45 protein-coding genes (2 of these 45 cut by a window edge) are annotated in these 57,671 nt (G+C 59.9%); 20 read left to right on the top strand and 25 right to left on the bottom strand.

Annotation, left to right across the window (positions count from 1 at the left end; all coding sequences use genetic code 11):
* Together AC3IP0_RS05280 and AC3IP0_RS05275 are read right to left on the bottom strand one after the other, a co-directional pair.
* Positions 1 to 859: the 5' portion of a glycosyltransferase family 2 protein gene (locus tag AC3IP0_RS05280; RefSeq protein ID WP_489326816.1), read on the bottom strand. The gene continues 83 nt to the left of window position 1, outside the view; the window shows 859 of its 942 coding nt (coding positions 1-859); its start codon is at positions 857 to 859; the stop codon falls past the left edge of the window.
* Positions 856 to 1,230, bottom strand: a complete 375-nt coding sequence (locus AC3IP0_RS05275; RefSeq protein ID WP_489318523.1) for a GtrA family protein — start codon at positions 1,228 to 1,230, stop codon at positions 856 to 858. The genes AC3IP0_RS05280 and AC3IP0_RS05275 overlap by 4 nt, the downstream gene beginning before the upstream one ends.
* 244 nt (positions 1,231 to 1,474) lie before the next feature.
* Here AC3IP0_RS05275 and AC3IP0_RS05270 point away from each other — a divergent pair, with 244 nt between their 5' ends.
* Entirely contained in the window at positions 1,475 to 2,635 is a 1,161-nt protein-coding gene (locus AC3IP0_RS05270; RefSeq protein ID WP_489326815.1) for an OpgC family protein, read from the top strand.
* 90 nt (positions 2,636 to 2,725) lie between these two features.
* Here the strand turns inward: AC3IP0_RS05270 and AC3IP0_RS05265 are convergent, their stop codons facing one another.
* Positions 2,726 to 4,147, bottom strand: a complete 1,422-nt coding sequence (locus tag AC3IP0_RS05265; RefSeq protein WP_489318521.1) for an amino acid permease — start codon at positions 4,145 to 4,147, stop codon at positions 2,726 to 2,728.
* A gap of 414 nt (positions 4,148 to 4,561) precedes the next feature.
* Here AC3IP0_RS05265 and AC3IP0_RS05260 point away from each other — a divergent pair, with 414 nt between their 5' ends.
* Positions 4,562 to 7,675: a transglycosylase domain-containing protein gene (locus AC3IP0_RS05260; protein ID WP_489326814.1), complete on the top strand. Its 3,114-nt coding sequence runs from the start codon at positions 4,562 to 4,564 to the stop codon at positions 7,673 to 7,675.
* A gap of 171 nt (positions 7,676 to 7,846) precedes the next feature.
* Positions 7,847 to 12,496 carry a dermonecrotic toxin domain-containing protein gene (locus tag AC3IP0_RS05255; RefSeq protein WP_489326813.1) on the top strand — a complete coding sequence of 1,550 codons (4,650 nt, stop codon included), beginning with the start codon at positions 7,847 to 7,849 and terminating at the stop codon, positions 12,494 to 12,496.
* Positions 12,497 to 12,544: 48 nt separating this feature from the next.
* Here AC3IP0_RS05255 and AC3IP0_RS05250 read toward each other — a convergent pair whose 3' ends face one another.
* From AC3IP0_RS05250 to AC3IP0_RS05230, 5 genes are all read right to left on the bottom strand, one after another.
* Entirely contained in the window at positions 12,545 to 13,039 is a 495-nt protein-coding gene (locus AC3IP0_RS05250; RefSeq protein ID WP_489326811.1) for a CS1 type fimbrial major subunit, read from the bottom strand.
* Positions 13,040 to 13,102: 63 nt separating this feature from the next.
* The gene (locus tag AC3IP0_RS05245) at positions 13,103 to 13,846 is read right to left on the bottom strand and encodes a molecular chaperone (RefSeq protein WP_489326809.1); all 744 of its coding nucleotides are present in this window, start codon (positions 13,844 to 13,846) and stop codon (positions 13,103 to 13,105) included.
* A gap of 59 nt (positions 13,847 to 13,905) precedes the next feature.
* Complete coding sequence (locus AC3IP0_RS05240) at positions 13,906 to 15,141, bottom strand: hypothetical protein (protein WP_489326807.1); 1,236 nt, start codon at positions 15,139 to 15,141, stop codon at positions 13,906 to 13,908.
* A gap of 35 nt (positions 15,142 to 15,176) precedes the next feature.
* A complete protein-coding gene (locus tag AC3IP0_RS05235) occupies positions 15,177 to 17,699 on the bottom strand; it encodes a CS1-pili formation C-terminal domain-containing protein (protein ID WP_489326805.1) in 2,523 nt (840 codons plus the stop codon).
* Between the two features lie 111 nt (positions 17,700 to 17,810).
* Positions 17,811 to 18,290, bottom strand: a complete 480-nt coding sequence (locus AC3IP0_RS05230) for a CS1 type fimbrial major subunit (RefSeq protein ID WP_489318515.1) — start codon at positions 18,288 to 18,290, stop codon at positions 17,811 to 17,813.
* A gap of 505 nt (positions 18,291 to 18,795) precedes the next feature.
* Between AC3IP0_RS05230 and AC3IP0_RS05225 the strand changes: the two genes are divergently transcribed.
* Positions 18,796 to 19,368: a PadR family transcriptional regulator gene (locus tag AC3IP0_RS05225; protein ID WP_489318514.1), complete on the top strand. Its 573-nt coding sequence runs from the start codon at positions 18,796 to 18,798 to the stop codon at positions 19,366 to 19,368.
* A complete protein-coding gene (locus tag AC3IP0_RS05220) occupies positions 19,365 to 20,150 on the top strand; it encodes a siderophore-interacting protein (protein WP_489318513.1) in 786 nt (261 codons plus the stop codon). The genes AC3IP0_RS05225 and AC3IP0_RS05220 overlap by 4 nt, the downstream gene beginning before the upstream one ends.
* A 104-nt stretch (positions 20,151 to 20,254) precedes the next feature.
* Here the strand turns inward: AC3IP0_RS05220 and AC3IP0_RS05215 are convergent, their stop codons facing one another.
* Together AC3IP0_RS05215 and AC3IP0_RS05210 are read right to left on the bottom strand one after the other, a co-directional pair.
* On the bottom strand, positions 20,255 to 20,914 hold the full coding sequence (locus AC3IP0_RS05215; RefSeq protein ID WP_489318512.1) for a Pr6Pr family membrane protein: 660 nt from the start codon (positions 20,912 to 20,914) through the stop codon (positions 20,255 to 20,257).
* A 2-nt stretch (positions 20,915 to 20,916) separates the two neighbouring features.
* A complete protein-coding gene (locus AC3IP0_RS05210) occupies positions 20,917 to 21,147 on the bottom strand; it encodes a VF530 family protein (protein ID WP_007975135.1) in 231 nt (76 codons plus the stop codon).
* Between the two features lie 306 nt (positions 21,148 to 21,453).
* On the opposite strand from AC3IP0_RS05210, the gene AC3IP0_RS05205 reads away from it, so the two are divergent.
* The 8 genes from AC3IP0_RS05205 to cmoB all read left to right on the top strand — a co-directional run bounded on the left by AC3IP0_RS05205 (position 21,454) and on the right by cmoB (position 33,620).
* Positions 21,454 to 22,836 carry a carbohydrate porin gene (locus AC3IP0_RS05205; RefSeq protein ID WP_489318511.1) on the top strand — a complete coding sequence of 461 codons (1,383 nt, stop codon included), beginning with the start codon at positions 21,454 to 21,456 and terminating at the stop codon, positions 22,834 to 22,836.
* A 126-nt stretch (positions 22,837 to 22,962) separates the two neighbouring features.
* Positions 22,963 to 25,374: a glucose/quinate/shikimate family membrane-bound PQQ-dependent dehydrogenase gene (locus AC3IP0_RS05200; protein WP_489326804.1), complete on the top strand. Its 2,412-nt coding sequence runs from the start codon at positions 22,963 to 22,965 to the stop codon at positions 25,372 to 25,374.
* 295 nt (positions 25,375 to 25,669) lie between these two features.
* Positions 25,670 to 28,087: an endopeptidase La gene (gene lon / locus AC3IP0_RS05195; protein WP_489318509.1), complete on the top strand. Its 2,418-nt coding sequence runs from the start codon at positions 25,670 to 25,672 to the stop codon at positions 28,085 to 28,087.
* A gap of 284 nt (positions 28,088 to 28,371) precedes the next feature.
* Positions 28,372 to 28,764, top strand: coding sequence for a protease inhibitor I42 family protein (locus tag AC3IP0_RS05190; protein ID WP_489318508.1), 393 nt, complete (start codon positions 28,372 to 28,374; stop codon positions 28,762 to 28,764).
* A gap of 2 nt (positions 28,765 to 28,766) precedes the next feature.
* A complete protein-coding gene (locus AC3IP0_RS05185) occupies positions 28,767 to 29,402 on the top strand; it encodes a lysoplasmalogenase (protein ID WP_489319723.1) in 636 nt (211 codons plus the stop codon).
* Positions 29,403 to 29,533: 131 nt separating this feature from the next.
* Entirely contained in the window at positions 29,534 to 31,672 is a 2,139-nt protein-coding gene (locus AC3IP0_RS05180; RefSeq protein WP_489326802.1) for a M66 family metalloprotease, read from the top strand.
* Between the two features lie 215 nt (positions 31,673 to 31,887).
* Positions 31,888 to 32,667, top strand: coding sequence for a carboxy-S-adenosyl-L-methionine synthase CmoA (cmoA, locus tag AC3IP0_RS05175; RefSeq protein WP_489318506.1), 780 nt, complete (start codon positions 31,888 to 31,890; stop codon positions 32,665 to 32,667).
* On the top strand, positions 32,664 to 33,620 hold the full coding sequence (gene cmoB / locus AC3IP0_RS05170; protein ID WP_489318505.1) for a tRNA 5-methoxyuridine(34)/uridine 5-oxyacetic acid(34) synthase CmoB: 957 nt from the start codon (positions 32,664 to 32,666) through the stop codon (positions 33,618 to 33,620). Before cmoA ends, cmoB begins: the two co-directional genes overlap by 4 nt.
* Before the next feature lie 132 nt (positions 33,621 to 33,752).
* Here cmoB and tadA read toward each other — a convergent pair whose 3' ends face one another.
* The 13 genes from tadA to AC3IP0_RS05105 all read right to left on the bottom strand — a co-directional run bounded on the left by tadA (position 33,753) and on the right by AC3IP0_RS05105 (position 46,751).
* Positions 33,753 to 34,250 (bottom strand): tRNA adenosine(34) deaminase TadA, encoded by a 498-nt coding sequence (gene tadA / locus AC3IP0_RS05165; protein WP_489326800.1) that lies wholly within the window; start codon positions 34,248 to 34,250, stop codon positions 33,753 to 33,755.
* Positions 34,250 to 35,626: a multicopper oxidase family protein gene (locus tag AC3IP0_RS05160; protein ID WP_489326798.1), complete on the bottom strand. Its 1,377-nt coding sequence runs from the start codon at positions 35,624 to 35,626 to the stop codon at positions 34,250 to 34,252. The genes tadA and AC3IP0_RS05160 overlap by 1 nt, the downstream gene beginning before the upstream one ends.
* A gap of 350 nt (positions 35,627 to 35,976) precedes the next feature.
* Complete coding sequence (locus AC3IP0_RS05155) at positions 35,977 to 37,323, bottom strand: ComEC/Rec2 family competence protein (RefSeq protein WP_489326796.1); 1,347 nt, start codon at positions 37,321 to 37,323, stop codon at positions 35,977 to 35,979.
* Positions 37,324 to 37,327: 4 nt separating this feature from the next.
* Positions 37,328 to 39,064 (bottom strand): gluzincin family metallopeptidase, encoded by a 1,737-nt coding sequence (locus AC3IP0_RS05150; RefSeq protein WP_489326794.1) that lies wholly within the window; start codon positions 39,062 to 39,064, stop codon positions 37,328 to 37,330.
* 256 nt (positions 39,065 to 39,320) lie between these two features.
* Positions 39,321 to 40,898 (bottom strand): glutamine-hydrolyzing GMP synthase, encoded by a 1,578-nt coding sequence (gene guaA, locus AC3IP0_RS05145; RefSeq protein ID WP_008053207.1) that lies wholly within the window; start codon positions 40,896 to 40,898, stop codon positions 39,321 to 39,323.
* Between the two features lie 99 nt (positions 40,899 to 40,997).
* Entirely contained in the window at positions 40,998 to 42,467 is a 1,470-nt protein-coding gene (gene guaB, locus AC3IP0_RS05140; protein WP_008053208.1) for an IMP dehydrogenase, read from the bottom strand.
* Positions 42,468 to 42,584: 117 nt separating this feature from the next.
* On the bottom strand, positions 42,585 to 43,133 hold the full coding sequence (locus AC3IP0_RS05135; RefSeq protein ID WP_046040989.1) for a hypothetical protein: 549 nt from the start codon (positions 43,131 to 43,133) through the stop codon (positions 42,585 to 42,587).
* Positions 43,134 to 43,337: 204 nt separating this feature from the next.
* On the bottom strand, positions 43,338 to 44,519 hold the full coding sequence (gene purT / locus AC3IP0_RS05130) for a formate-dependent phosphoribosylglycinamide formyltransferase (RefSeq protein WP_046040988.1): 1,182 nt from the start codon (positions 44,517 to 44,519) through the stop codon (positions 43,338 to 43,340).
* Positions 44,520 to 44,606: 87 nt separating this feature from the next.
* A complete protein-coding gene (locus AC3IP0_RS05125; RefSeq protein WP_057716267.1) occupies positions 44,607 to 45,074 on the bottom strand; it encodes a VUT family protein in 468 nt (155 codons plus the stop codon).
* Between the two features lie 136 nt (positions 45,075 to 45,210).
* Positions 45,211 to 45,426 (bottom strand): DUF1289 domain-containing protein, encoded by a 216-nt coding sequence (locus tag AC3IP0_RS05120; RefSeq protein WP_489318500.1) that lies wholly within the window; start codon positions 45,424 to 45,426, stop codon positions 45,211 to 45,213.
* Complete coding sequence (locus tag AC3IP0_RS05115; RefSeq protein ID WP_151213897.1) at positions 45,423 to 45,947, bottom strand: gamma carbonic anhydrase family protein; 525 nt, start codon at positions 45,945 to 45,947, stop codon at positions 45,423 to 45,425. The genes AC3IP0_RS05120 and AC3IP0_RS05115 overlap by 4 nt, the downstream gene beginning before the upstream one ends.
* A gap of 71 nt (positions 45,948 to 46,018) precedes the next feature.
* The gene (locus tag AC3IP0_RS05110; RefSeq protein WP_150754488.1) at positions 46,019 to 46,618 is read right to left on the bottom strand and encodes a CoA pyrophosphatase; all 600 of its coding nucleotides are present in this window, start codon (positions 46,616 to 46,618) and stop codon (positions 46,019 to 46,021) included.
* Positions 46,608 to 46,751: a hypothetical protein gene (locus AC3IP0_RS05105; protein WP_172435319.1), complete on the bottom strand. Its 144-nt coding sequence runs from the start codon at positions 46,749 to 46,751 to the stop codon at positions 46,608 to 46,610. Before AC3IP0_RS05105 ends, AC3IP0_RS05110 begins: the two co-directional genes overlap by 11 nt.
* A 14-nt stretch (positions 46,752 to 46,765) precedes the next feature.
* On the opposite strand from AC3IP0_RS05105, the gene AC3IP0_RS05100 reads away from it, so the two are divergent.
* From AC3IP0_RS05100 to nagE, 7 genes are all read left to right on the top strand, one after another.
* Positions 46,766 to 47,317, top strand: a complete 552-nt coding sequence (locus tag AC3IP0_RS05100; protein ID WP_489318499.1) for an NUDIX hydrolase — start codon at positions 46,766 to 46,768, stop codon at positions 47,315 to 47,317.
* 121 nt (positions 47,318 to 47,438) lie between these two features.
* A complete protein-coding gene (locus AC3IP0_RS05095) occupies positions 47,439 to 47,942 on the top strand; it encodes a L,D-transpeptidase family protein (RefSeq protein ID WP_489318498.1) in 504 nt (167 codons plus the stop codon).
* 294 nt (positions 47,943 to 48,236) lie between these two features.
* The gene (locus AC3IP0_RS05090) at positions 48,237 to 48,968 is read left to right on the top strand and encodes a GntR family transcriptional regulator (RefSeq protein WP_046040977.1); all 732 of its coding nucleotides are present in this window, start codon (positions 48,237 to 48,239) and stop codon (positions 48,966 to 48,968) included.
* Between the two features lie 49 nt (positions 48,969 to 49,017).
* Entirely contained in the window at positions 49,018 to 50,124 is a 1,107-nt protein-coding gene (nagA, locus tag AC3IP0_RS05085) for an N-acetylglucosamine-6-phosphate deacetylase (protein ID WP_489326791.1), read from the top strand.
* Complete coding sequence (locus AC3IP0_RS05080) at positions 50,105 to 51,127, top strand: SIS domain-containing protein (RefSeq protein WP_489318495.1); 1,023 nt, start codon at positions 50,105 to 50,107, stop codon at positions 51,125 to 51,127. Before nagA ends, AC3IP0_RS05080 begins: the two co-directional genes overlap by 20 nt.
* A 139-nt stretch (positions 51,128 to 51,266) precedes the next feature.
* The gene (gene ptsP, locus AC3IP0_RS05075; protein ID WP_489326790.1) at positions 51,267 to 53,783 is read left to right on the top strand and encodes a phosphoenolpyruvate--protein phosphotransferase; all 2,517 of its coding nucleotides are present in this window, start codon (positions 51,267 to 51,269) and stop codon (positions 53,781 to 53,783) included.
* A 29-nt stretch (positions 53,784 to 53,812) separates the two neighbouring features.
* Positions 53,813 to 55,528 carry an N-acetylglucosamine-specific PTS transporter subunit IIBC gene (gene nagE / locus AC3IP0_RS05070; protein ID WP_489326788.1) on the top strand — a complete coding sequence of 572 codons (1,716 nt, stop codon included), beginning with the start codon at positions 53,813 to 53,815 and terminating at the stop codon, positions 55,526 to 55,528.
* Between the two features lie 172 nt (positions 55,529 to 55,700).
* Here nagE and AC3IP0_RS05065 read toward each other — a convergent pair whose 3' ends face one another.
* Complete coding sequence (locus AC3IP0_RS05065; RefSeq protein ID WP_489318492.1) at positions 55,701 to 56,012, bottom strand: NGG1p interacting factor NIF3; 312 nt, start codon at positions 56,010 to 56,012, stop codon at positions 55,701 to 55,703.
* Between the two features lie 20 nt (positions 56,013 to 56,032).
* Positions 56,033 to 57,671 carry the final stretch of a phosphoribosylformylglycinamidine synthase gene (gene purL, locus AC3IP0_RS05060; protein ID WP_489326786.1) on the bottom strand. It continues 2,258 nt past the right edge of the window, so the window shows 1,639 of its 3,897 coding nt (coding positions 2,259-3,897); the start codon falls outside the window, past its right edge; its stop codon occupies positions 56,033 to 56,035.

Genomic DNA, 57,671 nt, shown 5'->3' with positions numbered 1-57,671 from the left:
CGATGTACTCGCCGAGGATGCCGATGCCGATCAGTTGCACGCCGCCGAGAAACAGTATCGCGGTCATCAGCGACGGATAGCCGGGGACGCTGTTGCCGAAGAAAATCTTGTCCAGCACCATGTACACCGCGTAAAGCACCGCGAAAATCGAAATGCCGCCACCGACGTAAGTCCACAAGCGCAGCGGCACGGTGCTGAACGAAGTCACGCCTTCCAGGGCCAGGTTCCACAGCTTCCAGCCATTGAATTTGCTGCTCCCCGCCACCCTTCCTGGCCGCTCGAACTCCACCACCACGGTGTTGAACCCGGCCCACGACAACACGCCTTTCATGAACAACTGGTGCTCGGGCAGGGACCGGATCACATCGACCACCTTGCGATCCATCAGCCGGAAGTCCCCGACGTTTTCCTCGATGCGGGTATAGGCGATGCGATTGAGCACATGGTAGAAAATCGACGCGCTGTGGCGCCTGAGGTAGCCGTCGGCGACCCGGCTGCGGCGCTTGGCGAGTACCACGTCGGCACCCTTTTGCCATTGCTCGATCAACAACGGAATGACGTTGATCGGGTCCTGCAGGTCGACATCCATCGGAATCACGGCATCGCCACTGGCGTGCTCCAGGCCGGCAAACAGTGCCGGTTCCTTGCCGAAGTTGCGCGAGAAATTGATCAGCATGACCTGATCATCCGCCTGGGCCAGTGCCGTAGCCTGTTCGGCCGTGCGATCGGAGCTGCCGTCGTTGATGAACACGATCTCGACTTCGGTATCGCCCAGCCTCAACTCCCGTCGCACCGCCTGATAAAACAGGTTGATGGACTGATCTTCGTTGAACACCGGGACAATGAGCGAGATTTTCATCGATCACGCTCGCGAAACACCACGTATTTGGAATACAGGAAACCGAACACCAGGCTCAACGCCGAAAACAGGACCACCGTGAGCAAGCCGTGCAATCGCCAGATGTCGCCAAGATGGCCGATACCCAGGCTCAATGCCCCCATGCCCAAAAGAAACAGCAGGTAACCTGCGACCGTGGCATTGGCGGCGAAGGTAAATTGCGCGTTCATGTAGAAGGAAAACGACGCAGCCACGCAAAAGGCCGCCAGGTTGCTGACCGCCTGGCTGAGGCCGGCCGCCACGCTCAACAGGAAAAAGATCTGCCAGTGGATCAAGGTGTTGGCGACCCCGATCACCGTGTAACTGGACAGCCCTTTCCACAACAGTCTCATGGGAGGCTCCCGTTTCAAGAACGTTGCACTCATTTAATTTTGAGCCTGTCTACTGTCAGAAATCGCAGGTTGACGGACCTTTCTGACCAGCGGTTGAGCCTTGGGGTAACACCCGAGACATCCGGTAATATCCCGACTTTGCAATTGCCCACGAATCAGTCCACCCTGCGCGCCGCCGATTGGGCGCGTGGCCTTTGCGCCCGCGGCCAATCCCATTTTCACTCGCTGTTACGAGTTTGCTGTCATGACGTTAGCACGCGATCACCGGATCGACTTTTTTCGTGGTCTGGCACTGATCTTCATCTTTTGGGATCACGTGCCCCACAACCCCTTGGGGCAAATCACCCTGCGTAACTTCGGTTTCAGCGATGCGGCCGAGGTTTTCGTGTTTCTGGCAGGTTACGCGGCCGTACTGGCGTACGGCAAAGTCCTGGCGCGCGAAGGTTTTCTGATCGCCTGCGTGAAAATCCTGCGCCGGGCGTGGGTGCTCTACGTGGTGCATATCTTCCTGCTGGCGATGCTGATGGGTATTGTTTTTTTCGCCAACAGCCACGTGGAAACACGGGACCTGGTGGAAGAAATGGGCATGCATCACTTCATCAGCAACCCGCAGCAGGCCCTGATCGATGAACTGCTGTTGCGCTTCAAGCCGAACCTGATGGACCCGTTGCCGCTGTACATCGTGCTGTTGGCGGGCTTGCCCCTGGTGCTGCCGCTGCTGGTGCGCCAGGCCTGGGTTGTGGTCGCGATGTCATTGGCGCTGTACCTGATGGTGCCCCTGGCTGGCTGGAACCTGGCGGCCATCAAGGACGGCGTGTGGTATTTCAACCCGGTTGCCTGGCAGTTGCTGTTTGTACTCGGCGGTGCCGCTGCGATTCACAGCCAGCGCCCGCGCCAGCCCGAGACGCGCCCATTGCTACGCCAGCCGCTGTTTGTCGGTGCGGCGCTGTATGTCGTGGTCGCAGGTGTGTTGACCGTGCTGTGGCGTTGGCCGGACATACACGATGCCGTGGTGCCGGCGAGCCTGCAAAACGTCCTGTACCCCATCAGCAAGACTGACCTTTCGCCCGTGCGCCTGCTGCACTTCCTCGCGCTGGCCTACGTCACGGCGAAACTGATTCCCGACAGCGGATGGACGCAAAACTGGCTCGCGCAGCAAAGTTGCCGCATGGGTCGTTTCTCGCTGGAGATTTTCTGTCTGGGCGTGCTGCTGGCGCCATTGGCGGATATGGTCAATGCGTTGACTGACGATGCCTTGGCCATGCAGATCTTCACGGCGCTGGTGGGTGCCGGGTTGATGGCGCTGCTGGGGGCATGGCTTGAATTCAACAAGCGGTTGAACCAGACAATCAAAAGATCGCAGCCTGCGGCAGCTCCTACAGAATCAGATCGCATTTCCCTGTAGGAGCTGCCGCAGGCTGCGATCTTTTGATCTTCAAAATCAAAAAGCCCCGATCATTTACGACCGGGGCTTTTTCATTTCAGGCGTTGGCGCTTACGAAACCGAACGCGCCGCACCTTGCGAAACATTGGTCGGTTGCAGCTTGAACACGTAGAACAGCACCGTCAGCAGCACCAGGAACGCAGGGCCCACATACAGCGCCACGCGGGTGTCCGGGAAGTACGCCATCAGGCCGACCACCAGCACCAGGAACGCCAGCGCCAGGTACGAACTGACCGGGTACAGCCACATGCGGTATTTCAGGCCGGCCGCTTCACCGGCGCTCAGGCCTTTGCGGAACTTGAGCTGGGCCAGCAGGATCATCGCCCAGGTCCAGATCGCGCCGAAGGTGGCAATCGCCGTCACCCAGACAAACACCTTTTCCGGCACCAGATAGTTGAGCAACACGCCCAACAGCAAGGCGCCAATCGACAGCAGCAATGCACGCCGTGGCACGCCGTTGTTCGAGGTCTTGGCAAAGCCGGCCGGGGCCTGGCCGTTCTGCGCCAGGCTGTAAAGCATGCGCCCGGTGCTGAAGATGCCGCCGTTGCAGGACGACAACGCAGCAGTGATCACCACGAAATTGATGATACCCGCCGCGGTCTTGATGCCCAGCCGCTCGAAAGTCATCACGAACGGACTGCCCTGGGTGCCGATTTCGTTCCACGGGTAGATCGACAGGATCACGAACAACGCACCGACGTAGAACAGCAGAATCCGCCAGAACACAGAGCCGATGGCATTGGGGATGGTCTTTTGCGGGTTCTTCGCTTCACCGGCGGTCAGACCGATCATCTCCACGCCCAGGTAGGCGAACATCACCATTTGCAGGGACATCAACACGCCTTGCACGCCGTTGGGCATGAAGCCGCCGTGGGTCCACAGGTTGGAAATCCCCAGGGCCACGCCGTCGTTGCCGAAACCGAAGGCGATGATGCCGATGCCACCGAACACCATCGCAATGATGGTGACGATCTTGATCAGGGCAAACCAGAACTCGAATTCACCGAAGGCCTTGACCGCGATCAGGTTGATCGAGCCCATGCTGATCAGTGCAGCGAGCGCCCAGATCCAGCGCGGCACATCGGGGAACCAGACGCCCATGTATACCGCCACGGCCGTGATTTCCGCGACGCAGGTCACCAGCCACAGGAACCAGTAGTTCCAGCCGGTCAGGAAGCCCGCCAGCGGGCCGAGGTAGTCTTGGGCGTAACGGCTGAACGAGCCGGCGACCGGATTGTGCACGGCCATCTCGCCGAGGGCGCGCATGATCACCAGGATCGCCAGACCGCCGATGATGTAAGACAGCATGATGGCCGGACCGGCCATTTCGATGGCCTTGGCCGAGCCCAGGAACAGGCCGACGCCGATACAGGCACCGAGTGCCATCAGGCGAATATGCCTCTCGCCGAGTTCGCGTTTAAGCGGACCGCCCTGAGCGGTCTCGCCTTGGGGCAGGTGATTGCCTACGGGCATGGGGGACAACCTCGTCTTGTTATTGGATATGACCACCGAGTGGCGAAGCGCTGACCGATAAGCCATCGCCTCCCGAACCGGTTCTGCTTCGTGGGCAGAGTCGTCTTGTAGGAAAAACCCGCAAGATCAGTGGGAAAAACGGCGCCGAGTATTGCACAACAATGGTGCATCGTCATGCCCCTGCCAAAGCCGTATTTACCCTCGAGAAAGGCTCTACTTCGGCCATTACAGACCGCCACACTTCTCCAGGTGCTATCACAACCGTGGCGAGCCCCCTCGCCACAAGTGCTTCAATCAGCCTGATTATTGGTGTGTCCGTGCATCATTTTGCCCTTCACATTTTCTTCACCCTCGCCAACCACCGTCTAAGCTTCAGTGAAGTCCGATCAATCTGCGTGAATGGATCAGTCGACTATGGGCGCTTTGTGGCAAACCGATTCGAGTAAAACCGTGGTTCCGAATGAATGTGAGGGTGAAGCGCCTATTCCTGAAAAACCCCGTCGCTCCAGGCACGGATGGGGTGCGTTCTGGCTATTGTTGTTGATAATCGCGGTTGTCGTGGGGCTGGCGGCTGCGAGGGAAATGCGTACCTCGAAGTTCCAGGCCCGGGAAGTCAGCAAGTACGCCGCGTCCCTGAACTATGAGCTCAAACCCGGACCCAGCGATGCGATTCGCTATCCAGGGGAAGGTCCGTTCGATCGGCGCCTGGGCTACAGCTCGCTGGATGAGTTCCTGCCGCGCCTGATCAAGCGCAATTTCGTCGTCGAGGCGCAAACCCGCTTTTCCCCGGCGCTGTTGAAGTACAGCGACAAGGGCCTGTTCTTGCCTTATGCCGAGAAGATCCAGGCCGGGCTGTCGATCACCGATTGCCGTGCAGCGCCGCTGTACCAGTACAACTATCCGCAACAGCTCTATTCAACCTTTGCCTCGATCCCGCCGGTGGTGGTCAACAGCCTGCTGTTCATCGAGAACCGCTTCCTGCTCGACCCCAGGCAACCGCTGGCCAACCCGGCGGTGGACTGGCCACGGTTCGGCATGGCGGCGTGGTCCCAGCTGGCCAAGATGTTGCACGTGCCCGGCCAATCCGCCGGTGGCAGTACCCTGGCCACGCAACTGGAGAAGTACCGGCACTCCCCCGATGGCTTGACGATCAATGGCGCGGAAAAGATTCGCCAGATGATTTCCGCCACCGTACGCGCCTACCAGGCCGGGCCACAAACCCTCGAAGCCCGGCAGAACGTGGTTCGCGACTACCTCAACAGCGTGCCGCTGTCGGCCGTACCGGGCCACGGTGAAGTGCACGGCATGGCTGAAGGATTGCGCGTGTGGTACGGCACCGACTTCACTCAGGCCAACGAAGCGCTGTCCAGCACCGCGACGGATCCAAAAACCATGGCGGAAAAAGGCTTGGCCCTGCGTGAGATGCTGTCGTTGATGATTGCCCAGCGCCGCCCGTCGCACTACCTGACCAAGGGTCATGATGAACTGGCCGACCTCACCGACAGCCATATTCGCCTGCTGGCGCAAAACCATGTGATCGACGCCGAGTTCGCCGCCGCCGCCCTGGCCAGCAAAGTGACCTACCGCGACTGGGCCACCCAGCCGACCATTCAACCGATTGAAACCAACAAGGGCATCAGCGTGGCGCGCAGCCGTCTGGCCGGCATGCTCAACCGCCCGCTGTATGACCTCGACCGCCTTGACCTCTCCGCCACCAGCACCCTGCAAGGCGAGTTGCAAAGCGAGGCCACCGCGTACCTGAAAAAACTGGCCGACCCTGAGTTCGCCACGCAAATCGGCCTGATCGGCGAACGCCTCCTGACCCCCACCAGCACCACCCAGGTACGCTACAGCTTCACCTTGTTCGAACTGACCCCGGACGGCTCGCGGGTTCGGGTACAGACCGACAGCACCGACCAGCCATTCGACATCAACGAAGGCAGCAAACTGGAACTGGGCTCCACCGCGAAAATGCGCGTGCTGACCACCTACCTGCAAATCATCGCTGAGCTGCACGACAAATACACCGGCATGACCGTTCCGGAACTGAAGAAAGTCGATGTGCCGGACCAGGACCGCCTGAGCCGCTGGGCGGTCGATTACCTGATCGAGAACAAGGACCGCGACCTGAAAATAATGCTCGGCGCTGCCCTGGACCGTAAATACTCCGCCAGCCCCGGCGAGGCGTTCTTCACCGGTGGCGGCCTGCACGTGTTCAACAACTTCCGCAAGGAAGACAATGGCCGGATACCGCCCCTGCGCGACGCCTTGCGCGAATCGATCAACCTGCCGTTCATTCGCCTGATGCGAGACCTGGTGCGCTACACCATCTACTCCGGCCCCAACAGCAGTGCCGAACTGCTCAAGGACGACCGCGACCCGCGGCGTCAGGAGTACCTGGCCGAATTCGCCGACCGCGAGGGCACTTCGTTCCTGCTCAAGTTCTGGAAGAAGTACAAGAACAAGGACACCCAGGACCGCCTCGACACCTTCCTCGACAGCATGCGCCCAACCCCGATCCGCATGGCCGCCGTGCACCGCTATCTGCTGCCGCAGGCCAGCCAGGAAAGCTTCAACTCCTTCGTGCGCTCGCACCTCAAGGGCGCCAAGCTCACGGAAAAACTCACCGACGAACGTCTTGTGCGGCTCTACGAATCCTACGGTCCAGGCTCCTACGACTTGCCGGACCAGGGCTTCATCGCCAAGGTCCACCCCCTGGACCTGTGGCTGATGGGCTATCTGCTCAATCACCCCGACGCCAAGTGGAGCGACATCGTCAAAGCCAGCCAGTTCGAGCGCCAGGAGGTCTACAGCTGGCTGTTCAAAAGCCGGCACAAGGGCGCCCGCGACAGTCGCATCCGCACCATGCTGGAGATCGAAGCGTTTCTCGACATCCACCAGCGCTGGCAGAAAGTCGGCTATCCGTTCGACCATCTGGTGCCGTCGCTGGCCACCGCCATCGGCAGCTCCGGCGACCGTCCGGCAGCCCTGGCCGAATTGATCGGCACCATCCTCAACGATGGCGTGCGCATGCCGACCCTGCGCATCGACAGCCTGCATTTCGCCGCGCACACCCCCTATGAAACCCAACTGATCAATGACCCCGACGTCGGCAAACGGGTGATGCCATCCGAGGTAGCGACCGCCATGCGCGAAGCCCTTTCACAGGTGGTGGATGCCGGTACGGCCAAACGCGTGGCCGGCAGTTTCAAACTGCCGGATGGCAGCCCGCTGGCCATGGGCGGCAAGACCGGTACCGGTGACAACCGCATCGAGGCCGTCGGTTCCGGCGGACGGATCCTGAGTTCGAAATCGCTCAACCGCACGGCCACCTTCGTGTTCTACATCGGCGATACCCACTTCGGCACCCTGACGGCGTTCGTGCCGGGCCGCTCGGCGGAAAGTTTTACCTTCACCTCGGCATTGCCGGTGCAGGTGCTCAAGGGTATGGCACCGATTCTGACGCCGTACCTGCAACCGGGCACCCACACGATGTGCCAGCCAACCCAGGCGACGGTCGTCCGCTAAGCATTACCAAAAGCCGGTGCCGGGGTGGCGGTAACTATTTATTTTTCACTCTTTGATTTTGGGAGGCTCTGGGCAAAAACCGCGTCCTTTCAAACCAGTTTTTGAGCTTTTTTCGGGGGCCATGCGTACCTAGTCTGTTCGCTCCATTATTGATCAACGGACGATCAGACAATGCCCAACCCCGATAAAACTCCAGACTCGCTCGCCAATGATCTGGTCGATAAAAGTATCCATTTTGAACGGGTCAAACAGGCTATCCCTTACTGGCTGAAAGAAACTTCCATCGCTCGTGTCAATGAACTGAAAGCCGACAGGGTGATCCTTCCAGACCCGCTGCGGGAAGCCACCCGGGCGCTGCAGCAACGACTGAAAAATGACATCAAGCTCAGCTGGACTGCGCAAAACCAGGTAGATCGTGCATTGAGCGAGTTGCAGGATGTCTACGCGTTTGCCCGGCCTATCCTGCAACAGGCGCTGAAGGACCGCTTCGGCGTCGACGACGATGTCGAGGAGACCTGGCTACGTTTGTATGCACCGGTGAAAACATCATGGTGGGTGCATGACTTTTCCGGCGGTACCACCAGCCGAACCATCTCGCTGCTGGACGCCGCCCTGCATAACTTTTCGCTCGACGAGTCGTTTCACCAAGACTCCGAGTTCATCACTCGCCCCAACGCTCGTGGGCACTTCCTGGTCAAACACCTCAAGCACAAACTGAGCATCGATCAGTTCAAGTCACTGTGCCGCGAACTGAACATCGGTGCCAGATACCAGCAGCATCTGAACGAGTTTTTGCTGTCGACCAACAGAGTGGCGAGCAATTACCTGCGTTACATCGTCATCCGCAGTCAGAAAAGCGCGTTGAACGTTGCGGCGCAAATGGCCCTGATGAAAAAGGACATCGACCAGGAGGCCTATGACGTCGTGCAAGGCATGCTCGACGATCGCTCACAAATGCGATGGCACGGGCAGCCCGTCAGCTATTACAACCTGTCGATGATGGACACGCGGCTGGTCGGCATTGTGCTGATCGCCCCCGATGTATTCACCGCTACAGGCACCGTCCCGGTCATGGCGTATGTTCCCCATGACCCGGAGCATCCGCTCAAGCTGTACCCGTCGACGCTGGATTTCATGGCAGAACTGACGCGCCAGCTGCGCGATGGCAGCTCCAGCAAAAGTTATCAACAGTACTTCAGCCAGTTCGTGCCCCATCAGCAACGCGGACATTTCTTTGCCGGACTCAATGACCGCCTGAGCACAATCAAATGGCAGCCGGCCCCACCTGGCACCAACTTGCCCAGTTGGCGTGAAACACCCGTGGCCAACCCCGACTTGAAGTTCAGCCTGTCGAGCGTCAAGACCGACAGAGAGACGGTTTTCAAGAATGATCTTTGGGGCTACTACTACCGACAGAAGCTCAACAAGATTCTCAACGATGGGCGGGAAATCGCGATTTCCACCGAGTACGCCGATCGCATGGCCCGCTGGGCCTGGTGGGATAACCTGGAAAAAATGCTGTCGGACATTCTCAACGTCGCGCTGCTGGTGGCCACGCCGCTTGTCCCCGGCCTGGGCGAGCTGATGCTGGCCTACACCGCCTATCAACTGACCGATGAAGTGGTCGAGGGTATCGTCGATCTGGCCGAAGGTCATTTTGCCGAGGCGGCAGAACAGACCATCAACGTGCTGGAAAGCGTCGTCCAGTTGGGCGCATTTGCGGCGGGCGGCGCAATTGGTAATGTCGCGCGGGCGAAGCTCTCGCCGTTTTTCGAAAGTCTGAAACCGGTGCAGTTGGCAAACGGTGAGACACGGCTGTGGAATCCTGACCTCAGCCCTTATCAACGAGCCGACGTGGTTTTGCCGGCGGATGCACGGCCTGATGGACAGGGTATTCACCAGCATCAGGGCCGGCGAATTTTGCGTCTGAACAATCAACACTTCGAAGTGCTGGAAGACCCGGTTACCGGGCAACAGCGCATTCGCCATCCGCAGCGGTTCGATGCCTATGCACCGACCCTGCGACACAACGGCCAGGGTGCCTGGGTCTGCGAAACGGAGACCCCGCGCGAGTGGGAAGGCACGACCCTGATGCGTCGCCTGGGCCATACGACCGATGCCTTCAGCGACACGCAACTGGAGCGGATCCGTCAGATCAGCGGTACTGAAGAGGCCGCGCTGCGCAGGATGCACATCGAGCACGCCCCGCCGCCGCCCTTGCTGACCGATACCCTGCAGCGCCTGGGGGCACCGGTGAATCCGCCTCCTGCGTTGTCCCCCGAAATGGCTGCACTGTTCAGCGATTATCCCGAACTGCCTGAACCCGTCGCGGAAAAAATCTTCGCCGGCGCCACCCCGTCGGAACTCCAGCAGATAACCCTGCACAAGCGCCTGCCCTTGCGCCTGAAAAGCCAGGCCCGGGAACTTCAGTTCGAGACCCAAGCGGTGCGCGCCGCCCACGGCCTGTACGACAACGCGCTGGTCAGTCGCGATACCGAACGCCTAGTGCTGGGCACCTTGCGCACGCAAACCGATACCTTCGGCAACCTGCGCATCGAAATCCGCCAGGGCACGCTCGACGGCGAACTGCGATGCAGCGCCGGGCCGGAAGACGCAGCACAAGTACGGATCATGGTTCGCGACGAATCCGGAAAATACGAGGTACGTGACACCGAGGATCAGCAGATCCACGCAGCCGATGATTTTCTTCCTGCCCTGCTCCAGGCCATGGGCAGGGATGGGCGCAGAGCGGTGGGATATCGAGCGGGGGATGTCGGGTTCTTCAAGCACTGGATCATCGCCAAGACCGAGACACCGAGCGAGCGCCGGGCGGTTCTGGCCACGCCACCGATACGTGCTGTGGCCGAGTACGAGACCATGCTGTTGGTACGCGGAGCCGGTACCAGCAAGTCCGGCGAAACGCTGCACGAGCGGATTCACGACCTGCACCCACACTTTAGCGACAACGAGGTCGACGCCTTTGCCCAGGCACTGATCGAAAAGGGCGAACCGATGAAACGCCTGGAGGAACAGGAAAATGATCTCGACGAACTACGCATGACTGTCGAACTCTGGGAGCACCAATTCGCCGGGCTGGATGCCGATAACCCGATACCGCTACACGGCACGCGCTTGCACATTGCCGAGCGTCTGCTCGAGTGTTTCGAGCGAAAAAACAGCGAACTCGGCAACCGTACCGATCCGGATGACTATGCGCTGGATCTGTCACGGGAGCTATCGCCCGTGGACCTGGAAGCTTCATGGCCGAAACGACCGGAACTGAAAAAACATCTGGATAAAGTCACGGTATTGAAGCTCGACAACACGCGTTTTCTGGCAACGCCGGATGGCTTGCTGCGAGACTTCCCCAACCTGCGCCAACTTAGCGCCAGACGTTGCGAGCTCAAGATTCTGCCCGACAGAATCGGCGCCATGCACCGGTTGGAGCGCTTGCAGTTGAGCGACAACGCCATTGTGCTGGATGCCGACGCAGTGCTGCGGCTCAAGCATCTCACCTATCTGGAAATACTCAGGCTCGAAGGCAACCCTCTGGCAATGGCACCGGACATTCGTCGCATGCCCAGGCTCAAAGTTGTGGCCTTGAAAAACACCGGCCTGACCACATGGCCCGTCGGCACCCTGGCCAAAAACCGACCAAGGGGTTTTCTCCTGGACCTGCGGGACAATCCCATCAGCGTAATTCCCGAGGTGGTGCCCGGAAGGCCAGACGCTTGGGTCATTGCCCGCACCCGCCTCAACGTCGGTGATTTGTCGGATATAAACCAACTGCGGTATCAGGAGATTCGTCGCTCAGTGGGATTGCCTCCCGAACCTCTGGTGATTACTCACCCGACGGACTACGGCGCCACTGCCGATGACTGGGCCGACGTACCCGGGTTGGGGATAGAAAGGATCGCCTCTTTCCGGGAACTGTCCGACGACCCTCGGTCCCATGCGTTTATCGAAGCTGTGCTCAAGCAGGAACGCTCTGCGGACTTTGCCGCTGCCGGCCCTGTTCGCCAGCAATTGGTACAGCGCATCGCACGCATGGTCGATGCCGTGTACATCGATACTCAGCTGCGCGAGCAGCTCTACACTATGGCCATCGCCCCCGTCGATTGTGCCGATGCCGGTGCGCAGTTGTTCAACAACATGGGCATTCGCGTGCTTGCGTCCGAGGCCTATTCGTACTCCACCGATCCGGCGCAGCTTCAGCGCCAACTGGTGATCCTGGCCAAAGGCGCCGCACGGTTGGAGCACGTCAACGAAATTGCCCGAGCAGACGTCGCCAGTCGTGGCGGCAACCCTGATGTCGTCGAAATCTACCTGGCATACCAGACGGGACTCGCCTCGCGGTTGAACCTGCCGTGGCAATCCGAAGGCATGTTGTACCGAACGGTTGCCGGTGTAACTGACACCATGATCGATCAGGCATACGACACGGTGCTGGCCCTGGGTGAAGGCGATGGCCTGATCAACAAGATGCTTGAACAGGATTTCTGGGAGGGTTACTTGCGTGAAAAATGGCCTGTTGAAACGCAGACGAACAAACATCTCTACCAGAGCAAATACGAGAAACTGGAGGAGCTGCGCACAACCCAGCTTCAGTGGCTCGAGTCGACGTCGGACGTTGAGAAAGCCGACCTGCGCAACCGGCTCTGGGAACTCATCAACGATCTGCCCGTTCCAGAGACCGTAGTTTTTGCCGATGAGCCCATCAGCGAAACTGACTTCGATCGTTTTCTCGTCGACCTGGGTGACGAGGAAAAACAGCTGGCTAGACAACTGACCCGAGAGGCTCTGCGCAAAGCAGGCCAATAAAGTCCAACAGCAAGCCAAAGGCAGCCTGACGCGTCAGGCTGCCGCACATCAAGGCGCAGCGGCGATGAATATCAGTTGCACATTGCCGTAGTAAACACCCGGCTTGTAGCCGCCGACAGGCACTTTCGGCACGATTTCCAAGGGAAAGCGGCCACCGGCGATTGCTTGCGCGGCGGTCAGCACTTCCCGCGGTTGTGGGTCATGGCTCAACTCCTTGCCATTGAAGCTGACGCGCAAATAAATGTTCTGATCGTCACGCCCGTTGGACAGATAAGGTTCTGCTTCCAACCGTGCTTCAATCGCGCTGGTGTCGTGCTTGACGTCGAAATTCTTGCGCAGCCCCGCCAATGTCTTCGTATGGATGTTCCACGCTAACGTCTGTTCAAGGTGTATCCAGTTCGACTCGGCCGGAATGATGTAAAACCCCAGCGTCGGGATATCCACCGACACCTCGAACGTGCGCTCCTCCCGGGCCGCAAAAGCCTGGGTACTTATCAGCGCCATCACGCTCATCCACACGGCGATGGTCGATTGCTTGATCATGTCAGGTACCTGTTGCGTCAAAAAATACCGCGAGCCAGCCAAAGTGACTCGCCCCTCCCGGTATTACTGGCTGGCGATGCGCAGCGTTTTTTTCGATGCGCCTTCCACCAGGTTGAAGCGATACTCGCGGCCGGGCTTTTTCTCGAACTCAAAGGTCTTACCGGCCAGAACGTGGTGTTTGGTGGTCGGCTCACACTCGGTTTCGTTTTTCAGCGAGCAGTTGCGAAACTCATCGATCAGCACCACGGTATTGCCGTTGTTGCGCAGCCGATAAACGCCGGGACTGTCATCGATCACGCTGTCGAAGCGGCTGTTTTTCGGTCGGACAAAAAACACCGTGCCGAACCCGGTCATCACGTTGACCCCGGCAGACAGGTTCTCTTTGTAGGCATCGCGCTCTTCACTCGACACGGCGAATTCGTCTTCTTTCTCCGGCACCACCGGCACAAAGCGCACGCGGAAATAACGCTCGGTGTCACGAACCCCCATGTGCAAAAGGCGCGTGCCCTGCATGCCTTTGGCCGGCACGATCAGTCGCGCGGGGCTGGCCATCAAGCCATCCCGACCGCTGCCGTCTGCCTGGGTCTTGACCGGAATCTCACGATGGCTGCCATCGGCGTCGTAGACGATTTCCAGGATGTTGACCTTGACGAACGCCGTACTGTCTCCACTGTTGAACACGCGCTTGAGGTAGGTGCTCTTGTCGCTTTCCAGATAGTCGTAAACGGTGCCGACGTTGATTTGCGGTCCGGCCTGAATGCCGGATGAAATCCCGCTCAGAACCAACAGTGTCCATAGACGTTTCATACCCTTGAATCTCCTGACATTGAATACAACCCCGGGACGAGCCTTCGATACACAGCCCATCAGACTTCCGAATCCCAGATCACGGTTATGTTTCCGATATAACGGGCCGCCTCACCGGATTGCACAATGGAATTTACGTAGTAAGGAGACATTTCAAAATGTAAAATACCGGGCGCCCGATCGACATAAAAACCAGGCTGAAACTGTGATCCCTCCTGCCCCAGTCCTATACGTAATGGCCGACGATGAACCGGTTGCCCGGCCAGATCCGTCAAGCCGTTCGGCAGGCTGACGCTGACCTGAACCACGGCGGTTCGCTGGGAAACAGGATCGCGAATCATGCAGTTGAACAGCAGGCTGTATTCGCATTCCAGACTCATCTTGAAGCGCGATGACGCAGAGATATTGAACGTCTGGTCCCGAAACAAACGCACAGGTTTACGCCCCGCCTGCAACCAGCTTTGCCAACCACCCGCCGGGACCAACTGGATTTTTTCGCCACCAGGGGGGATGTCGACCTTGAGGGTGTGCTGTACCTCCAGCACGAAATCCAGGGTCAGATCCGGGTCGTTCGGGATCATGACGTCACCGAAATCAAAATCGCCGCCAGGGCCGAGGCTATAACTGATGCTTCCGGTGTAGAACCCTGAAGACATCTTCAGAGGATTAGGCGTGCGCAACTCGTAAGCGAAATCCAGATAGCCATAGGTCATGCCAGGAATGACAAAGTTGGCTACTTTGGTGCAAGTCCTCTCATCCGCCACTTTCCAGAAAAAGGCATAGGTGCTTGCCCCATAAAACCCCATCCCGGTAGACACACACGGCGGCGGAGGACTTACCCAACTCGATCCTTGCCATAAATAGCGGTGCGCATCTCCTGCATCCGGGACACCGGTCAGATTGGAGGCCGTATCGCTCAATACATAATTGGACCCGATACCGGCGATTCGCAATTCGACAATTTCAGCCTCCCCCGTCTCAACATTCGTGACGGTCAACGAACGCCAGCCTCCCGGCACCTTGAACATCGCACTCCCGCGAGGATCAGCATTGGCTTGCATTGCCTTGATGGAATCGACCTTCGTCATCAAGCGCAGACTGAACGTATTGCTGTTACGACATATCTCGGGGTAGTACTCGCAGTAGCCAGTGGAAGGGGTCTGGTTGACGAACTCGTTACGTTGAGGGTTGGCGGAGTCAGGCCTGAACAACGCGTTGATCTCCAGAGCAACCGCCCCTGCCGAAGGGCTGGCAAACACTGCCAGCAGTCCCAGCCAAAAAACCTTTGGATTCATGATTGCACTCATTGATAGTTTGCGGCCTTGGCCATTCAACCCGCCGACTGACGGATGGAAGTGGCGTCGGCCAAGGTGTCCGGGCTGCAACGCAAGTCACCGATCATCAGCACGTTGTTTTCACTTCGATGCTTGTCGACATCCAGGCGGAACTGACACAACAACTGGTCCGCGTAACGCACTTCCAGGGTGGGCGAGCCGGCATTCATTTCCATGGAGAAGAATCCATCGACTTCGCTGACCCCACGGCTGGCGTGGTTGATGACGTGATGGCCCTTGAGCGGCTGTCCTTGCGGGTCGAGCAAGCGGCCGAGCACGGTCAGGGTTTTCATGACCCGGACCTGGCGGTACTCCACGCCCCCCTTGTTCAGGTGATAGCGCGTGCGTGCCGGCTCAATGCTCGCCGCCGGGACGTCGTTGCCTTCGAAGTCGAAGCTCACCGAGCTGTTTTTGTAAGCGGTGAGCGGTATGAAATTGCGTCCGGGACGCAAGGCCGCGCTACCGCCGCTGAGATCGTCGGCACGCAGCGCGATGCCGTCGATGTCGGACTCGACATCGACAATCATCCCGGCGCCGCGGCCTTGATGCTGACTGGTCAACGCCATGCGCTGCGCTCCAACGACAAGCGTGCTGTCGAGGTTCAAACCACCGGTGAAATTGTTGTTGAAGGACGAACGCTGGATGAACCCGTCGCCGTTGATGGCATCGGTGCGAAAGTTCGCCAGGCTCGACAATCCGACACCGTAGGTATCGGTGAGCGCGGTCACCGATACGCTCTGCAACACATGGTCTTGCAGGTCCTTGCGCCAACCCAGGGAGGCGTTGTTATCACGGCTGCCATCACGGGCGGTGCGGCTGCCGATGCTGCCGGAAACCTGCTGCCCCGGGCCACCGAGCGCCATGTTGATGGTCAGATCGACCCCGCGATTACGCGCATCACCACTGCTGTAGCTGCCCGGACGATCAAACAGCGAGAGCCGCCAGTTGGCATCGCTGCCGAACAGAACGGTGCGTTGCGTCCAGCCCAGGTCCACGCCGACACCTTCGACGTTGCCCTCGCTATGGGACACCCGCGCATTGAGCGAGCTTTTGCGGCTGATCCGGTGGTTCAGCGCCAGCGACGAATTGCTGGTCTGGCCGGTGAACACATTGCGCTGACGCACGCGGGTGCCATCGGGCAATGTTTCGTAGGTGTTGGTGGTGTCGAGCCAGCTGCGGTTGTGGCTGATCACCAGACTGCCGGCGCCATAGTTGTACAGGCCTTGAAAATCGGCACCAGTGCCGTGGTCTTCGGTCTGGTACAGGTTGGCGTAGAGGCTGACGCTGTTGGCCAGGCTCCAGTCGATGGAGCTGCCGTACTGCAGCTTGTCACTGATCTGGCGCGCCGACAGCCCGAGTATCACCCGTGGGTGCAGCAAGTAATTGAATGAGGCGCCCACGGTCGCATCGCCGCTGTCCTGATCATCCCAATTACTCAGCAATTTGCTTTCCTGTCCGGCAAACAGGTTGTAGCGCCAGCGCTCATCGTGGTTGCGCCAATTGTTCGGCTTGTAAATCAACTCCTGGGTGGTCGAGGTGATTTGACCGTCTTCGATCAACCGCACTTCCACTTCGTAAATGCCACCGGGCAACGGACGGGTGTCGAGGGTTTGCAAACCCGCCGGGACCGACTGGGTATTGATCAGCAAGCCGTCGCGGTAAATTTCCACGGAACCCTGTCGGTTGGCCGTGACATAAACCGGATAGACACTGGGTTTCGGACTGTCGATCGCCAGGCTGTCGGAACTGCCGAACATCACGCCCACCGCCGTATCGGGGCTGGTGCCGAACGAACGGGGCTCGCGCGTCAGGCCTTCGGAATTGGGGGTGAAGTAGCCCAGGCGGAAAAAACGGCCTTCCAGTTCGCGCTGGCTATAAAGCTCGTGCACCGCGTGGTAGGTCTTGTTGTCCGGACCGCCAAGACGGGACAGTTGCATGTTGAAGGTCTGGCTCCAGTTGCCCAGGCTGCCGCTGGCCTCCAGGCCGAAACGACCGCCCAGGTCCTGATCCTGGCCGCCATTGAGATTGAGCTGGTTACGTACCATCAGGCCGTTGCTGCCGCCCTCCGGTTGATCGTAAAAACGCTTGGCGTCACTGTCGCGCTCGGCATTTTCGGTAACGATCGACAGCAATGAATTTTCGAGGTTGTAGTGAACCGCCAGCATCTGCTCCGGGCATTGGCCTGTGCAGGTGCCCAGCGTCACTCCGGGTTTGAGAATATCGGCCCAGGTATCACGCTCACTTGCGCTGAAGCGGCTTTCGCTGGTGTCGGTGAAATCGAGCAGCGTTACCCGGTCATCACGGGACAACACAATCATCGCCTCACCCAGCGGTTGTTGATCGAGTTCGACCCGAACCGCCAAGGGAACATCGAAGAAATGCTCCTCGAACTCGGCCGGCAAGCCCTTGGCCTGTGCCAGCAAACTTCGCGGCGAGTTATCAACGGAAGTGGGCGCCGCAAATGCACTGCTACATAACAGCAGCGCAAGCGCCGCCGCGATGGGCGTCATCGGGAACATGAACGAGTTCTCTAATTACAAAGGAGTTCAAGCACGGCCGACAAACCGGAAAGTTTGCCGACCGAGAACGTTACTTAAAACAAGTAAACGGTTTGCCGTCGCCGGTATTACTTAGACGGAAGGCTCGACAACCAACATCACGACGCCGGTGTAATCGCCTGCACTAGGTTTTTGCGTGGTAACCGCACTGATCTTGAATGGCGCGCGATAACGGGTATTGGACTCTTCATCTCCAACCACTTCCTGTGAAGTGGTTGTCAGCGTTTTGCCATTGAGCTCGACTTTCAAGTCGATGCTTTTGTTACCGGCAATCAGCTTGGGGAGGCCTTCAAGTCGGGCATTGACCTTGCCGGCGGTATGAAGCACATCAAAGTGCCCATCCACGGTTCTCATGGCATTGGTAGAGGGGTTGTAGCTCATGTCCTGATCCTTGTTGACCAGATCAAAGTCAACCGGCACCGCATAGAAGTCGTCAGCATTGACAGTAGCAACCAGACTGATGGTGTGCCTGGCTTCGGTAGCGGCAAACGCCATCGAAGAACTCAGAGCCAGAACAGCCAGGGGAGCAGCGAACGCAATTTTCTTGAACATCTTTCAGTACCTGTGTTTTTAAAAGGATGAAGTGCTGAAAGCTCATACCGAGCAAAAAACTGTCACGAGCAGCCACTTGCTCAGCTGAACTTTCAACGCCGAAAGATGATCGATCAATTTATCTTTAAAGTAAGCAAGAAAGTTCCTGCAAGTGCGTAGCCGGAGTGCCACGATAGCAGAAAGAAAAAAGCGGAAATAACTATAAAATCAATGTTTGACTGTAAGAGACAGACTACAAACAGCTCCTGCCAGCAATGACACTCGAGATATTAACAAAGTAACTTCTGTAAGACCAATACCACAACCACAGTAAACAATGGAGCAAACTAGCCTATTAGAGAGTTAACACTAATTCTGGAGGTTTTACCTGTACTAATAAGCACTATTTTTTAGATTTGACCTTCAAGCCAGGGTCGACGCGGGGGGTGCCGTTGGTCGGGAGTCATTGCCAGATCGTTAAGATATATCTTAAGTTGTATCTAAACACGACGAGAGAAAGCAGAAAATGAGAGACCATCATTCCCCCCACCGCGAGCACGGCGATGGCCGCGACGGCTTCGAGAAACGTCCCCGCGAACGTAGCGGCCGCGGGCCCCGGGTGTTTGCCCCCGGCGATCTGAAGTTGTTGCTGCCGGCATTGATCGCCGAACAGCCGTGCCATGGCTACGACCTGATCCGCCAGATCGAAGGCATGTTCGAAGGCGCCTACTGCCCCAGCCCCGGCGTGATCTACCCGACCCTGACGTTCCTGGAAGAAAGCGAACTGATCCTGGGCGACGCCGAAGGCGGAAAAAAACGCTACACCATCACCGATGCCGGGCGTCTGTTCCTGCAAGAGCAAGCCGTAGCACTGGATGGTGTGCGCATGCGCATCGACGTCAGCAAGCGTTCGCTGCGCGGCCATGATCGCCCGGCGGAAATCCACGAGGCTGTGCATAACCTGCGCCACGCTCTGCAAATGCACCATGGGCGCTGGAGCCCGGACGAAATCCTGCGGGTACGTGACCTGCTCAACAACACCGCCAAAGCCATCGTCGACGGTCCCGCCGTTCAACCCGTTCAGGAGAACGCCGAATGACTGAAGTCATCGCCTCAACCATTCACCGTGTCCTGCACGACATCAAACGCCGTCGCCTGGAAGTGTTGCGCGTGGTCGACCTGACCCCGCGCATGCGCCGGATTACCTTGGGCGGCCCTGAATTGGCAGGCTTCGTGAGCCTGGGCACGGACGATCACGTCAAACTGTTGTTCCCGCAGAACGCCGAGCAGGCTGAGGCGCTGGAGACCCTGGTGCTGGGCGCCGGCAAGGACAACGGTCCGCTACCTGAAATGCGCGACTACACCCCGCGCCGCTATGACCTCGATACCCTGGAACTGGACATCGACTTCGTGCTGCACGGCGACGGCCCTGCCTCGACCTGGGCGGCGCAGGCCCAACCGGGACAGTTCCTGCACATCGGCGGGCCACGGGGTTCGATGATCGTCCCGGACATCTTCGACAGCTACTTGCTGATCGGCGACGAAACCGCCCTGCCCGCCATCGCCCGGCGCCTGGAGGGCCTGGCGGCGAATCGCCGTGCGCTGGTGATTGTCGAGGTGGAAAACGGCAAGGAGCAGCAAGTGCTGCACAGCGCGGCCGAGGTCAATGTGATCTGGGTACTGCGCGAAGGCGGCAAGGACAATCTGCTGACCATCGTGCGCCAGATCCAGGTGCCAGCCGGCAGCCTGTACGCGTGGGTGGCGACCGAGAGCAAGGTGTCGCGGCAGATTCGTCGGGTGTTGCTCGATGAGCATGGGCTGGACGAACAGTTCGTCAAGGCGGTTGGGTACTGGAAATTGGGGGACAGCGGCGAGGAGTGATCTGCTCGCGGGCCTCTTCGCGAGCAGGCTCGCTCCCACAAAGGGCGGATGTACGCAGTTCCAATGTGGGAGCGAACCTGCTGGCGATGGCGGCGCCTAAGACACTACAAACGCTGACTCTTGGTACGAGACCCAAGCCACCGATCCAGCCCGATCACCAGCAACCCAATCACCACAAACCCCGCCAACAACCCGCCGGCATTGATGAACACCTTTGGATAACCCAGTTTGTCCACATCCACGAAGGGATACGGGTAAACCGCCAGCAGATGCCCGCGCAACAGCGCATAGGCGAAATACAGCAGTGGATAAATCACCCACAGCGCGATATGCCACACGCGCAATGTGCCCTTGGGCACACAACACCACCAATACCCCAGAAACAGCAACGGCATGATGTCGTGCAACAGTTCATCGGCCAGCCATTGCCAGCCCTCGGGATGCCACAAGTGGCGCAGCAACAGGTTGTAGGCGAGGCTCACCACGGCGATGCTCACGGCAATCCCACTGCTGACCCAGGGCTGCAGGAACCAGCGGCGCGCGGCCGACTCGCGGGATGTCCATTCGCAGGTCAGCACGGTCGCCACCAGGGTGTTGCTCAGGACGGTGAAAAAGCTGAAAAAACTCACGAGCCCACCGATCAGGCTGGCACCCAGCGTCCAGCGTGAATGGAAAATCAGGTACATCTGGATGCTCAACCCCGCCCAGCCGAGCATGGCAGCCACGGCCACAAAACGACGGCGAAACGCAGACGGGTCGGCCATGTTCAAAGCGGTCGTTTGGTGCGCATCAACTTCACATACAGGCGTTCGACCTTCTCCCGCGCCCACGGGGTCTTGCGCAGGAACGTCAGGCTCGACTTGATGCTCGGGTCGCTCTTGAAGCAGCGGATATCGATGCGCTCGGCCAGCCCCGACCACTCGTAGTGTTCAACCAGCGCGTTGAGGATCTGTTCCAGCGTCACGCCATGCAACGGATCGATGTTGTGTTCGGTCATGCCGGGCCTTCGAGCAGAGTGGGAATTGGAAGCCGCGCACCTTACGTTAAATGTAGGTGAAACGGAAAAGATCGTCCGGACAAGTCCCGAGCCTGTGCAGGAAAACGCGCGGATGGCGTCACTCAAGACTGCGATCTTTTGTCACTGTTACCAAATCCGAAACGATGCATGTCAGCAAAAGCACTTTCTCTATTTGTAACAGAACATTATCCTTGCGCCCCGCCGCCTGCTGAAACGCTTCCGCTTTCGCTTCACGCCTGCTGCTTTCCGTTTATCCCCCAGAAAAAGATCAAGAACTCCGTCTCTATGCCCAACTTTAAATCCTTGCGAGACAGCGCTGTCTTTGCAACTGCTGCCCACCGAAACATCCTGCCCCTGATCGGTGGCATCACAGCGCTGGGCCTTGCCTCCTGCGTTCAGGCGGCGCCTGCCTTCGATAGCGATTCACCGTGGATGCTCGGCGACTGGAACGGCACTCGCACAGAGCTCGCGGAAAAAGGCTACGACTTCAAAGTCGATTACACCGGTGAAATGGGCAGCAATCTGCACGGCGGCTACGACCACGACCGCACCGCGCGCTACAGCGACCAGTTCGGCCTGGGCACCCACCTGGACTTGCAGAAAATCCTCGGCTGGGACGACGCCGAGTTCCAGTTGACCATCACCGAACGCAGCGGCAACAACATCAGCAACGACCGCATCAACGACCCGCGTGTCGGCGGCTTCACCTCGGCCCAGGAAGTCTGGGGCCGCGGCCAGACCTGGCGCCTGACGCAGATGTGGTACCAGCAGAAGTTCTTCGATGAAAAACTCGACATCAAGGTCGGCCGATTCGGCGAAGGCGAAGACTTCAACAGCTTCCCCTGCGACTTCCAGAACCTGGCGTTCTGCGGTTCCCAGGTCGGCAACTGGGCGGGCGACATCTGGTACAACTGGCCGGTCAGCCAGTGGGCGATGCGGGTCAAATATCACCTGACGCCAGAGCTTTATGCACAGGTCGGCGCGTACGAGCAGAACCCGTCGAACCTTGACCGCGACAACGGCTTCAAGCTCAGCGGCAGCGGCACCCAGGGCACAGTCCTGCCGGTGGAGCTGGTATGGACGCCAAAACTCAACGGCCTGCCGGGTGAGTACCGCGCCGGTTACTACTACAGCAGCGCCAGCGCCACCGACGTCTACAAGGACAGCAATGGCCAGCCTGCCGCCCTGAGTGGCGAAGCCTACCGCAGCGCGTCAAGCAAACACGGCATATGGCTGGGCCTTCAGCAGCAAGTCACCAGCCTCGCCAGCGACCACTCCCGCGGCCTGAGCCTGTTCGCCAACGGTACGATGCACGACAAGAAGACCAACGCCATCGACAACTACGTCCAGGCCGGCCTTGTCTACAAAGGCCCGTTCGACGCGCGCATCAGGGACGACATCGGCTTTGCCATGGCCCGCGTCCACGTCAACCCGGCCTTTCGCAAGAATGCCGAGGCGACCAACCAGGCCAATGTCGTCTTCGACTACGACAACCCGTCCTACCTGCCTCCCCAGGACACCGAATACAGCGCCGAACTCTATTACGGCGTGCACGTGACCCACTGGCTGACCGTGCGCCCGAACCTGCAATACATCCGCCATCCCGGTGGCGTGAACGAGGTCGATGACGCGCTGATCGGCGGGATCAAGGTCCAGTCGTCGTTCTAAAAAACACCGAAAAACCTTGTGGGACTGCATCAACCACACCCGTTTTATCTGAACCATGCCCGCACAAGATCGTCATCTACAGTGAACTTGCGCAGGACTACTTGAAATGTCACGGAGAATCACACTATGAGCACTGATAGTGCCTTGAGTCGAAGCCGTCTGTTGCCGACCCTGCTCGGCATCCTGCTTCTACTGATGGGCCTGGCCATGCTGGCCGGGGGGATCAAGCTGAGCATGCTCGGCGGCTCGCTGTATTACCTGTTGGCCGGTATCGGCATCGCGCTGAGCGGAGTGTTGCTGATCGCCGCCCGCCGCGCGGCACTGGGCCTGTACGCACTGATGCTGTTCGCCAGCACTGTTTGGGCGTTGTGGGAAGTTGGCCTGGATTGGTGGCAACTGGTGCCGCGCCTGGCGCTGTGGTTCGCCCTCGGTGTGGTGATGCTGCTGCCGTGGTTTCGTCGTCCATTGCTGATCAACGGCCCTGCCCCTATGGGTACTGGCGCCTTGAGCGTGGCCGTGGTCCTGGCCGGTGTCACCGCCGTGGCCAGCCTGTTCACCCATCCGGGCGAGACCCTCGGCGAGTTGGGTCGTGACTCGGCTGACATGAGCAGCACCGCGCCGCAAATGCCCGAAGGCGACTGGCAGGCCTATGGCCGCAGCGAATTCGGTGACCGCTACTCGCCGCTCAAGCAGATCACCCCGGCCAACGTCGGCAAGCTGCAAGAAGCCTGGCGTATCCAGACCGGCGATTTGCCAACCGCCGATGACCCGGTGGAACTGACCAACGAAAACACCCCGCTCAAGGCCAACGGCATGCTCTACGCCTGCACCGCCCATAGCAGGGTGCTGGCGCTGGACCCGGACACCGGCAAGGAACTGTGGCGTTTCGACCCGCAAATCAAGAGCCCGGTGGGCTTCAAGGGCTTCGCCCACATGACCTGCCGTGGCGTGTCCTACTACGACGAAGCGGCCTACGCCAAGTCTGAAAACGCTGCCTCTGCAGTGATTTCCGAGGCCGGCAAAGCCGTCGCCCAAGCCTGCCCGCGTCGTCTGTACCTGCCAACCGCCGATGCACGCCTGATCGCACTCAATGCCGACACCGGCAAGGTCTGCGAAGGCTTCGGTAAAAACGGTGTGGTTGACCTGACTCAAGGCATCGGACCGTTCACCCCCGGTGGCTACTACTCCACTTCGCCGGCAGCGATCACCCGTAACCTGGTGATCATGGGCGGCCACGTCACCGACAACGAGTCGACCAACGAGCCATCCGGCGTGATCCGTGCCTTTGACGTACACGACGGTCATCTGGTGTGGAACTGGGACAGCAACAATCCTGACGCGACCGAACCGCTGCCAGAGGGCGAACACTACAGCCGCAACTCGGCCAACATGTGGTCGCTGGCCAGCGTCGACGAAAAACTCGGCATGGTCTACCTGCCACTGGGCAACCAGACCCCTGACCAGTGGGGCGCAGACCGCACCCCGGGCGCAGAGAAGTTCAGTGCCGGCCTGGTCGCGCTGGACCTGGCCACCGGCAAGGTGCGCTGGAACTACCAGTTCACTCACCACGACCTGTGGGACATGGACGTCGGCAGCCAGCCAACCCTGCTGGACATGAAAACCGCCGACGGCGTGAAACCTGCGCTGATCGCCCCGACCAAACAGGGCAGCCTGTACGTCCTCGACCGTCGTGACGGCACGCCGATCATCCCGATCAAGGAAATCCCGGCTCCGCAAGGCGCCGTGAAAGGTGACCACACCGCGCCGACCCAGGCCCGTTCGGACCTGAACCTGCTGGCCCCGGAACTGACCGAAAAAGCCATGTGGGGCGCCAGCCCGTTCGACCAGATGCTGTGCCGCATCCAGTTCAAGGAACTGCGTTACGAAGGCCAGTACACCCCGCCGTCGGAACAGGGCAGCCTGATCTATCCGGGTAACGTCGGCGTCTTCAACTGGGGCGGCGTTTCGGTCGACCCGGTTCGCCAGATCCTGTTCACCAGCCCGAACTACATGGCCTTCGTCTCGAAGATGGTGCCTCGCGCCGAAGTCGCGGCCGACAGCAAGCGCGAGAGTGAAACCGCGGGCGTGCAACCGAACACGGGCGCCCCTTACGCGGTGATCATGCACCCGTTCATGTCGCCGTTCGGCGTACCGTGCCAGGCTCCGGCCTGGGGCTACGTGGCCGGCATCGACCTGACCACAAGCAAAGTCGTGTGGAAACGCAAGAACGGCACCAGCCGCGACAGCTCGCCATTGCCTATCGGCCTGCCACTCGGCGTGCCAAGCATGGGCGGCTCGATGGTGACCGCCGGCGGCGTCGGCTTCCTGAGTGGCACGCTGGATCAATACCTGCGCGCCTATGACGTCAACACCGGCAACGAACTTTGGAAATCGCGCCTGCCGGCTGGCGGTCAGGCTACGCCGATGACCTACACCGGCAAGGACGGCAAGCAGTACGTGCTGCTGGTCGTCGGTGGCCACGGCTCACTGGGCACCAAGATGGGTGACTATGTGATTGCGTACAAACTGTCCGAGTAAGTTTTAGCGGCAGTCAAAACAAAGGCGACTCCTGCGAAGGAGTCGCCTTTTTTATTATCGCCACCATCCTCTGTAGGAGCTGCCGCAGGCTGCGATCTTTTGATCTTGGAAAATCAAAAGATCGCAGCCTGCGGCAGCTCCTACAAAAGCAAAAGCGCAGAGCATCGCGCCACAATCCAGCTAACCTGTCTCTGCGCTGAACACGCCTTCGAAACACGGCGTTGCAGAAAATAACCGTTGAAACCACCGCCAACCTGCCCCATCTAAGACCCATACCCATTGCGCAGGTGCCCCCATGAGCGACCAGCAGGAATTCCCCGAAGACCCGAGTGAATACGCCGATCCGGAAAACGTTCCGCAGCACAAACCTGGCAAAGGCCTGGCCCTGCCTGGCCAGAACCTGCCGGACAAGGTCTACATCATCCCGATCCACAATCGCCCGTTCTTCCCGGCCCAGGTGCTGCCGGTCATCGTCAACGAAGAACCGTGGGCCGAGACCCTGGACCTGGTGGCCAAGTCCGAACACCATTCCCTGGCCCTGTTCTACATGGACAGCCCCCAGGAAGACCCACGCCACTTCGACACCTCGGCCCTGCCGCTCTACGGCACCCTGGTCAAGGTGCACCACGCCAGCCGCGAAAACGGCAAGCTGCAGTTCGTCGCCCAAGGCCTGACCCGCGTCCGCCTCAAGACCTGGCTCAAGCATCACCGCCCGCCGTACCTGGTGGAGGTCGAATACCCGCACCAGCCCACCGAGCCGACCGACGAGGTCAAGGCCTACGGCATGGCGCTGATCAATGCGATCAAGGAACTGCTGCCGCTCAACCCGCTGTACAGCGAAGAGCTGAAGAACTACCTCAACCGCTTCAGCCCCAACGATCCGTCACCGCTGACCGATTTCGCCGCCGCGCTCACCTCGGCCACCGGTAGTGAGCTGCAGGAAGTGCTCGACTGCGTGCCGATGCTCAAGCGCATGGAAAAAGTCCTGCCGATGCTGCGCAAGGAAGTCGAAGTCGCGCGCCTGCAAAAAGAGATTTCCGACGAAGTTAACCGCAAGATCGGTGAACATCAGCGCGAGTTCTTCCTCAAGGAGCAACTCAAGGTCATCCAGCAGGAACTGGGGCTGACCAAGGACGACCGCAGCGCCGACCTCGAACAGTTCGAGCAGCGGCTGGTGGGCAAAGTCCTGCCGGCGCAGGTGCAGAAACGCCTCGAAGAGGAAATGAACAAGCTGTCGATCCTCGAAACCGGCTCGCCGGAGTATGCGGTGACCCGCAATTACATCGACTGGGCGACCTCGGTGCCGTGGGGCGTGTACGGCGAGGACAAACTCGACCTCAAACACGCGCGCAAGGTGCTGGACAAACACCACGCCGGCCTCGACGACATCAAGGACCGCATCCTCGAATTCCTCGCGGTCGGGGCCTACAAAGGCGAGATCAGCGGTTCCATCGTATTGCTGGTGGGGCCGCCGGGCGTGGGCAAGACCAGCGTCGGCAAATCCATCGCCGAAACCCTGGGCCGGCCGTTCTACCGTTTCAGCCTCGGCGGCATGCGCGACGAAGCCGAGATCAAGGGCCATCGCCGCACCTACATCGGCGCGCAGCCGGGCAAACTGGTGCAGGCGCTGAAAGACGTCGAAGTGATGAACCCGGTGATCATGCTCGACGAAATCGACAAAATGGGCCAGAGCTACCAGGGCGACCCGGCCTCGGCGCTGCTGGAAACCCTCGATCCGGAGCAGAACGTCGAATTTCTCGACCACTATCTGGATCTGCGGATGGACCTGTCGAAAGTGCTGTTCATCTGCACCGCCAACACCCTGGACTCGATCCCCGGCCCGTTGCTGGACCGGATGGAAGTGATTCGCCTGTCGGGCTACATCACCGAAGAAAAAGTCGCCATCGCCAAGCGTCACCTGTGGCCCAAGCAGCTTGAGAAAGCCGGCGTATCCAAGGGCAGCCTGAGCATCAGCGACAGCGCGCTCAAGGCGCTGATCGACGGTTATGCCCGTGAAGCCGGCGTGCGCCAGCTGGAAAAAAACCTCGGCAAACTGGTGCGCAAAGCGGTGATGAAACTGCTCGACGAGCCGAAAGCGGTGATCAAGCTCGGCCCGAAAGACCTCGAAACGTCCCTTGGCAAACCGGTGTTCCGCAACGAGCAGGTGCTGTCGGGTGTCGGCGTGATCACTGGCCTGGCCTGGACCAGCATGGGCGGCGCGACCCTGCCGATCGAAGCCACGCGCATCCACACCCTCAACCGTGGCTTCAAGCTCACCGGGCAACTGGGTGATGTGATGAAGGAGTCGGCGGAAATCGCCTACAGCTACGTCAGCTCGCACCTGAAGTCCTATGGCGGCGATCCGAAGTTCTTCGACGAGGCCTTCGTCCACCTGCACGTGCCGGAAGGCGCCACGCCGAAAGACGGCCCGAGCGCCGGCGTGACCATGGCCAGTGCCCTGCTATCGCTGGCGCGCAACCAGCCACCGAAAAAAGGCGTGGCCATGACCGGCGAACTGACGTTGACCGGGCATGTACTGCCGATTGGCGGAGTGCGGGAAAAGGTGATTGCGGCGCGGCGGCAGAAGATTTTCGAGCTGATTCTGCCGGAGGCGAATCAGGGCAATTTCGAGGAGCTGCCGGAGTATCTGAAGGAAGGAATTACCGTGCACTTTGCCAAGCGGTTTGCGGATGTGGCGAAGGTGCTTTTCTGATGTTCCTGTAGCGACTGCACTACCGCTATCGCGAGCAAGCTCGCTCCCACAGTGGTTGGCGGTGTTCACAGAATCTGTGTTCACTGCAAATCCCTGTGCAGGCCTTGCTCCCCACAATGATCAATGCTGTTCACAAATTTTGTGTTCACTGCAAAAACCCTGTGGGAGCGAGCTTGCTCGCGATGGCGTCAGCTCTGGCACCACAGCCCAAGGCTGACTGTCACACTTTGTCTCATCTTAAGTTATGCTCGCCGTTCGTCGTGAACGCCGGAGCCCCTGACCCCATGTCCCCCATTCGCCTGTTTGTCCCCCTCGCCCTCGCCCTGCTGGCCGGATGCGCCACGCAACCTGCGCACAACGTGACCGTGGAAAGACAAAGCGAATGTCCGGTGCAGCTCAGCAACGGGCAAAACCTGATCCTGACCCTGCCGAGCAATCCGACCACGGGCTATCGCTGGGCGATCCAGGATTCCGCCGGCGGCGTGTTGCACACCCTGGGGCCGGAGGTTTATCGAAATCCGGAAGATGCCGGCATCGTCGGCGCGGCCGGGGTCTCGACCTGGCGCTTTCAGGCTTTTGCGCCCGGCACCGGACGTTTGCGCCTGACCTCGCAACAACCATGGGCGCCGGAAGTGCTGCCGGTGGATTCGTTCGACTGCGCGATCTCGGTCAACTGACCGTGGGCTGGCTGATTCTGGCGCTGATGGGCGCAGTGACCTTCCTTTATGGCCTGAGCGTGCATGCATCTCTGCTGTGCCTGCTGGTCAAGCCGCTGCCGGTGCTGGCCCTGCTCGGCTGGCTGCACGACGCACCGCCCGGCGAATATCGGCGCTGGATCAGCCTGGGGTTGATTTTCTCCCTGATCGGCGACGTGTTGCTGGCATGGCCGGGGGATTTGTTCGTGTTTGGGCTGGGCGCTTTTCTGGTCGCGCACCTGGCTTACCTCAAGGCTTATCTGAGCGATTGCCGACGCCTGGCCGTGCTGCCGCTGGTGCTGGCCCTCGGCGTCGGCGCCGTACTGCTGGGGATTTTGATTTCCAACGGCCTGGGCCCATTGCTGGTGCCCGTGATTGTCTATGGCACGGCGATCAGCGCCATGCTCTGGCGCGCTCTGGCCCGACTCGGGACCGATGTGCCCAAACGCTCGGCACTGTTGGCAGCAGCGGGGGCAGTGGCGTTTGTGTTCTCCGACAGCGTGATCGGCATCAGTCGGTTTGTGGTGCCGTTCGATGCGGCGCCGTACGTGATCATCCTCAGTTATTGGCTGGGTCAATGGGGAATTACCGCGTCGACGTTTTTTCAAAAAACCAGATAGTTTATACAAGCTCATGCCTGAAATAACCTATCAGGACTGCTAGTGGACAGAGATCTAAAGTCGCGCCGAGACTCATACAGCGCGCTGAATCTCCCCGACTCAATAACTGGCGCGCCAATAAAGGGCTCGCGATGAACATTAAAGAGCAAAACAACCTTGACAGCATCATTGAACAGCTAATTAAAAAAGGATTGGCACCAAGCAGCAGCGCAGTATCCTTACTAACTGGAAAACACATCAAAGACACCGAAATACAAGACTATCTCAACAAAGAACACTCGCCATATAAAACAGCTAAAGAACAAGCAATAGATAAATTACCCACACCTTATGACTTTTTTAACAGCCCCCTACCCAAAAACAATCTTGTAGGTAACCTCGGTGGGGAAGTGGTATTTGTACAGAACCAGACGATAACCATTCCACCACAAAGCAATTCACAGAAACTGGTTACTGGCAGAAGTGCATTATTAACATTCATCCCTTTAAGCCTGCTTGTCACCAATATCGAAGTACGCTCGCAGTTTGGCACCTTGGTGATGCGCCGCGCTGACGAGTCACGCTTTGATACAGATCAGCCGTCTGATACCGACCGCCCCAAGGTGCGCCACTCTGCCAATAGAAGGATGGTGATTTTACCCGCACACTGGATGGTGCCGGGCCTGGAGTTAACCTTCTGGTATGCCGACGATCTATTCGGAGTACTTACAGCCGACAAACTTGACTTTGGCCCACCCGCACAACTGATACTGCAAAACATCCGAATTGGCATGCTTACGCCCCCCAGAGATGAGCATAAATTCGAAGAACAACCGTTTTTAATGGGCATCGATTACTTCCAGAAGGTCCCGCTGAAAACATTAATAATCGCCCAGTACGAGGCCGTACATTTCAAAGCGGTTAGAATGCCCGATGGAGAACTTTACACCACTACCAGCAAGACTGAAGGCGGTGCGTACAGTGGCGATATGCGCCAACACATTGGCAAAGAAATGGTTTCGGTTGGAATAAATCTCGCGAATTATGGAATTCATGAATCACCCGCTTCCTCTGAAGCCAACCCACAGAATTATATGCAAATTGTCGTGCATACCAGTAGAGGTGTATACACCAATGGGATTATTGATCACGGTCTAAGCGGCGGCGGTGGCATGTGTACCCTATGGGATACTGCCGGAAACGAGTTCTCCCATGAAGTAGGACATAACTATGGCCTCGGGCACTATCCGGATGGGCCTGAGGGGTCTATTCAACAACCAGGTCCGGGATGGGGATTTGATTTTTACAGACAACGATTTATTGCCAACATCATGTGGACAAGGCCTGCCGAGGATGCGGTAATTCCGGGCTTCCCAAACTTCCGACAACCTCCGTTCGCGAGTGCGTTCAGATACAACTACGATGCAATGGCCGGAGGGGAGCCCAATGGAGCAATTTCAAGCTTCACCCATCACACAAATTATGTGTGTAAGAAAATACAGGATTTTCTTGCTGAAAAAGCAACCCTTAACTACATGAGCCCTAGCGGTTATTCGAAATGGAATAAAACCACAAAAACAATGGAACCGCACAACGCAGGATGGCCGAAACCGATACAGGTTGGCGTACCGGTAATAACTGTAGTTGGACATATCGATCCTTCAGGCGCGATACTTCCTTCTTTTCACGCGCTTCGGGGAAACTATGGCAACATTTATGCCCTCCCGGAAACAAACACACAAGCCAACGCTAACTACCTAGAGATCGCCTGCGTCAACTCAAATAAAAAAATACCATTATCCAGCGTCCCTTTGGGACAGGCAAAAATGAACAAGCTTCATATAAACATACCTCAAGACGACCCCTTGCTTAGAATCAACTATAGAAATGGCCCACTAAACGAAGATATCATTTCAACCCAAGAATTCGAACCAAATACCCTGAAAATGCCTTCCCCAATTATTATTGGTGGGGATGACTGGGAGGAAAAGATGGTTCCACACATTCCCGATTTTAATCAATGGAAGCCTGAAGACAACCCAACCCTCTCAATGAGCAAGTTCGAAGAGGAATTAGAGCTTACCTACGGACCAATCCACAATTGGTCACCTACTGAACAAAACAACCATACGCCCGGCTCGCTTTATCGCCATGTAAACCCGGACACCGGCAAACACCAATACTTCATTCTAAAACAACGAAGCTATTCCAGCTTCCCGAAAAACAGTGCAGACAATACTTGGTGGCGTTACTTGGGAGACGCCGAGTACTTTATTAAAAATACTCAATAGACAAAAACATCTACCGAAGCAGGCCCTCTTTAATTCGGCGCACCTGCCATCCGGTTTACAACGCACAGCAGCGGCATCAAAGTCGACGTACTTTGATGCCGTCGCTTCTTTACAAACACGACACCTCCAACTGTTACACTTCCCTTCGGCGCAATACACCTATCGTGTCACCCTGTGCCTAAAGCTATCGCGATGTTGACTGCGGCTAAGCTAAAATGCCGGCCTTTCCACCTAACACCGCTGGAACCGCCGTGAGCAAAGAACCCGATCGCCTTTTCGCCCAGCCTTTGGCCCAGGTGCCTGACTTCGCCTTCAACGAGGACGTGGTGCGGGTGTTCCCGGACATGATCAAGCGCTCGGTGCCAGGTTATCCGACCATTGTCGAAAACCTCGGCGTGCTCGCCGCGCAGTTCGCCCAACCCAACAGCGTGCTCTACGACCTGGGCTCGTCGCTGGGTGCCGTGACCCAGGCCCTGCGCCGGCACGTGCGCACCGACGGTTGCCGGGTGATCGCTGTGGATAACTCCGCGGCGATGGTCGAACGTTGCCGCGAGTACCTCAACGGGCAGGATTCGATGTTCCAGGAGTTGCTGCCGGTCGAGGTGATCGAAGGCGACATTCTCGCGCTGGATTTCCAGCCGGCCTCGGTGGTGGCTCTGAACTTCACCCTGCAATTCATCGCCCCCGACCAGCGCACGGCGTTGCTGTCGCGCATCCGTCAGTCGCTGTTACCCGGCGGCGCCCTGATCCTCTCGGAAAAACTGCGCTTCGAAGACGAGCAGGAACACGCATTGCTCACCGATCTGCACATCGCCTTCAAACGCGCCAACGGCTACAGCGAGCTGGAAATCGCCCAGAAGCGTAGCGCCATCGAAAACGTCATGAAGCCCGACAGCCTCGAAGAACACCGCGAACGCCTGCTGGCCGCCGGGTTCTCGAAAGTCGTGCCGTGGTTCCAGTGTCTTAACTTTGCCTCGTTGATTGCCTTGCCATGATTGATCTGTCCCCCCTCGCCCGCCGTCTGGCCGGAACTCCGCTGGCCGAATGGGCCAACACCCTGCAAGCGCAACTCGACAAGAAAATGGAGAAGGGCCATGGCGACTTGGAGCGCTGGCAAAGCGCGCTGGACGCCCTGCCGAAGATCCAGCCGAGCGAAGTCGATTTGCTCAATGGCTTGAAGCTGGACACCGATTGCGACGATGAAACCCGCGCGCAAATGCGCAGTGCATTGATGGGCCTGTCGCCGTGGCGCAAGGGGCCGTTCGACCTGTTCGGCGTGCACGTCGATACCGAATGGCGCTCGGACTGGAAGTGGTCCCGGGTATCGCCGCACCTGGACCTGAAAGGCAAACGCATCCTCGATGTCGGCTGCGGCAACGGTTATTACATGTGGCGCATGCTCGGCGCCGGCGCGGACAGCGTGATCGGTGTCGACCCGAACTGGCTGTTCTTCTGCCAGTTCCAGGCGGTGCAGCGTTACCTGTCCGAACCGAATGCCTGGCACCTGCCCTTCCCGTTCGAAGACCTGCCGCCGAACCTCGAAGGCTTCGATACAGTGTTTTCCATGGGCGTGTTCTACCACCGCCGTTCGCCCATCGAGCACTTGCTGGCGCTGAAAGATTGCCTGGTCAAGGGCGGTGAGCTGGTGCTGGAAACCCTGGTGGTCGAGGGCGACAAGCATCAGGTGCTGGTGCCGGAAGACCGCTACGCGCAGATGCGCAACGTGTGGTTCCTGCCGTCGGTGCCGGCGTTGGAATTGTGGCTGCGTCGGGCCGGGTTCACCGATGTGAAGTGCGTGGATGTGAGCACCACCACAGTCGAGGAACAGCGCGGGACGGAGTGGATGAAGTATCAATCGCTCAGTGATTTCCTCGATCCCGAGGATCACAGCAAGACCGTTGAAGGGCTGCCGGCGCCGATGCGGGCGGTGATTGTGGCGCGTAAGTAAATCCCAATCTCCCGATCAACGGAGATCAAAATGTGGGAGCGGGCTTGCTCGCGAAGAGGGAGTGTCAGTCAACATTAATGTGTCTGACCCACCGCATTCGCGAGCAAGCCCGCTCCCACATTGGGTCCGTGTTCAGTCTGCTGGTTTTGCGCGCCGGGCTTTGAAGAACTCGCTGAGCACCGCCCCGCACTCCTCCGCCAACACCCCGCCTTCATACAGCACCCGGTGATTCAAAAAGCCCTGGGTAAAGAACTGCCCCTGGCTCTGCACGATCCCCGCCTTCGGCTCCAGCGCCCCGTACACCACCCGCGCAATCCGCGAATGCACGATCAGGCCTGCGCACATGCTGCACGGCTCCAGCGTCACATACAGCGTACTACCCGGCAGACGATAGTTGCTTACGGCCTGGGCGGCGGCGCGGATTGCGACCATCTCGGCATGGGCGCTCGGGTCGCTGCTACTGATCGGGCAGTTGAAGCCGCGACCGATAATTTCCCCGTCCTGCACCAGTACCGCGCCCACAGGCACTTCGCCAAGGGCCGCGCCTTGGGCCGCCAGTGCCAGGGCCTCACGCATGAATTCGCGATCACGGCTGCGGTCGATGATAGCGACGGGACGAATCTGACGCATCACGCCACCTCGATAGCGGCCATCAGGCCAGTTTCCATGTGATCGATCACATGGCAGTGGAACATCCATACACCCGGGTTATCCGCCACCAGCGCTACCTGCGCGCGCTCGCTCTTGCCCAGCAGGTAGGTGTCGGTGAAATAGGGAATGACCTTGTGCCGGTTCGAGGCGATGACCTTGAAACTCATGCCGTGCAGGTGAATCGGGTGCTGGTACTGAGTCATGTTCTTCAATTCGAAAATGTAGCTCTTGCCCTTCTCGAGCCTGGCAATCGGGCGGTCGGCGCAGGTCTTGTCGGTGATGTCCCAGGCCTTGCCGTTGATCTGCCACAGGCTCGGAGGCTTGCCGTTGTCGACATTGACTGACACCGAGCCGACCCATTCAAAATTGAAGTTGAGTTTCTCGGCATTGGCCAGGTCCGGCTCGGCGATCGGGTTGGCCGGCAGTGCCGGCGGCCACTCGCTCGGCGCATCGGTATTGGCCACCGAACGGAACGTACCCAGGCGCACCGGGCCGTTGCGCAAAGACAACTCCTCACCGGCCGGCGGGGCCTTGATCGCCAGGCAAATGCGCATGCCCGGACCGAGCCAGTACTCCTTGCCGAGCGGTCGTGGTTCGACCGGGTTGCCGTCCAGCGCATAGATCTGCGCCTCGACGCCGGGAATGTTCAGGCGATAAGTCAGGGTGTTATCGAGGTTGAGCAGGCGTACACGGGTGATCTGCCCGGCCGGCAAGTCGATCACCGCTTGCGGCACGCCATTGATGGTCGCCAGGCGCCCCGCCGTACCGCCACGGGCCGCTTCACGGGGGATGCTGAACTCGACGAAATTACCGACGTCGTCGACATGCCAGCTCTTGAGGCTCAAGGTCTTTTCATACTTGAAACCGGTAGGCTCGCGTTCGTCGATGATCAACGGGCCGACCAGGCCACGACCGAGCTCTTCACTGCTGTTCACATGCGGGTGATACCAGTAGCTGCCAGCATCCGGCACGCGGAATTTGTAATCGAAGTACTCACCCGGCAACACCGGCAATTGCGACACGTAAGGCACACCGTCCATTTCCAGCGGCAGGCGAATGCCGTGCCAGTGAATGGTGGTGGCGACCGGCAAGTGGTTGATGAACCGCACCCGCAGCCATTCACCCTGGCGCACCCGCAATTCAGTGCCCGGCGCCGACGGGCCGAAGGCCCAGGCCTGGGTCTTGTGCCCGGCTACCAGTTCCACGTCCAGCGGCGCTGCGATCAGCTCGTAGTCGTGGCCCGCCTCGGCGTCAGCCATCTTGCCCAGCCAGTAGCGCGACGCGCCCCCCGCTCCGACACCAACGACAACAAGACCGGCCAGGCCACCGAGGATTTGGCGACGGGTAAACGACATGAACTCAACTACCTCACATGACAACGGCGGGCGCAGGCCCGGAAAAGGCGAATACGATACACCTGCAATTGCGAAACAGTAAGGGCGGCGCGGCGGATGGACGCAGGGCGGCATCGGACATACAGGCTAAAAAGGGAAGCGGTACAGCCCTGTCCCTACCCGAAATCGAATCGCAAATGGATGTAACTATGTAGTGCACATGCCCTCGACCAAATGGGCATGACCCTGGCCGGCCAGTCGAAACCGCTGTAGCGCGCGCAAAAAAGCCGTGTGAAATCACACGGCTTTTGATGTTGCAGCGCTCAGGCCATCAAGGCTGGCGCGGGATCACTCCCATCCAATGGTTTTTTTCAACTCAGGTCGATCACGATGATCTCGCAAAGATCGCCGGGTTTCAGATCCTGCGTGTTGTGAAGCTCTGATTGGGCCTTCAGTTCGTCCACCAGTGGCATGCGCGGCACTTCAGTCGGTGCACCTTTCTTGCCGCCATGCTTGCCCGCCATCGTCGACATCACGGTCTTGAGGCGATCGGGTGTCTGCTCCTCGTTGCGTTTGTTGAAGCGTTTCCACATCGCCTTGGGCGTTGCGTTCAGGCTGCCGTGATGTCCGACCTTGTAGAAATCGACGTCGTCGAGCAGTTCCGCCATGTTCGATTGGAGCGCGTAGTTCCAGTTCTCCAGTTGCGCATCACCAGGGAACAAAAGTTTCCTGGTTCCCGCTTCGAACAACAGGATGAGGCTCGTATTGTTCATGGCGTCATCCAGCGCCGTGACGATCCCGAGCAACTGATCAGCTTCCGCGTTGTCGACCCGTTCCGCGACCCAGCGCATCTCGCTTGGCAGGCGCGTCTTGCGAAACATTTCCTCTTTCGATAGATGTGGGAACAGCTTGCTGTTCGACTGCGTAGCCACCTCGCCATCCGCACCGAGAGCCACCAGGGGACTCGCACGTAACCAGTAATCGCTCGAGGCTTTCGCATACTTTTTGATCGACTTCGACTGCTGCAATGTCGGGGGGCCCAACACGTGCACCTTGATGTTCGGCAGGACTTCATCGAGAGCGACATCACAGCCGTGAAACAGATAGACGTTGCGTGTCTCATCACCGGCCATGGTCATCAGGTTCTTTACCGCGGAGAGGTTCTTGATGTTGTCCTCGCCGAGAAAGCGCAGACGGTCGGCGAACGGCCATTGGGCGCTGAAGCCCTTCTCGCTGTCAAGACGCCGCACCACCGATTCGGCGATGGCATGCATGCTTTCGAGCGAGGCAACACGCGTGTCAAACGCCTTCTTCACCGCTGCCGCATCAGTCGGGCCCGCCCAGTTCTCAGGTGCTTCGGGCGCCTCGGTCCATGGCTGCAGCACGCGATCAGGCTTCAGTGCCCGGATCACATCACCCGTACCATCGCCATTGTCAGACGTCGCGAACCCGCTGATGTGATCGGCATGCCGGTGGGTGGCGACCACGATGTCGAGCTTGCCGCCACATTGCTGCGCGATGTCGTCGGCCACGCGCTTCATGTCCGCCTCCGGATCGCTTTTCGGCATGCCGGTGCTGCCGAAATCGATCAGGATGTGCCTGGTGCTGTCGTCGCTGTAATCGAAGCGCAGAAGAAAGCAGTCGCCGAATCCGACCTGGTAGGCACGAATTGTCGCCTTGACGGGTTGCGGTCCTGCGGCGTGAGCGGTAGTGACCATGGTGTCAATCCTCCATGCGCGCCAGATGCATGTTCGAGAAGCGCATGCGCGCCTCGTCGCGTGGCATGCGCAGTTGCCCTGTATCGCGCAGGTACTCAAGGCGCCGTACTTGCCGCGCGCCATCGAGAAGGCCATTGCAGATGTGGTACTTGACGCGACCGTACTGGTCGAAGACGACGACACCACCGCCGAAGAGATCGGCCCGCGTGCGGGTCGTGAAGCCCTCGGGCAAGGGTTTGATGCCGCACTCCGACATCAGCTCGGATCCGAAGAAATGCCCGATCTGGACGTACTGACAAATCGTTTCCCGGAACGGAATGCCGTCGGGATCGACACGCAAGGCCGCGTCGATCGACTGCACTTCCGTATAGCCCTGATCGGTGATGCCAAGTGCCTCGCGGTTTTCCCAAAGGAAGCGAAAGCATTCATCAGGGTCACGCGTCAGAGCTTCGGCATTGCTGCGCGAATACTGCAGCTCATCCGGCGTCGAAAAACGCGGCCAGCATCCTTCGGTGTCAGTTTGTCCGCAGGGCGGGACGATGCCATAAGCCTCGAAGGAACTCCTGATCTGCGTGCGATAACCGAACCGGCTGTCATCCGGCACCAGCTCGCGATCCGCCGTGAGCAGCCCGGCCAGGAACTGGCCAAAATCGAGATCGGTCGGTGGACAATAGTCGATCGCGCGGATCGACATCTGCAACAACTGCGCCGCGGCCTTGGCTCCTTCCTCGACGACAGACTTGAGGTTGTAGCCACCACCTTCGAATGTGCCGAGCTGGGCGATGCGTTCGGTCCATAGTTCGACGAAGGCGCGTAGCATCGCTGCCACGAGGACTTCGCCTCGTCGGTGCGGCTCCAGCATTTCGGAGGCGTTGAGAATGTCCGGATCAGGCGCGATCTTGACTGATTGGCGCAGAGCCTCGCGTCCACCATCCGCAATGGCGCCGATCTCTGCAGCGATGCCGAGCAGGATCGACGATCGAATGACATCGCCCGTCACCTCCTCGGCAGGGATCAGCTGCATCGGCTCGCCGAGGCCCGGCAGTTTGTCATTGAAGCCCAGACCCGCTGCGACCACTTCGGGCAGCGAGAAGATCGAGAGGATCGCAACGATGTCAGCGAAGCCTTCATGGAAGGCGGCCTGGTCGGGACCAGACGGCTCCGTGTAGCGCGTACGCAGGCCGTCCAATACCGCATGCGTCGTCTCATGTGCAATGACGTCGTGGCTGAGCGCGGTGAAGACCGGCTTCATCTTGTCGTCGAAGAAGTAGCCAAACATCAGCGTCCTGTCGGGCTCTGAATAAAAGGCGTTGGCCAGCGCGAAGGCATGTGGCGCAATGTGCAGCTGATGGCCGCCGAACGACCAGCGGACGCGGCGACCGAGCGCGCGCTCGAACAGACCTAACGTGCGCATCGCGATCGCATAGCAGTTCTGGGCATGAAAATTGGGATTCGCGAGCAGGCGGGCCTGGTAGGCCTTGTCGTGCAGTGTTTCGCCGTCCTGCGGCGCGAAGGGATCGAGCAAGACATTGACGTCTTGATAGCGTTGGCAATCGGCGTAGGCGCGCCGCTCGGTCGCGTTGTAGTCGACCACCTTGATCCTGTAGCCAGTGGGGCCCCAAGCCAGGATCTCGGCGGGCAGGTCGACCTGCGCGAACACTATGGGTCCGTTATCGCTCAGGCGCAGACCGGGATCCTTGGCGATGACGGTAAGTTTACGCACGGATGGCAGAACAGTCATGGAAGCGTCCTCTTGCGAAAAAGCTACTCACAGACTTTATGCGTTGTACTGCGTGTGCATCATCTGGTTTGGGTAGAGTAGATGAACTCATGCAGGCCTGCGCCGATGTTGCCCATCAAGCCGCAGGCGCTGCCCGTTCACCCTAAGGAATTCAACGACTTAGAAATTTGGAAGCCGCAATCGATATTGTATTCACGATCATCGACAGCCCTGCCCTCCTCTAAGCCATTGATTCACATAGGTAGTACAACCACCCTCACTCCCACTCAATGGTCGCCGGCGGCTTGCTCGACACGTCGTAGGTGACGCGGGAGATGCCTTCGATTTCATTGATGATGCGGCCGCTGACGGTTTCCAGCAGTTCGTAAGGCAGGTGAGCCCAACGCGCGGTCATGAAGTCGATGGTTTCCACGGCACGCAGGGCCACGACCCAGGCGTAACGACGGCCATCGCCTACCACGCCAACCGATTTCACCGGCTGGAACACCACGAAGGCCTGGCTGACCTTGTGGTACCAGTCGGCCTTGCGCAGTTCTTCGATGAAGATGTGGTCGGCGCGACGCAGCAGGTCGGCGTATTCCTTCTTCACTTCACCGAGGATACGCACGCCCAGGCCCGGGCCCGGGAACGGGTGACGGTAGACCATGTCGTACGGCAGGCCCAGTTCCAGGCCCAGACGACGGACTTCGTCCTTGAACAGCTCGCGCAGTGGCTCAACCAGCTTGAGGTTCATTTCTTCCGGCAGGCCGCCCACGTTGTGGTGCGACTTGATCACGTGGGCCTTGCCGCTTTTCGCGCCAGCCGACTCGATCACGTCCGGGTAGATGGTGCCCTGGGCCAGGTACTTGATGTTGTCCAGCTTGCAGGATTCGGCATCGAACACGTCGATGAAGGTACGGCCGATGATCTTGCGCTTCTTCTCCGGGTCGGCTTCGCCGGCCAGGTTGCCGAGGAACTGCTCTTCGGCGTTGGCGCGGATCACCTTGACGCCCATGTTCTCGGCGAACATGGCCATTACTTGCTCGCCTTCGTGCAGGCGCAGCAGGCCGTTGTCGACGAACACGCAGGTCAGCTGGTCGCCGATGGCTTTGTGCAGCAGTGCGGCAACCACAGAGGAGTCAACGCCGCCGGACAGGCCGAGCAGTACATTGTCGGTGCCGACCTGGGCGCGAACCTGGGCGATGGCGTCTTCAGCGATTTTCGACGGCGTCCACAGTGCTTCGCACTCGCAGATGTCGAGGATGAAGCGCGACAGGATGCGACCGCCCTGCTTGGTGTGGGTCACTTCCGGGTGGAACTGCACGCCGTAGTAACGACGCTCGTCGCTGAACATGCCGGCGATCGGGCAGCTCGGGGTGCTGGCCAGGATGTGGAAGTCTTCCGGCATGCGGGTGACCTTGTCACCGTGGCTCATCCACACGTCGAGGCCGAACAGGCCATCGGCGTCGATGTGGTCTTCGATGCCGTCGAGCAGGCGGCTCTTGCCGACCACGTCAACGCGGGCATAACCGAACTCACGCAGCTCGGAACCTTCAACCTTGCCACCCAGTTGCTCGGCCATGGTCTGCATGCCGTAGCAGATACCGAAGACCGGTACGCCCAGGTCGAAGACGGCTTGCGGGCAGCGCGGGCTGTTGGCTTCGTGAACCGACTCTGGGCCGCCGGCGAGGATGACGCCTTTAGGAGCGAATTCGCGGATCGCATCTTCGTCCATGTCGAACGGATGCAGTTCGCAGTACACGCCGATTTCACGCACGCGGCGGGCGATCAGCTGGGTGTACTGGGAACCGAAGTCGAGGATCAGGATGCGGTGGGCGTGAATGTCGAGGGCCATGATTCAGTCTCGTCTAAAAAATTCGGAAACAGTCGTGATTCAGAAACAACTCGGGGCTGAATAAAACAGCCCCGGTTGCTTAGCTTGTTGCTTGAAGGCTCAACCTACGCGGTAGTTTGGCGCTTCTTTGGTGATCTGCACGTCGTGAACGTGGGATTCGGCCATGCCGGCGCCGGTGATCCGCACGAACTCAGGCTTGGTGCGCATCTCTTCGATGTCGGCACTGCCGGTGTAGCCCATCGAGGAGCGCAGGCCGCCCATCAGCTGATGGATGATCGCGCTCAGGGTGCCCTTGTACGGAACACGCCCTTCGATGCCTTCCGGAACCAGCTTCTCGGCGCCTGCCGAGGAGTCCTGGAAGTAACGGTCGGAGGAACCTTGGGCCTGGGACATGGCGCCCAGCGAACCCATGCCGCGATAAGCCTTGTACGAACGACCCTGGAACAGTTCGATCTCGCCCGGCGCTTCTTCGGTACCGGCGAACATCGAGCCCATCATCACGCAGGAAGCACCGGCCACGATGGCCTTGGACAGGTCACCGGAGAAACGGATGCCGCCGTCGGCGATCAACGGTACGCCAGTGCCTTCAAGGGCAGCGGCGACGTTGGCGATGGCACTGATTTGCGGCACACCGACACCGGCGACGATACGGGTGGTGCAGATCGAGCCAGGGCCGATACCGACCTTGACTGCGTCAGCGCCAGCTTCGGCCAGGGCCTTGGCGGCAGCGCCGGTGGCGATGTTGCCGCCGATGACCTGCACTTCAGGGAAGTTCTGCTTGACCCAGCGAACGCGGTCGATCACGCCCTTGGAGTGACCGTGAGCGGTGTCGACCACCACCACGTCAACGCCGGCGGCGACCAGTGCAGCAACGCGGTCACCGGTGTCTTTACCGGTGCCGACTGCAGCACCAACACGCAGACGACCTTGATCGTCCTTGCTGGCCAGCGGGTAAGCCTTGGCTTTTTCGATGTCGTTGACGGTCATCATGCCCTTGAGGGCGAATTTGTCGTCGACGATCAGCACGCGTTCGATGCGGTGCTTGTGCAGCAATTCACGCACATCGTTCTTGTCGGCGCCTTCCTTGACCGTGACCAGACGCTCTTTAGGCGTCATCACTTCACGGACAGTGGCTTCCAGACGGTTCTCGAAACGCACGTCACGGGAGGTGACAATGCCGACCAGGTCGCCATTGTGCAGCACCGGAACGCCGGAGATGTTGTGCATGCGGGTCAGTTCGAACAACTCGCGCACGGTGGCGTCGGCGACGATGGTGATCGGGTCCTTGACCACACCGGCTTCGTAACGCTTGACCTTGCGGACTTCGGCAGCTTGCTGCTCGATGGTCATGTTCTTGTGGATGATACCGATACCACCTTCCTGAGCCATGGCGATTGCCAGACGGGCTTCAGTGACGGTGTCCATGGCGGCGGAAACCAGTGGAATATTCAGCTCGATGCCACGGGTAAGGCGGGTCTTGAGACTGACTTCGTTAGGAAGCACCTCGGAATAACCGGGCACTAGGAGAATGTCGTCGAATGTCAGAGCTTCTTGGCTGATACGCAGCATCGCGGGGGCTCCCGAGCGGGAAAATGGAAGCGCGCCATTATAGTCAGACACCCCCTCGGGTTCAATGTAAAACTCTGTCTATTATTGGCATTACTGACATACGGAGATTGGCGCCCCCTACAACTCGACTTTCACCCAACTGACCGGCTGATCGAGCCAATCGGCGAATTCATCGATAAAGCTCTGCTTGAACCCGGCTTCGGCCCAGTTATTGAAGATGAAACCGAGGTTGGAAAAGCCGCATTCCTGCAGGAACAGGAAGCCGTTGATGTCGTCTTCATGCCCGCATTCGGGGCAGGTGAAGTTGTCGGTACGCCCCGGCATCCAGTCTTCCAGGCTTTCGAACAGGGCTTCACCGACTTCCTTGCGGCACTCGGCGCAGCCCGCCTCTTCAAGGAAACCCTTGGCTGGCGTATAGATGCAGCGCTTGGTGATGATCTCCAGGCCATTGATCGGCTCGCCGAACGGCAGGGCTTCGGGGTGCAGGACCACTGCGCGGGCACCGTCGGCGATGGCGTGGGCCATGCGATTGCCGGTGCGGCCACAGGTGGTCAGTTCTTCCTCGATGATGTTCTTGCGCACCAGCCAGCGCACGACGGCCCGGGCCCGGGGTTCGTGTACCGGCAGTGTGGAGATTTTCGGGACGATGATGCTTTGGGAATTCATGGGTACAGGCCTGAAGCTTTAATAAAGGAACTTGAGCATTCACAAATTATAGGTCGACCCGTAAAGTCGGGCCGGACCACTGAACCTGTGGGAGCGGGCTTGCTCGCGAATGCGATTTGTCAGTCAACTCATGCATCGACTGACACTCCCTCTTCGCGAGCAAGCCCGCTCCCACATGGGTTATAGACCTGCCCGAGAGAGTTTTTACAGCTCTACGACAACCGCCTGCGAAGCACGGGTCGCTTTGGCGCGGGCAGCTTCGATCGATTCGTCGCGCGCCAGGGCCACGCCCATGCGGCGCTGGCCGTTAACTTCAGGCTTGCCGAACAGGCGCAGCGCGGTATCCGGTTCACTCAGGGCAGCACCCAGGTTGGCGAAAGCGGTCTGGGTCGACTGCCCTTCCACCAGGATCACCGCCGAGGCCGAAGGCCCGAACTGACGGATCAACGGGATCGGCAGGCCGAGAATGGCCCGTGCGTGCAGGGCGAACTGCGACAAGTCCTGGGAAATCAGCGTGACCAGGCCGGTGTCGTGCGGGCGCGGCGAGACTTCGCTGAACCATACCTGATCGCCCTTGATGAACAGCTCGACGCCGAACAGACCACGTCCACCCAGGGCTTCGGTCACAGCCTTGGCGACGCGTTCGGATTCAGCCAGGGCAACCGGGCTCATGGCTTGCGGCTGCCAGGATTCCTGGTAGTCGCCCTTCTCCTGACGGTGGCCGACCGGCGCGCAGAACGTGGTGCCGCCAACGTGGCGCACGGTCAGCAGGGTGATTTCGTAATCGAAGTCGATGAAGCCTTCGATGATCACCCGACCTTTACCGGCACGGCCACCTTCCTGGGCGTAGTCCCAGGCTTTCTGCACGTCATCGACGCTGCGCAGCAGGCTCTGGCCCTTGCCCGAGGAACTCATGACCGGCTTGACCACACACGGGAAACCGAGGTCTTCGACGGCTTTGCTGTAGTCCTCGAAGGTGTCGGCGAAGTGGTACGGCGAAGTTGGCAGGTCCAGCTCTTCGGCGGCCAGGCGGCGGATACCTTCGCGGTTCATGGTCAGTTGCGCGGCGCGGGCGGTCGGGATCACGGTGAAGCCTTCAGCTTCCAGTTCCACCAGGGTCGCGGTGGCGATGGCTTCGATTTCCGGCACGATGAAGTGCGGCTTCTCGGCTTCGATCACGGCGCGCAGCGCAGCACCATCGAGCATGTTGATCACGTGGCTGCGATGCGCCACCTGCATGGCCGGCGCGTTGGCGTAGCGGTCCACGGCAATCACTTCAACGCCCAGGCGTTGCAGCTCGATCACCACTTCCTTGCCCAACTCGCCACAGCCACACATCAATACGCGGGTCGCGGTCGGCGACAATGGGGTTCCGATACGGGTCATCTGAAGGTCCTCAAGATGCGGATCATCAAGGGTCGCGTCGCCATGCGCGCTTCCCATGGGGAGAAAGCGCGGCATTTTACATGAACTTCAGCTGACGACAGCCTGTTTGCGCAGACGCCAGGCCATGATCAGCCACACGGCGGTGACCCCGGCGAACTTCGAACCCAGGGCGGTGAGGATCACCCCCGGCGTCAGGGCGTCGATCATGCCGAAAAAGATAAAGGTATCGAGGGGAATGCTCAGGGCCGAACTTATCCACAGGCGATCATGCAGCGGGCGCCTGGTGATGCTGAACACCAGCCAGTCGATGCACTCGGAAACCGCGAACGCCGTGGCGCTGGCCAGGGCGATGGACGGATCGGAGGTGACATAGGACAACACCAGCGCCACCAGCATCGCCGCGAGGGCGCCATGCCCGAATCGGGCCTGCACCATGTCGCGCAACACAAACACCAGCCCGCCCCAGGCCGACCAAATGATGTCCAGGTGCGGCGCGGTGGAAAAGGCGTAGTTGATCAGCACGACGCTGCTGATGTAGGCGATCAGGAAGAGCATGGCGTGTACAAGTACCTGTCAATTTTGTGCACAGGGTACTTCAGCTGACCACAAAGTCAAAAAGATCGCAGCCTTCGGCAGCTCCTACAAGGATCGGTGTAGGAGCTGCCGGAGGCTGCGATCTTTTGATCTTCTATTACTGACCAGGCGTTTTGCCGATCATCCACACCAACCCACTGGTCTTCGCCCGCTCATGACACAACCCCAGCACCTTGCGCCGCTCGTCGTTGTCCATGCGGCTCCAACGGGTAATCTCCTCCACCGTGCGTTGGCAACCGGTGCAAATGTCATCGTCATCCAGCGCACAAATATTCACGCAGGGCGATGCTACCGGGCGTTCGGTGGCGGTCATTGTTCCTGCTCGGCCAGGTCGCGGGCATAGCGCTGCGAGTTGTGCACGTAGTGAGCAGCGCTGGCTTCCAGCATCTTGATCTGCGGCTCGGTCAATTCGCGCACCACTTTGCCGGGCGAGCCCATGACCAGCGATCCGTCCGGAATCTCCTTGCCTTCACCGATCAGCGAGTTGGCGCCGATGATGCAGTTCTTGCCGATCTTCGCGCCATTGAGAATCACCGCATTGATGCCGATCAGGCTGTAGTCGCCGACGGTGCAGCCGTGAAGCATGGCGTTGTGGCCAATGGTCACGCCGGTGCCGATGGTCAGCGGGTAGCCCATGTCGGTGTGCATCACGGTACCGTCCTGGACGTTGCTGTTCTTGCCGATCAGGATCAATTCGTTGTCGCCGCGCAATACGGCGTTGAACCAGACGTTGGCGCCCTCTTCCAGCTTGACCTTGCCCACCAGCACGGCATTGGGTGCGACCCAGCTCTGTGGATGGGTTTCGACGCGGGCGTCGCCCAGGCGGTATTTCATTGTTTGTTCCTCAAGGCTCAGGCAGGCTTTTTGTCAGCGAAATCAGGACTCAGGCCATTCGAACGATGGCTTCAGATATTGATAAAGCTTTTGGGAGGCTGATGCAGGCTGATTTTGGCGTCATACAGCAGGTTGATCAACTCGACGATCATGATCGCCGTCAGCCCCCAGATCTTGTATTCGCCAAAGCGATAGCTCGGCACGTACCAGCTGCGGCCCTGATAATCGATGCGATGGGTATGTTCGCGGGGGTCTTTACGGAAGAACTCAAGGGGCACGCTGAACACCGCGGCGATCTCGGCATCGTTGGCCTGGTATTGGACAAAATCCGGGATCACCCCGACATAGGGCGTGACCTTGATGCCATGCAGGCTGATCAGCGGACTGAGCGGGCCGATCACCTCGACCAGCCCCGGCGGCAGGCCGATCTCTTCTTCGGCTTCACGCAGGGCGGTGAAAATCAGGTCGGGGTCTTCGGGGTCACGGCGTCCGCCGGGAAAGGCGACTTCGCCGCCATGGGTCGACAGGCCGCTGGCACGCAGGGTCAACACCAGCTCGGGCTCGTCACTGCGGGTGATGGGCACCAGCACCGCGGCCTCGGGAAAACGACGGTCGGTCTCCAGTGTGCGTGGTGTGTGGTTACTAACCCGATGCAGTAGCTCATCCAGCATGAGTGTTCTCGATCTGTGCCTTACCCGGCATCATGCACCAATCGCTGCGGCCGCCCAACCCCCGCAACCGCCCCATGTCGCGAAACGACAACTTGCCGACCGGCACTGCCGCACGCCAAGATAGGCGCAGCATTCAGGAACCCCAGCATGAAATTTTGCAGCCAGTGCGGTAACCCGGTGACCCAGCGCATTCCCGAAGGCGATTCGCGCCTGCGTTTTGTCTGCGACAGCTGTCACGCCATTCACTACCAGAACCCCAACATCGTCGCCGGCTGCGTGGCAACCTGGGGCACCAAGGTGTTGTTGTGCCGGCGGGCCATCGAGCCACGTCGCGGTTACTGGACCCTGCCCGCCGGTTTCATGGAGAACGGCGAGACCATCGAACAGGCCGCCATTCGCGAAACCGCCGAGGAAGCCTGCGCGCGAGTGCGCAACCTGAACATCTACACCCTGATCGACGTGCCACACATCAGCCAGGTGCATGTGTTCTTCCGTGCCGAGCTGGCGGACCTGGACTTTTCTGCCGGCCCCGAGAGCCTGGAAGTGCAACTATTCGACGAAGCGGACATTCCATGGGATGAGCTGGCTTTCCGCACGGTGGGCCGTACCTTAGAATGCTTCTTCGCTGACCGGCGGACCGAGGTCTATCCCGTTCGGTCTGAATCGATCCCGCCACTTGCTCAGCCTGCCATTATCTGATGTCATCCCGGCATCACTCAAAGGCGCCGAAAGACCGCCCGAACGCGGCACGAGCCTGCGACAGCTCCTGCAAAAACTTCTATACATAAATAGTCGCTGCACCTCCTGGGGAATCGTTTCAATGCGCTGGTTGCTTGCCCTGTTCTGTTTGTCGTTTGTCACGGTGTCCCAGGCTTCTGCCGTGGAAACCCTGGACGGCAAGGTCATCGAGAAGATCCTGATTCTCAAGTCTTCCCATCAATTGCAATTGATCAATGACGGCAGGCCGCTCAAAACCTATCGCATTTCCCTGGGCAAGCGTCCCAAGGGGCCCAAGCTGATGGAAGGCGACAAGCGCACCCCGGAAGGCTTCTACTGGGTCGACTGGCGCAAGATCAGCGACCGCTTCAACCTGGCGATGCACGTTTCCTACCCGAACATCAGCGACTCTGCCCGCGCCCGTCGTGAAGGCGTCGAGCCCGGCGGCATGATCATGATCCACGGCACCCCGGACAGCGAAGACACCCCGGAAGACCTGTTCCACACCCTGGACTGGACCGATGGCTGCATCGCCATGCGCAACATGGACATGCGCGAAGTCTGGAACCTGGTGCCGGACGGCACGATGATCGAAATCCGCCCGTAATCCCCCACGACCGTTGGTCGCCCTCGAAAAATAAATTCAAAAGATCGCAGCCTGCGGCAGCTCCTACAGGGTGAATACCATTTCGCTCTGCAGGCGCTGCCGCAGGCTGCGATCTTTGTCGCTTTAAAGCCAACCACTAATACCACTTCAAACCACCCCCCATTCCAACCAGCCGACAAGGCAGGTTTCCCTACACAAACAGCAAAGCTCTGGCGTTGACATGGTATTCAAGTGGTATTAGTTTTCGCCCATTCACGGGCAAAAACATTCCAATATCCGCCCCGGACACCCGCCATGAACGATCTCCAGGCCCTGCGCCCCGACGACACCCAACCCACGCCTTTGTACCTGCAACTGGCACGCAACCTGGAAGCGGCGATCCACGCCGGCCAGTGGAAAGCCGAGCAGGCGATGCCATCGGAACGCAATCTGAGCGAGACCTTGGGCATCTCCCGCGTCACCGCCCGCAAGGCGCTGGAAGTGTTGTTCGAACAAGGCCTGATCCGCCGCAACCAGGGCTCCGGCACCTTTATCACGCCGCGCCTCGAACAACCGTTGTCGCGTCTTTCCGGCTTCAGTGAAATGCTCCGCCTCAAGGGTTTCGTGCCCGGCTCGCAATGGCTGGAGCGGGAAATCACCCTGCCGACCCACGAAGAGCTGATCCGCCTCGGCCTGTCGCCCAACGACAAGGTCGCGCGCCTCAAACGCCTGCGCAAGGCCGACGACACGGTGATGGCCATCGAGATGAGCACCCTGCCCGCCTCGATCATTCCCAAGCCGCAGGCGGTGGGCGATTCCCTCTACGAGTTCCTCGACGGCATCGGCAAACCGGTGGTCCGCGCCCTGCAGCACATCCAGGCGATCAACGCCTCGGACGAGTTCGCCGCACTGGTGGGCATCGCCCCCGGCACCGCCATGTTGCTGATGACCCGGGTCGGCTACCTCGAAGACAACACGCCCATCGAAGTCACCGACACCTATTGCCGTAACGACTACTACGACTTTGTCGCAGAGCTCCGTAGATAAAGAGCTTCGAAGATAAAGAGCTGCGTCGAAAAAACACCGAGAGCCAGACATGTCCGAAGACAACATCCTCACCGCCCACGGCTGGGTTCGCGGCCGACTGGTGCACGAACACGGCAAAGTCGTGTCGATCGAAGGCCAGCCCTGCGATCCGGCGGACAATGATCTGCCGTACCTGCTGCCGGGTTTCATCGACCTGCACGTTCACGGCGGCGGCGGCAAAGACATCATGGAGGGCACGCCGGCCTTCGAAACCATCACCCGTACCCACGTGCGCTTCGGCACTACGTCGTTGCTGGCCACCACCATGACCGCACCGAGCGAAGAGATATCCAGCGTGCTCCAGGCCGTCGGCGAGTTCTGTGAGCAGCGGCCCCAAGGCTGCGCCCGGGTGCTCGGCGTACACCTCGAGGGCCCCTACATCAACCCGGGCAAACTCGGCGCGCAACCCAACTTCGCCCACACCGCGCTGATGGCCGAAGTCGAAGCGTACCTGGCGCTCGCGCCGATCCGGGTGATCACCATTGCCCCGGAAATTGCCGGTCACGATGCCTTGATCCGCGACCTCAGCAGCCGCGGCGTTCGCATGCAGATCGGCCACACCCTGGGCAGTTATGAGGAAGGCGTGGCCGCGCTGGAGGCCGGCGCCAGCAGTTTCACCCACCTCTACAACGCCATGAGCCCGCTGCATCACCGCGAACCGGGGATAGTCGGCGCAGCCCTGGCCCACGCCAAATACGCCGAACTGATTCCGGACTTGCTGCACGTGCACCCCGGCGCCATCCGCGTGGCCCTGCGTTCGATTCCGTGCCTGTATTGCGTCACCGATTCGACCGCCGCCGCCGGCATGCCCGATGGCGAGTACAAGCTCGGCAGCCACACCGTGACCAAATGCCTGGGCGGCGTGCGCCTGCCCGACGGCACCCTGGCCGGCAGCACGCTGACCATGGATCAGGCCCTGCGCAACCTGGTGAAGATCGGGCTGCCCATCGCCGAAGCCTCGCAGCGCCTGTCGCAATTCCCCGCCGACTACCTCGGCATCACCGAACGCGGGCGCCTGCAACCGGGGGCCTGGGCCGACTGCGTGCGGCTGGATCGCTCACTGAAACTGACCGCCGTCATGGTCGAAGGAGAAGACATTGACTTCAAAAATGCTTGAAGAGGCGCTGTCCTCGTTCGAGGCCGTGCAGGCCCAGTTGCAAAAACTCGACCCGCAGATGATCGAGATCGCCGGGCGCCTGCGTCGTCAGCCGCCGCAAGTGGCCATGACCGTGGCGCGCGGCAGCTCCGACCACGCCGCCAGCTACTTCGCCTACCTGACCATGCAACTGCTGGGCATCCCGGTGGCGTCGCTGCCGATGTCGGTGGTGACCATGCAACAGGCGCCATTGAAGGTCAGCGGCCAGGTGGCATTCGCCTTTTCTCAATCGGGGCAAAGCCCGGACCTGGTCAACAGCCTGCGCCTGTTGCGCAAGCGCGGTGCATTGAGCATTTCGCTGGTCAACGTCGAAGACTCGCCGCTGGAAGCCGCCTGCGAATTCAGCCTGCCGCTGTGTGCCGGCACAGAAAGCAGCGTCGCCGCGACCAAGAGCTTCATCGCCACCCTCAGCGCCAGCGCCCGGTTGATCGGCCACTGGAAAGAAGACGCCGAACTGCTCGAGGCCGGCTCTGCCTTGCCCGATGGCCTGCGCCACGCCGCGCGACAGGACTGGAGCCTGGCCATCGACGCCTTGCGCGATTGCCAGCGATTGATGGTGATCGGCCGTGGCGCCGGTTTCGCCATCGCCCAGGAAGCGGCGCTCAAGTTCAAGGAGACCTCGGCGATCCAGGCTGAAGCCTTCAGCAGTGCAGAAGTCCGTCACGGCCCGATGGCCTTGATTGGCGACAACTACCCGCTGCTGGTGTTTGCCCCACGGGGTGCCGAACAGGCCGGTTTGCTGAGCCTGGCCGCCGACATGCGCCAACGCGGCGCCCGTGTCCTGCTGGCCGCGCCGGATGACGTGCTTGAACGCGACCTGACCCTGACCCGCGCCGAACACCCGGCCCTCGACCCGATTCTGGCGATCCAGAGTTTCTACGTGATGGCCGCCGGCCTGGCCGTGGCCCGTGGCATGGACCCGGACCAGCCGCGGTACCTGAGCAAAGTGACGCGCACACACTGACGGCAAATACACCTGTAGGAGCTGTCGAGTGAAACGAGGCTGCGATCTTTTTAAAGACAAGATCAAAAGATCGCAACCTTCGGCAGCTCCTACGGGGTGGCGCGTTGATCCGAACTGTATTTTTTGATGAGACCGAGCCATGCATAACAACAATAAAGAGCTGACTTTAAGCGCCCCGCTCAGCGGCCCGGTGCTCACGCTCGCCAAAGTCCCGGACCCGGTGTTCGCCAGCGGCGCCATGGGTGACGGCATCGCCATTGATCCGCTCAACGACACACTCCACGCCCCCTGCGCCGGCGTGGTGGTGCATGTCGCCCGCACCGGTCACGCGGTAACCCTGCGTGCCGACAACGGCGCGGAATTGCTCCTGCACCTGGGGCTCGACACGGTTGAGTTGCAGGGCCAGGGCTTCTCGATGCTGGTCAAGGAAGGCGCGCGCGTCGCCAACGGCCAACCGCTGCTGCGCTACGACCTGGACAAGGTCGCGCAACAGTGCAAGAGCCTGGTCAGCCTGCTGATCCTCACCAACAGCCAGGACTTTCAGGCACGCCCCATCACGCTCAAATCGGTAAAGGTCGGCGAGCCGCTGCTGCACATCATTCGTCGACAGACGTCGAGCGCACAGGTGGATACCGAGTTTGCCGGCGCAGAGATTGTCGGTCTGGTGCGCATTGCTCACCGTGGCGGTCTGCACGCGCGGCCGGCTGCGTTGATCCGTCAGACCGCGCAAGGATTCAAAAGCAAATCGCAGCTGCATTTCGCCGGCAAATCGGCCACCTGCGACAGCCTGATCGGCCTGATGGGACTGGCCATCGGCGAGCAGGCGGAGGTCCAGGTCAGTTGCCAGGGCCCGGACGCCGAAGCCGCGCTGCAAGCCTTGCTGACCGCGTTATCCACAGCCTTGGCCGAAGACAGCCACGCCGCCGCGCCAGCCACGATTGCCCAACGCAATCGCCCCGCCGAAGCCGGCGTGTTGCACGGCGTCTGCGCGGCGCCCGGCCTGGTCGGCGGGCCGCTGTTTCGCCTGAATGCGATCAGCCTGCCGGTGGATGCCGGCCATCATGATCGGCTGCAACAACAGCAAGTGTTGGACGCGGCACGGAGCCAGGTGCGCAGTGAAATCGAGCACACGCTGGCCCTTGCGAAAAAACACAAGGACACCGCGGAAGAAGCGATTTTCGCCGCACACCTGGCGTTGCTTGAAGATCCGGCCCTGCTGGACGCCGCCAGTCAAACCGTCGCCCAGGGCACGGCCGCGACCCACGCCTGGAGCCAGGCCATCGACGTGCAATGCGAAGTCCTCCAGCAAACCGGCAGCACGCTGTTGGCCGAACGCGCCAACGACCTGCGCGACCTCAAGCAACGGGTGCTGCGCGCTTTGCTCGGCGATACCTGGCATTACGACGTGCCGGCCGGCGCCATCGTCGCGGCCCATGAACTGACACCCTCCGATTTACTGCAACTGAGCCAGCAAGGCATCGCCGGGCTGTGCATGGCCGAAGGTGGCGCGACCTCTCACGTGGCGATTCTGGCCCGGGGCAAAGGCCTGCCGTGCATGGTCGCACTGGGCTCGACGCTGCTCGATCAGCAACAGGGGCAACCGGTGGTGCTGGACGCCGACGGCGGCCGCCTCGAACTGACACCCAGCACACAGCGCCTGGCCGACGTGCGCCAGCTGCAACAGCAACAGCAACAACGCCGGGCCGAACAACAGACCCAGGCGCGCACACCCGCGCTGACCACCGATGGCCTGCGCATCGAAGTCGCCGCCAACGTGGCGTCCAGCACGGAAGCGGCAGACGCACTGGCCAATGGCGCCGACGGCGTCGGCTTGCTGCGCACCGAGTTTCTCTTCGTCGACCGCCACACCGCGCCGGACGAACAGGAACAACACCACGCCTATCAAGCGGTGCTAGATGCCATGGGTGACAAGTCGGTGATCATCCGCACCATCGACGTCGGCGGCGACAAGCAACTGGACTACCTGCCACTGCCCGCCGAGGCCAATCCGGTGCTCGGCCTGCGCGGCATTCGCCTGGCCCAGGTTCGCCCTGAGCTGCTCGACCAGCAACTGCGCGCGTTGCTGCACCTCAACCCGTTGTCACGCTGCCGGATCCTGCTGCCGATGGTCACGGAAGTCGATGAACTGCTGCACATCCGCCAGCGCCTCGACGCCCTGTGTACGGAACTGGGTCTGACACAACGCCCGGAGCTTGGCGTGATGATCGAAGTTCCGGCCGCCGCGCTGCTGGCCGAGCAACTGGCCGAACACGCGGACTTCCTGTCCATCGGCACCAACGACCTTTCGCAATACACCCTGGCCATGGACCGCGACCACGCCGGGCTCGCCGCCCGCGTCGATGCGCTGCACCCGGCACTGCTGCGGTTGATCGCCCAGACCTGCGCCGGTGCGGCGTTGCACAACCGTTGGGTGGGCGTGTGCGGTGCACTGGCGTCCGATCCGTTGGCCACGCCGGTGTTGATCGGCCTGGGGGTCAGTGAGTTGTCGGTGAGCCCGGTACAGGTCGGTGAAATCAAGGACCGCGTGCGTCATCTCGACGCCAGCGAATGCCGGCGCATCAGCCAGGGTCTGCTCAAACTGAGCAGCGCCAGCGCGGTTCGTCACGCCTGTCACCAGCATTGGCCGCTGAGCTAAAGAACAACAAGAATCCACGGAGAACCGCCATGTACCAACTTTTCATCGAAGGCCTGCAACGCCTCGGGCGCGCACTGATGCTGCCGATCGCGATCCTGCCGATTGCCGGCCTGCTGCTGCGCCTGGGCGATACCGACCTGCTGAACATCGCGATCATCCACGACGCTGGCCAGGTGATTTTCGCCAACCTGGCGATGATCTTCGCCATCGGTATCGCGGTCGGTTTCGCCAGGGACAACAACGGTACGGCGGGGCTTGCCGGGGTGATCGGCTACCTGGTGATGATCTCCACCCTCAAGGTGCTCGACCCGAGCATCAACATGGGCATGCTCGCCGGGATCGTCAGCGGCCTGATGGCCGGCGCACTGTACAACCGCTTCAAGGACATCAAGCTGCCGGAGTACCTGGCGTTCTTCGGGGGCCGGCGCTTTGTGCCGATTGTCACCGGGTTCGCCGCCGTGGGACTGGGCGTGGTGTTCGGCTACATCTGGCCGCCGATCCAGCACGGCATCAACAGCTTCGGCACGCTGATGATGGAAAGCGGCAGCTTCGGCGCGTTCGTCTTCGGCGTGTTCAACCGCCTGCTGATCGTCACCGGCCTGCACCACATCATCAATAACATGGCATGGTTCGTCTTCGGCAACTTCACCGACCCGACTACGGGCGCCCTCGTGACCGGCGATATCTCACGCTACTTCGCCGGCGACCCCAAGGGCGGCCAATTCACCACCGGCATGTTCCCGATGATGCTCTTCGGCCTGCCCGCCGCGTACCTGGCAATGTACCGCAACGCCTTGCCGGAACGACGCAAAGTCATGGGCGGGATCTTCCTGTCGATGGCCCTGACCTCGTTCCTCACTGGCGTCACCGAACCCGTCGAGTTCGCCTTCATGTTCCTTGCGCCGCTGCTCTTCTTGTTGCACGCGCTGCTGACCGGCCTGTCGTTGGCCATCACCAATCTGCTGAACATCCACCTGGGGTTCACCTTCTCCGGCGGCTTCATCGACATGATCCTTGGCTGGGGCAAGTCCACCAACGGCTGGATGGTGTTCCCGGTGGGCCTGGCGTATGCCGTGATCTATTACGTGGTGTTTGATTTCTGTATCCGCCGCTTCGACCTGAAGACACCGGGCCGCGAAACCAGCGCTGCCGCCCCGCAGGTTGCGGTGGCCGACAATGAACGCGCCGGGGCATACATCAAGGCCCTGGGCGGAGCCGAAAACCTGATCACCGTCGGCGCCTGCACCACTCGCTTGCGCCTGGACATGGTGGACCGCAACAAGGCATCGGATACCGACTTGAAAGCGCTCGGCGCCATGGCCGTGGTGCGCCCCGGCAAGGGCGGGAGTTTGCAGGTGGTGGTGGGGCCGATGGCCGATGCCATTGCCGATGAGATTCGCCTGGCAATGCCGGCGCTGGGTCGGGCCTTGGTGTCGTCACCGGCGGTAGAAATCGACGCCCCCAAACCCGCCGCCGTGGCGACACCCGAGGCGCAGCAATGGCTCAACGCCCTGGGCGGTGGCGACAATGTGCTGCAACTCGACTGCATCGCCATGACCCGCATCCGCCTGCAACTGGCCAATGGCAAGGCGTTGTCGGAATGTGATTTGAAAGCATTGGGCTGTCACGGTGTCAGCCAGTTGGAAGGTGGCATCTGGCATCTGCTGATTGGCGACAAAGCACCGAGCTTGAGTGATGCGCTGGAAGGGTTGGTCAATCGTAGTGAGGTGAGTGCCAAGGTTTAATCTACGATGCACATATTGTAGGAGCTGCCGAAGGCTGCGATCTTTTGATCTGGATCTTAAAAATAAAATCAAAAGATCGCAGCCTTCGGCAGCTCCTACAGGGGAACTCAAGGCAACAAAAAACCCGCTGAAATCACTTTCAGCGGGTTTCTCATTTAAGCAGCCAGGAAGATCAGAAATCCTCCAACCGCCACACCTCATAAGCCGGCGTCTCGTAGGGATGGCTCTGTTTCAGAGCCGCCACCACCGAGCGAATCAACTCATCCGCCACCACCAGCTCAACCTTCCATTCCTCAACCTGCTCGACCTGCCCTGCCTCGCCAATGAACGGCTGACTGCCATCCAGTGGGCGAAACTGGCCGAGGCCCAACACCTGCCATGCGCAGTGGTCGTAAGCACCGATTCGACCGCCACCGGCGGCGAATACGGCACTCTTCACGTCTTCGACGTGACTGGTTGGAACGAAAAAGCTGAGCTTGTACACGGCGCTTAGTTCACCCGCTTTTAGTTTACCCAGACCCGAGCATTACGGAACATACGCATCAGCGGTGCATCTTCGTTCCAGTCGTCCGAACGCCACGAGTTCTGCACGGCGCGGAACACTCGCTCCGGGTGCGGCATCATGATGGTCACGCGACCGTCGCGGCTGGTCAGACCGGTGATCCCGCGCGGCGAGCCGTTCGGGTTGGCCGGGTAGCTTTCGGTGACCTTGCCGTGGTTGTCGACGAAACGCATTGCCACGCAACCGGACAGATCGGCTTCCAGCAGTGCTTCTTCGCTGGAGAACTCGGCATGACCTTCACCGTGAGCAATGGCGATCGGCATGCGCGAACCGGCCATGCCTTGCAGGAAGATCGAGTTCGATTCCTGGATCTGCACCATGGCAACACGGGCTTCGAACTGCTCGGAACGGTTGCGCACGAAGTGCGGCCAGAACTCGCTGCCCGGGATCAGTTCGTGCAGGTTGGACATCATCTGGCAACCGTTGCACACGCCGAGGGTGAAGCTGTCGTTGCGTTCGAAGAAGCCCTGGAACGCATCGCGGGCACGGCTGTTGAACAGCGCGGATTTCGCCCAGCCTTCACCGGCACCCAATACGTCGCCGTAAGAGAAGCCGCCGCACGCGACCATGCCCTTGAACTCGTTCAGGTCGACACGGCCAGCCAGAATGTCGCTCATGTGCACGTCGATCGCGTTGAAACCGGCGCGGTCGAACGCAGCCGCCATTTCCACCTGACCGTTGACGCCCTGCTCACGCAGTACGGCAACCTGTGGGCGAATGCCTTTCTTGATGTAAGGCGCGGCGATGTCCTGGTTGATGTCGTAGCTCAGCTTGACGCTCAGGCCCGGGTTGTCTTCTTCCAGCAGCACGTCGAACTCTTGCTCGGCGCAGTCAGCGTTGTCACGCAGACGCTGGATCTGGTAGCTGGTCTCGGCCCACTGACGTTGCAGCAGACGACGCTGACCTTCGAACACGGTTTCGCCATTGAAGGTGATGCTGATCTCGCCGTTGTTCATCGGCTGACCGACCACCGATACGCAGTCGCCCAAACCGGCAGCGCTGAACTGCGCGAGGATGTCCGGGGTAGCGTCCTGACGAACCTGGATCACCGCACCCAGTTCTTCGTTGAACAGGATGGCGGCGATGTCAGCGGAGGTTTCCGCCAGACCGTCGAGGTTCAGGCTCAGGCCGCAGTGACCGGCGAAGGCCATTTCCACCACGCTGGTCAGCAAACCACCGTCGGAACGGTCGTGGTAAGCCAGCAGGTGGCCGTCGGCGTTGAGGCCCTGGATTACCGCGAAGAAGGCTTTCAGGTCTTCGGCGTCATCGACGTCCGGAGCCTGACTGCCGAGTTTGCCGTGAACCTGTGCCAGGATCGAGGCGCCCATGCGGTTCTGGCCGCGGCCCAGGTCGATCAGGATCAAGTCGGTGGTGCCCTTGTCCATGCGCAGTTGCGGGGTCAGGGTCTGACGGATGTCAGTCACTGGCGCGAAACCGGTCACGATCAGGGACATTGGCGAAGTGACGGACTTGTCCACGCCTTCATCGTTCCAGCGGGTGGCCATGGACATCGAGTCCTTGCCCACCGGAATGGTGATGCCCAGCTCAGGGCACAGTTCCATGCCGACCGCTTTCACGGTG

Source organism: Pseudomonas sp. GL_103, from assembly GCF_057835175.1.
Note: the sequence above shows the minus strand (reverse complement) of the source record. Positions and strands in the feature narration are given on the sequence as shown.

Coding starts and splice junctions, on each gene's coding strand:
- guaA (WP_008053207.1), bottom strand. CDS start 40,898: ATGGCCCTCGACATTCACGCCCACCGCATCCTGATCCTCGACTTCGGT.
- AC3IP0_RS05105 (WP_172435319.1), bottom strand. CDS start 46,751: ATGCTGCGCCTATCTTGGCGTGCGGCAGTGCCGGTCGGCAAGTTGTCG.
- AC3IP0_RS05200 (WP_489326804.1), top strand. CDS start 22,963: ATGAGCACTGATAGTGCCTTGAGTCGAAGCCGTCTGTTGCCGACCCTG.
- lon (WP_489318509.1), top strand. CDS start 25,670: ATGAGCGACCAGCAGGAATTCCCCGAAGACCCGAGTGAATACGCCGAT.
- AC3IP0_RS05265 (WP_489318521.1), bottom strand. CDS start 4,147: ATGCCCGTAGGCAATCACCTGCCCCAAGGCGAGACCGCTCAGGGCGGT.
- cmoA (WP_489318506.1), top strand. CDS start 31,888: ATGCCGGCCTTTCCACCTAACACCGCTGGAACCGCCGTGAGCAAAGAA.
- AC3IP0_RS05225 (WP_489318514.1), top strand. CDS start 18,796: ATGAGAGACCATCATTCCCCCCACCGCGAGCACGGCGATGGCCGCGAC.
- AC3IP0_RS05110 (WP_150754488.1), bottom strand. CDS start 46,618: ATGCTGGATGAGCTACTGCATCGGGTTAGTAACCACACACCACGCACA.
- AC3IP0_RS05275 (WP_489318523.1), bottom strand. CDS start 1,230: ATGAGACTGTTGTGGAAAGGGCTGTCCAGTTACACGGTGATCGGGGTC.
- nagA (WP_489326791.1), top strand. CDS start 49,018: ATGTCCGAAGACAACATCCTCACCGCCCACGGCTGGGTTCGCGGCCGA.
- AC3IP0_RS05205 (WP_489318511.1), top strand. CDS start 21,454: ATGCCCAACTTTAAATCCTTGCGAGACAGCGCTGTCTTTGCAACTGCT.
- AC3IP0_RS05270 (WP_489326815.1), top strand. CDS start 1,475: ATGACGTTAGCACGCGATCACCGGATCGACTTTTTTCGTGGTCTGGCA.
- guaB (WP_008053208.1), bottom strand. CDS start 42,467: ATGCTGCGTATCAGCCAAGAAGCTCTGACATTCGACGACATTCTCCTA.
- purT (WP_046040988.1), bottom strand. CDS start 44,519: ATGACCCGTATCGGAACCCCATTGTCGCCGACCGCGACCCGCGTATTG.
- AC3IP0_RS05255 (WP_489326813.1), top strand. CDS start 7,847: ATGCCCAACCCCGATAAAACTCCAGACTCGCTCGCCAATGATCTGGTC.
- AC3IP0_RS05180 (WP_489326802.1), top strand. CDS start 29,534: ATGAACATTAAAGAGCAAAACAACCTTGACAGCATCATTGAACAGCTA.
- AC3IP0_RS05230 (WP_489318515.1), bottom strand. CDS start 18,290: ATGTTCAAGAAAATTGCGTTCGCTGCTCCCCTGGCTGTTCTGGCTCTG.
- AC3IP0_RS05150 (WP_489326794.1), bottom strand. CDS start 39,064: ATGACTGTTCTGCCATCCGTGCGTAAACTTACCGTCATCGCCAAGGAT.
- AC3IP0_RS05240 (WP_489326807.1), bottom strand. CDS start 15,141: ATGAATCCAAAGGTTTTTTGGCTGGGACTGCTGGCAGTGTTTGCCAGC.
- AC3IP0_RS05245 (WP_489326809.1), bottom strand. CDS start 13,846: ATGAAACGTCTATGGACACTGTTGGTTCTGAGCGGGATTTCATCCGGC.
- tadA (WP_489326800.1), bottom strand. CDS start 34,250: ATGCGTCAGATTCGTCCCGTCGCTATCATCGACCGCAGCCGTGATCGC.
- ptsP (WP_489326790.1), top strand. CDS start 51,267: ATGCATAACAACAATAAAGAGCTGACTTTAAGCGCCCCGCTCAGCGGC.
- AC3IP0_RS05125 (WP_057716267.1), bottom strand. CDS start 45,074: ATGCTCTTCCTGATCGCCTACATCAGCAGCGTCGTGCTGATCAACTAC.
- AC3IP0_RS05120 (WP_489318500.1), bottom strand. CDS start 45,426: ATGACCGCCACCGAACGCCCGGTAGCATCGCCCTGCGTGAATATTTGT.
- cmoB (WP_489318505.1), top strand. CDS start 32,664: ATGATTGATCTGTCCCCCCTCGCCCGCCGTCTGGCCGGAACTCCGCTG.
- AC3IP0_RS05190 (WP_489318508.1), top strand. CDS start 28,372: ATGTCCCCCATTCGCCTGTTTGTCCCCCTCGCCCTCGCCCTGCTGGCC.
- AC3IP0_RS05160 (WP_489326798.1), bottom strand. CDS start 35,626: ATGTCGTTTACCCGTCGCCAAATCCTCGGTGGCCTGGCCGGTCTTGTT.
- AC3IP0_RS05215 (WP_489318512.1), bottom strand. CDS start 20,914: ATGGCCGACCCGTCTGCGTTTCGCCGTCGTTTTGTGGCCGTGGCTGCC.
- AC3IP0_RS05155 (WP_489326796.1), bottom strand. CDS start 37,323: ATGGTCACTACCGCTCACGCCGCAGGACCGCAACCCGTCAAGGCGACA.
- AC3IP0_RS05100 (WP_489318499.1), top strand. CDS start 46,766: ATGAAATTTTGCAGCCAGTGCGGTAACCCGGTGACCCAGCGCATTCCC.
- AC3IP0_RS05250 (WP_489326811.1), bottom strand. CDS start 13,039: ATGATCAAGCAATCGACCATCGCCGTGTGGATGAGCGTGATGGCGCTG.
- nagE (WP_489326788.1), top strand. CDS start 53,813: ATGTACCAACTTTTCATCGAAGGCCTGCAACGCCTCGGGCGCGCACTG.
- AC3IP0_RS05210 (WP_007975135.1), bottom strand. CDS start 21,147: ATGACCGAACACAACATCGATCCGTTGCATGGCGTGACGCTGGAACAG.
- AC3IP0_RS05090 (WP_046040977.1), top strand. CDS start 48,237: ATGAACGATCTCCAGGCCCTGCGCCCCGACGACACCCAACCCACGCCT.
- AC3IP0_RS05260 (WP_489326814.1), top strand. CDS start 4,562: ATGGGCGCTTTGTGGCAAACCGATTCGAGTAAAACCGTGGTTCCGAAT.
- AC3IP0_RS05135 (WP_046040989.1), bottom strand. CDS start 43,133: ATGAATTCCCAAAGCATCATCGTCCCGAAAATCTCCACACTGCCGGTA.
- AC3IP0_RS05115 (WP_151213897.1), bottom strand. CDS start 45,947: ATGAAATACCGCCTGGGCGACGCCCGCGTCGAAACCCATCCACAGAGC.
- AC3IP0_RS05095 (WP_489318498.1), top strand. CDS start 47,439: ATGCGCTGGTTGCTTGCCCTGTTCTGTTTGTCGTTTGTCACGGTGTCC.
- AC3IP0_RS05235 (WP_489326805.1), bottom strand. CDS start 17,699: ATGTTCCCGATGACGCCCATCGCGGCGGCGCTTGCGCTGCTGTTATGT.
- AC3IP0_RS05220 (WP_489318513.1), top strand. CDS start 19,365: ATGACTGAAGTCATCGCCTCAACCATTCACCGTGTCCTGCACGACATC.